Source organism: Sphaerisporangium aureirubrum, assembly GCF_042658925.1.
GTDB classification, from domain to species: Bacteria; Actinomycetota; Actinomycetes; order Streptosporangiales; family Streptosporangiaceae; genus Sphaerisporangium; species Sphaerisporangium aureirubrum.
The window spans coordinates 1-56,294 of sequence record NZ_JBHSRF010000063.1 but is presented as its reverse complement, the minus strand read 5'-3'; the positions used below and the strand labels follow the sequence as shown (position 1 = coordinate 56,294).

Sequence of the window (56,294 nt, the reverse complement as noted above, 5' to 3'; positions counted from 1 at the left end):
CATGCGTCACACGACCCGATCCTCCCGAACCACCCCCACACCACACAGAACGACACACCCACCACAAAGATCAACTTAAGCTAAGTGGCATTGGGGCTTGCCCCCACAAGAACAGCCCTTGCGGCTTTCCGCGCGAAGCGCGCCCCCGCAAGGGCCATTGGAACGGGAACGGCGCCGTGAATCAGCCAGGTTCACGCCGTAAGACGGCGCCGGATTCACCGACCTGCGACTCGCCGTACCGGCGCCGAGGAGAGTGCCATCCGGAGGGTGCTGGGGACGTGGGGAGTGGTGGGGTGGGGAATGGTTTCGGGGGTGACTCCTAGGTGGTGGCGGCTATGGCGGTTTCTCGGGCCCAGCGGTAATCGGCTTTGCCAGCGGGGGAACGGGTCATCTGGGGTACGAAGGCGTAGGTGCGGGGGACCTTGTAGCCGGAGAGGCGTTGGCGGCAGTGGGTGTCGAGGTCTTCGGGGGTTACCGGGTGGTCGGGGCGGGGTTCTATTACGGCGGCCACCTTGGTGCCCCAGCGGGGGTCGGGGATGCCGGTGACCACGGCGTCGAAGACGGCGGGGTGGCCCTTCAGGACGGCTTCGACCTCTTCGGGGAAGACCTTTTCGCCGCCGGTGTTGATGCACTGGGAGCCTCGGCCGTAGACGTAGATGGTGCCGTCTTCTTCCACGGTGGCGAGGTCGCCGGTCAACAGCCAGCGGGTGCCGGAGGGGTCGGTGACGAAGGTTTCGGCGGTCTTGGCGGGGTCGTTGTAGTAGCCGAAGGCGATGTCGCCGGATTTGGCGACGGTGCCGAGTTCGCCGGAGCCGGGCTTGACGGGGGTCAGCGACTCGTTGAGGACGGCGAGGGTGCAGGTGGCGTTGGGCTGGTACTTGAGGCCGGACTCGGGGGAGGAACCGGCGACGGCGGAGGCGGTGTAGCCGGATTCGGTGGAGCCGAAGCTGTCCATGATGAGGACGTCGGGGAGGAGCTCCTGTAAGCGGTCGCGTACCACGCCGGTGAGGATGGCGCCGGTGGAGCTGAGGACCTTCAGGGAGGACAGGTCGTAGGCGCCGGTGGCGATCTCGTCGGCCAGGGGGCGGGCCATGGCGTCGCCGGTGACGTTCAGGGTGAGGACGTTCTCGCGGGCGATGGTGCGCAGCACGTCGGCGGCGTCGAACTTGCGGACGTAGACCGTGGTGGAGCCCATCCAGAACGAGATGAACGTCGCCATCTGGGCGGCGCCGTGCATCAGGGGCGCGGCGGGCATCATGCGGAGCGGGCCGGCGTTGACGGCCGTCTCGATGACCTGGCCGGGCTCGGTGTGCGGGGCGCCCCACGGGTTGCCGCCGCCGAAGGCCATGAACAGGTCGCGGGTGTGCCACATGACACCCTTGGGCATGCCGGTGGTGCCGCCGGTGTAGATGATGTAGAGGTCCTGCTCGGAACGCGCCGGGAAGCCTTCCCTGCCGGAGGAGACCCCCGCGAGAGCCTCGTCCCACGGCAGGGCGCCCTCCACCCGGGACGGGCCGCCGACGACGACGAGCGTGCGCAGGGCGGGGCAGCCGGGGGCGGTGGCCGCCACGCGGTCGTCGAACTCGACGTCGTAGACCAGCGCGACGATGCCGGAGTCCGCGTAGATGTACTGCAGCTCGGCCTCGACGTACCGGTAGTTGACGTTGATCGGCACGGCCCGGATCTTCAGCGCGGCCAGCATCGTGATGACGTACTCGACGCCGTTGTACAGCTGGATGCCCACGTGGTCGCCCCGCCCGACGCCGCGCTCCGTCAGCCGGTGCGCCAGCCGGTTGGACCGCGCCTCCAGCTCGGCGTACGTCAGGCGGTCCTCACCGCAGATGAGGGCGACCCGTTCACCGATCGCGTCGGCCAGCCCTTCGAACAAGTCTGCGTGGTTGAACTCCATCGGGACCCTCCTGCCCGATAGCGACGGGCCGTCTGTCACGGCCGGTCGCTGCCAACGATCCACATCGCGAAGAACTGGGCCCCGCCGCCGTAGGCGTGCCCGAGGGCGCGTCGCGCCCCGTCGACCTGGTGTTCGCCCGCCTGCCCGCGTACCTGGAGCGCCGCCTCGGCGAAGCGGATCAGCCCGGACGCCCCGATGGGGTTGGAGCTGAGCACGCCGCCGGAGGCGTTCCACGGGATGTCCCCGGTGAGTTCGGTGGCGCCGGACTCGGTGAGCTTCCAGCCCTCACCCTCGCCGGCGAAGCCGAGGTTCTCCAGCCACATCGGCTCGTACCAGGAGAACGGTACGTACACCTCGGCGACGTCGATCTCCCGCCGCGGCTCGGTGATCCCGGCCTGCCGGTACACGTCGGCCGCGCAGTCCTTGCCGCCCTGGGGGCTCACCGTGTCCCGTCCGGCCCGGAAGATCGGCTCCGAGCGCATGGCGGCGCCGTGCACCCACGCGGGCGTCCCGGTCACCTTGTGCTCGGCGGCGAGCACCATGGCGCAGGCGCCGTCGGACGACGGGCACGTGTCCAGGTACCGGATCGGTTCCCAGAGCATCGGGGTGCCCTCGACCATCTCCCGGTTGATCCCGGGGATCCTCAGGTGCGCGTAGGGATTCTTCAGCGCGTTGAGCCGGTCCTTGACCGAGACCAGCGTGCCGATGTGGCCGGGGGCGCCGGAGCGGCGGATGTACTCGCGGATGTGCGGCGCGAAGTAGCCGCCCGCGCCGACCACCAGCGAGGCGGTGAACGGCAGGTGGGTGCTCAGCGCCCAGGTGGCGTTGGACTCCGACTGCTTCTCGAACGCCACCACCAGCACCCGCTCGTGCACCCCGCCCTGGATGAGCGACGCCCCGACCAGCGCGGTGGACCCGCCGACGCTGCCGGCGGTGTGCACCCGGGTCACCGGCTTGCCTGCGGCGCCGAGCGCGTCGGCGAGGTACGCCTCGGGCATCATGACGCCCTCGAACAGGTCGGGCGCCTTGCCGATGACGACGGCGTCGATGTCCTTGAACGTCAGCCCGGCGTCCTCCAGGGCGCGCAGCGCGGCCTCGCGGACCAGCCCGGCGATGGACACGTCCTGCCGCCGGGTGCGGTAGTGGGTCTGCCCGACGCCGATGACGGCGCAGCGATTGGACACGGCTCAGCCCTCCATCACGGCGACGAGGTTCTGCTGGAGGCACGGCCCGGACGCGGCGTGGCCGACGGCGCGGCCCGCACCGCCGTCCATGACGCGCCGCGCGGCCTCGCCGATCCGGATGAGCCCGGTGGCCATCACGGGGTTGGCGGCGAGCGGGCCGCCGGAGGGGTTGACGACGACGTCCGGGGCCAGCCCGAGCGCCTCACGCAGGATGATCTCCTCGTGGCTGAACTGCGCGTGCAGCTCGGCGACGTCCACCGGGGCCTTGCCGACCCCGGCGGCGCGGGCGGCGTCGGCGGCGGAGACCGAGCGGGCCAGGTCGCGCATGCCGAGGTAGTGCGGCTCGGCGCGGTGCGCGATGCCGGTGATCCACGCGGGACGCTCGGCGATCCGCCGGGCCAGGTCGCCGGTGGCGAGTACCACGGCGGCGGCGCCGTCGGTGGGGGGCGCGGCGTCGGCGGTGTGCAGCGGCCGGACCTCGTAGGGGTCGTCGCCGTCGAGGTCGGGCAGGTCGGGCAGGTCGAGCGCGTAGGGGTTGGCCCGGCCGTCGGCGCGGCTGCGCCGGGCGATCTCGCGCAGCTTCGCCTCGGAGGCCCCGAGTGCGCTCGCCTGCAGCGCGGCGTACGACACCTGGTCCAGGCCGAGCGGCGCCAGGTAGTACGGGTCGAGCTGCAGCGTCATGACCTCGCGCACGTCGGTCAGCGACGACTTGCCGAAGCCGTACACCAGCGCCGAGTCCACGTCGCCGTGCTGCAGCCGCACCCACGCCTCGTACAGCGCCCACGCGGCGTCCATCTCGACGTGGCTCTCGGAGATGGGCGGCCAGGCCCCGATGGCGTCCAGCGCGGACACGAACGAGAACGGCGCACCGGCCAGGTAGTCGCAGCTGCCCGAGCAGGTGAAGCCGAAGCGCGACAGGCCGGAGACGCGCTTGACCTCCTCGATGATCGGCGCGATCAGCTCGGCCTCCGACAGCCCTTCGTCGTGATCGGTGTGCCTGGTCTGCGCGAACGCGACGACGGCTACCTCTCGCACTGGGCGTTCCCCTTCCTCGGCCGCCGGCTCACAGCTCGACGTCCGGCTCGCCCGTGGGCGCGAACCACTTGACGTTGCTCATCGACATGGTGCGCTCCTCCGGCGGCACCCACACGGCGCGCACCCGCATGCCCTGCCGCACCTCGTGCGCGGGCACGTCGCCCATCAGCGCGATCATCGGGACGTCCGTGCCGTCCAGCAGGATGTAGGCGGACACGAACGGCACCTCGGGGGCCCGGGGGTCGGGCAGGTTGTTGATCGCGAAGGTGGTGATGGTGCCGGTGTCCGGCACCTGGAGCTCCTCCTCGATCCGCGAGCCGCAGGACGGGCACGCGGTGCGGTACGGGACGTACACCTTGTCGCACGAGGCGCAGCGCCCGGCGAGGAACACGCCGTCGCGCACGCCTTCCAGAAAGCGCAGCAGCGACCGGCCCGGCTGCACGCGGTACTCGGTGCGCTGCGGGGAGACCATGGTGGTGACCTCGGGCACGAAGCAGGCGATGTCGGTGATGTGGCCCTTCCGGTCCGCCTCGGGCCGGAACCGGGGACGGACCCGCAGGCCGGGGCGCATCGCCTTGAAGTGGTCGACGGCCACGGCGTGCACCAGCGAGGTGTCCGCGCCGTCGAGGTCGATGAGCGCCCAGGCGAACGGCCGGTCCAGCGGGTGCCCGGGACGCGGCGTCACGACCCAGGCCCAGGTGCGCACGGTGCCCGCGGGCCCCACCGGGACGAACTCCTCCGTCACCGGCTCGCCGGTGTGCGGGTCGTACTCCAGGGGCGGCACCAGCACGCGGCCGTCGGCCGTGCGCACCCCGACGAGGCGCCCTTCGCGCAGCTCGGTGAGGAAGCGGCCGATGACCGGCCCGGTCGTCCGGGTGTACCCGCCGGGGAACTCCAGCGCGTACTCGGCGACCAGTGGTTCATCAGATGGCACGGTCGTGGCCCTCCCAGTAGGGGTCGCGGAGTTTGCGCTTGAGCAGCTTGCCGTTGGGCTCGCGCGGCAGCCGTTCCACGAAGTCGATGCTGCGCGGCCACTTCATCTTGGACAGCCGCCCTTCCAGGGACGCCAGTAGCTCGGCGGCCAGCTCGGGGCCGGGCTCGATGCCCGCCGCGGGCTCCACGACCGCCTTGATCTGCTCGCCCCACTCCTCGTCGGGGATGCCGAACACGGCGACGTCCGCCACCTTGGGGTGGACGACCAGCTCGTTCTCGATCTCGGCGGGGTAGATGTTGGTGCCGCCGGAGATGATCATGTCGGCCTTGCGGTCGCAGAGGAACAGGTAGCCCTCGTCGTTCAGGTAGCCGATGTCCCCGACGGTGAAGTGGTCGCGCAGGCGGTTGGCGGCGGTCTTGGCCGGGTCGCCCTTGTACTCGAACTGAACTCCCGCCATCTTCATGTAGATGGTGCCGGGAACGCCGGTCGGGACGGGCTCGTGATCGTCGTCCACGATGAGCAGCTCGCTGATCGGCCACGCCGTGCCGACGGTGCCGGGATACTTGCGCCAGTCGGCGGGGGTGGCGACGGTGCCGCCGCCCTCGGTGGCCGCGTAGTACTCGTACACGCAGTCGCCCCACCAGTCGAGCATCGCCTGCTTGACCGGGACGGGACAGGGGGCCGCGGCGTGGATCATCCACTTCAGCGAGGACAGGTCGTACTTGTGACGGGTCTCGTCCGGCAGGGAGAGCAGCCGCTTGAAATGGGTGGGCACCATGTGCGAGTTGGTCACCCGGTACCGCGCGCACAGCCGGAGCATCTCCTCCTCGTCCCACTTGTCCATGTAGACCAGTTTGTGCCCCATGTGCAGCGCCGTGCCGCCGAACTGCGTGACCGCGGTGTGGTAGTTCGGCGAGGTGACCAGGTGCACGTTGTCCCCGCCGGGGGTGACGCGGAACAGGCCGAGCAGCGCGGTCATGAACTCGGCGCCGTCGTCGGGGTCGATGCCGCTCAGCGGGCGCCGCACGCCCTTGGGCCTGCCGGTGGTGCCGGAGGTGTAGTGCATGGTGGCGCCGAACGTACGGTCGCCGGGCGGGGTGACAGGCATGCCCTCGACGAGCTCGCCCACCGGGCGGAAGCCGTCGACCGCGCCGAAGGCGAACCGGCGCTCCGGCGCGACCTCCTCGGCGGCGCGCACCGCCTCGTCCGCGTAGCGCTCGTGGGCGAAGAACGCCTTGGCCTCGCTGTCGGCGAGGATGTACGCGATCTCCGGCCCGGTCAGGTGCCAGTTGACCGGCGTGTAGTACCAGCCGGCCTGCAGCGCGGCGAGGTACAGCACGAGGCCGTCCACGCCGTTGGGCATCAGGCCGCTGAAGCCGTCGCCCGGCGCGAGCCCGAGGGCGCGCAGGCCGTGCACGACCTGATTGGCGCGGGCGTGCAGCTCTCCGGCGGTGTGTTCGGTACCGTCCGGATCGACCGCCGCGACCCGATCGGGGTCCGCCTGCGCGAGCCTCCAGAAACCGAGCGACCCCATCGGAACTCCCTTGTCCGTTCCGCCGTGATGTCCCCCGAATGCGCCGCAGTGAAGCACGTTCCCGGTTCCCCGACAAGCCCTGGCGCGACGGGCTCGTCCCGAATAAGAATCTGTTCTAGTTCGCAGCCGCAGCCTAACCCGCCCGACCCGAGACGATCAAGCGCTTGCTCTAGCACCAGCGGGCCTGACCCCCGCCGACATGGAGGAACCTCATGGATCTCCTGCCCATCAGCACCCCGCACTGCCGTGTCGAGCGGGACGGCCACCTCGTCGTCGTCACCATGAACCGGCCCGAAGCCAAGAACGCGTTGTCGTCCGACATGCTGGTCGGTCTGGCCGAGGCCTGGGCCTACATCTCCGCCGAGCCGGACGTCCGGGTGGGCATCCTCACCGGCGCGGGCGGCACGTTCTGCGCCGGCGCGGACCTTAAGGCCATGGCCGCGCCGTCCAGTGACCCCCGGGTGAACGAGCGCGCCCGGCAGATCCCCGACTTCCACTGGAAGGGCCTGCTGCGCGGCGACGGCGCGCTGCCGAGCAAGCCGATCGTGTGCGCGGTCGAGGGGTACGCGGTGGCGGGCGGCACCGAGTTGCTGGTCGGCACCGACATGCGCGTCGTGGCCGAGTCGGCGACGCTCGGCCTGTTCGAGGCCAGGCGGGCGCTGTTCCCGATGGGCGGCAGCGCCATCAGGCTGCCGCGCCAGATCCCCTACGCCTTCGCCATGGACCTGCTGCTCACCGGACGCGCCGTCCCCGCGGCCGAGGCGCTGCGGATGGGCCTGGTCAACAAGGTCGTGCCGGACGGCGAGGCGCTGGCCGCCGCGCGCGAGATCGCCGAGAGCATCGCGGCCTGCGGGCCGATGGCCGTCCAGGCGATCCTGCGCGCATACCGGGAGACGCTGGGCATGGCCGAGGCCGAGGCGCTGAAGGTGTCCGACGCCATCGGCTGGCCGGTGATCGGCTCCGCGGACGCCAAGGAGGGCTCCCTGGCGTTCCGCGAGAAGCGCCCCGCCGTCTACCGCGGCGAGTAGCCGGGGCACGCCTCAGCCCTCCGTCAGGCGGCCCAGGCGCTCGATCGCGTCGACGTACTCCTCGACCAGTTCGAAGACGACGTCCTTGGCGGACTTCACCTGGTTCATCGAGCCGATGATCTGCCCGGCGGGGAAGGTGGACAGCTCGCCCGCGCCGTAGTCGGAGATGCGGCGCAGCGCCCCGGAGATCAGCATGAACTGCAACGGCATCGGCAGCGTGCCGGGCGACTCGGGCGACTCCCAGGCGTCGGTCCAGGCGTTCTTCAGCAGGCGGGCGGGCTTGCCGGTCCACGACCTGGACCGCACGGTGTCGCGGGAGGTGGCCTGCAGGATGTGCTGCCTGGCCAGCTCGGGGGTGTCGGCCTCCTCGACGGTCAGCCACAGCGAGCCGGTCCAGACGCCCTCGGCGCCGAGGGCCATCCCTGCGGCCATCTGGCGCCCGCAGCCGATGCCGCCCGCGGCGAGCACGGGGACGTCCACCGCGTCCACCACCTGCGGGATCAGCACCATCGTGGAGATCTCGCCGGTGTGGCCACCCGCCTCGGTGCCCTGGGCGACCACCACGTCCACGCCGACCTCGACCTGCTTGACGGCGTGCCGGGGGGTGGAGGCCAGCGCGGCCACCTTGACGCCCCGTGCGTGGGCCAGCTCCACCACGTCGGCGGGCGGCGGGCCGAGGGCGTTGGCCAGCAGCGCGATGGGATGCTTGAGCGCGGTCTCGACCTGGGGGCGCGCGGTGGCGTCGGTCCAGCCGAGCAGCACCCGGCCGGCCTCCGAGTGCTCCGACAGCGGTGGCACGCCGTGCTCGGCCAGCAGGGCCTCGACGAACGCGCGGTGGCCGTCCGGGATCATCCCCTGGAGGCGGGCGACCAGGTCCTCGGGGGAGTCGACGCCGAGGTCGGCGCCGGCGTAGGAGGCGGGCATGACGACGTCCACGCCGTACGGCTTGCCGTCGACGTGCTCGTCGATCCATGCGAGCTCGATCTCGAGCTCCTCGGGGGTGAAGTAGAGGGCGCCCAGCACACCCATACCGCCGGCGCGGCTGACCGCGGCGACGACGTCCCGGCAGTGGCTGAAGGCGAAGATCGGCAGCTCGATCCCGAACATGTCGGTGACACGTGTCCGCATGGCTCGAATCTACGACCACCCGGAGCAGAACTGCAACGTGTTCTAGGTGGAAAGTTCCCTGGATGCTACCAGCCGGTAACCTGTCGCGGTCCATCGCCCGGCAATACCGGCAGAACACGTTCTACTTTGGCGTTCCCGACATGCCGTCAGAGGGCCTGTCATGGGCCGGGCGCGGGAAAGCGGAAAAGGCCGGGGGGCCATTCCCCCGGCCTTTTCACCGCGGCGCCAATGGCCTGGTGCGGGACCCTCAGGCCTCGTGACCCCGGGCCCGCGGGCGCCTGGCGGCGATCACCGCGCCCGCGACGACCGCCACCAGGCCGACCACCAGCAGCACCAGCGGCACCGTCGTCTTGAGCATGTTGATCTGGCTCTTGGCGTCCAGCGCGTTCTTCACCAGGTTGCCGACCGTCTCGGGGGTGAACCTGGCCGTGGCGGCGAAGGCCACCGAGCGCTCCACGCCGTCCTGCGTCTTCAGCACCTCGTGGCGGCGCTGCTCCTGCTGCACCGGGATGCCGCTGACCGGCTCCACCCAGTAGGTGACGGTGCCGTCGTACCAGCGGTCCACCTGCACGTCGCCGGGCTGGGTCATGCCGAGGACCGAGGCGGGGGCGGTCAGCGTCTGGGTCTTGGTGGCCGGGATGGTCTGCTCGAACTTGTAGACCGGGACGCCGTTGACGGTGTCCTCGCCGACGAACTTCGCCTCGTAGGCCTTGCGGGTGGAGGAGTTGAACACCGGATAACTCTTCTTCTCCGTGCCGAACGGGAACAGGTAGATCTGGCCGGTCAGCTGGACCGGCTCCTTCTCCACGTTGGCCCCGCAGCAGTTGACGCCCACGCCCGTGTACTTGTTGAAGGCGCTGCGCCGCTGAGCGTACGAGATGCCCTGCTTGTTGTTGGTGACGTCGTTGACCGCGGTGAACTCGTCCCAGACGACGTCGTCGCCCTTGGCCGCCTCCACGTCACCACGGGTGGTCACAGTGATGTCAAGGTTGCCGGTGAGGACTTTCAGGTCTCCCGTGCTGAAGTACTGTGCGTTGTCGGCGCGCAGCTTGGTGATCCCGTACTGGTCGGCGGGCGCGGCGACCAACTGCGGGGCCGCGTAGAACCGCACCAGCGGAGCGAGGGTGACGAGGAAGGCCCCGATCGCGATGAGAACGATACCGGTGATACGCCGCATCCGTTTCCTCCGGGTTGCCATAGCATCCGTACTAAGACGGTTTGTCGAATAGCGCGCATGTTGCCCGAGATGGTATTCCTCGCTGTGGGCTACGTCACCACGCCGCCACCAAATTGATAGAAACGAGTTCTACCTGATGTCCGCCGCCTCCCGGCCCGCCGCGGACGGCCTGGCCCGGTCGGTCCGCCTCTTCCGCGCGTTCACCGCCGAGCAGCTCGACCAGGACGGCTACTACACGCTGCTGGCCGCCGACACCACCGCCCAGTTGGAGCGCTACGCCCCCCTCTCCGGCCGCACGGTGCTGGACGTGGGCGGCGGTCCCGGCTACTTCGCCCGCGCCTTCGAGGCCAGGGGCGCGCGCTGCCTCCGTCTGGACGCCGACGCCGGCGAGCTGGCCGGCACCGGCGCCCCCCAGCCCGGCGCGGTGCTGGGCAGCGCCCTCGACCTGCCGGTCCGCGACGGCGCCGTCGACGTCTGCTTCTCCTCCAACGTGCTGGAGCACGTGCCCGACCCCTGGCGAATGGCCTCGGAGATGGTGCGCGTCACCCGCCCCGGCGGCATCGTCTACCTGGCCTTCACCAACTGGCTGTCCCCCTGGGGCGGCCACGAGACCTCCCCCTGGCACTACCTGGGCGGCCATCACGCCGCCCGCCGATACGAACGCAAACACGGCAAACCCCCCAAGAACCTCTACGGCACCAGCCTCCACCCCGTCTCGGTCACCGCCGCCCTCCACTGGTCGTCCCACCACCCGGACGTCACCGTCCTGACCGCGACCCCCCGCTACCTCCCCTCCTGGTCCCGCCCCCTCGTGAGAATCCCGGTCCTACGCGAGTTCCTCACCTGGAACCTGCTACTGGTCCTACGCCGCCACTGACCCCGTCCATGCGGTGAGGTTCCCGCGGACAACCCGTTGTGTGTGCGGCGCCGGTGAAATGGTCCTCGCGGAGAGCGCGCTTCGCGCGGAAGGCGCAAGGGCTGTTCTCATGCGGGGGACACCCCCGCACCCCCGAGCCTGCCGGGCTCCGCCACGACGCGTACCGGCAGGATCGATGTCCCACCGGGGCGGGCGGGGGTCAGTTGGGGGTTGGGCGTTCGTGGGCGCGGGGTGGGGGGTGGCGGGTTAGGAGGGCTGTTAGGGCGCCGGCTAGTAGGGCGAGGGTGCCGGTGGTCAGGGCTATTAGGGGGATGGTGGTGGTCAGGGTGTGGATTCGGGTTATTTCGGTGCGGGCTGTGGCGGTGTTCTTGGCTGTCTGGGTGGGGGTGTAGTTGAGGGTGGCGTTGAGGACGATCAGGCGTTCGCGGCCGTCGGGGGTGCGGTAGGCCTGGTGGATGCGTTCCTCGGTGCGGAGGGGGGTGCCGGTGATGGGCTCTATCCAGTAGGTGCGGGTCGCCTGGGCCCACAGGGTGACGGGGACGTCGCGGGTGCCGGGGAGGCCCAGGAGGCGGGGTGGGAGGCCGCGGGTCGCCACGGCGGTGGGTGGGGTGTCCGCGACGAAGCGGTATACGGCTGTGCCTGACACGGTGTCGGTGCCGGCGAAGCGGGCGGGGTACGAGCGGCGGGTGGTGACGTCCCACAGGGACTGGTCGCGGGGTGGGGTGCCGTACGGCCATCGGAAGACCAGGCCGGAGTGGGGGGCGGGGCGGCCGGCGGCGGACTCGCCGCAGCAGGCGACCGCGGTTCCGGTGCGGCGGTCGAAGGCGGCGCGTTCCTGGGTGTAGGAGACCGGTGTGCCGTCCTCCGCCGCCAACTCCGTGAACGCGTCCCAGACCACCCATGTCGGCCCGCCCGCGCCGACGTCGCCGCGCACGGTGGTGGTGCCGCGCAGGAGCCCCGTGCGCACCGAGGCGCTGCCGGGGTCGAAGTACGTCGCGTCGCGAGCCTCGGTCTCCACCACCTGGTACGCGTCGGGGCGGGCCCCCAGCACCCGCTCGGCCACGTAGAAGCGGACCAGGGCCGCCCCGCTCAGCAGGAACGCTCCGAGCAGGATGAGGACCGGCCCGACCCCTCGCCGCATCCGCCCCGCCTCCACCGTCACGCGACCCGCATCGGCCGCTCGTCCCCGCCCACTAGCCCACATCGTTCACGACGACGCGTGCACGGCCATTAACCGCCCCGCGCCGCTCCCGACGACACATGACCGGCCATCAGCCGCCCCGCATCGCTCACGACGACGCGTGACCGGCCACCAGCCGCCCCGTATCGCTCGCGACGACCGCCATTAGGCTGCCCCGCCGGCGTCGGCCGGGGCGGGACCTGGGCGATCACCGTGCCGGTTGCTAAAGTGTGCAAATCCTACGCGAGGGTGGGCAGGATGGCGGAGGCGATCACCGAGCGGCGGCCCCGGTCGCGGCCGGGGCCGCCTATGACCGGTCACCAGCCCGCACTGGACGGCATGCGTGCGCTCGCCGCGTTCGGGGTGTTGCTGCTGCACGTCGCCGCGACCACGGGTGTCGCGTTCGAGGACTCCGGGTTTGCCTCGGTGCTGGTGCGGGGGGACGTGGGGGTGGCCGTCTTCTTCGTGCTGTCCGGCTTGCTGCTGTACCGGCCTTGGGCTTCGGCGCTGCTGCTCGGGACGCCGGGTCCGCACGTCGGGGGCTACCTGGTGCGACGGGCGCTGCGGGTGCTGCCGGCGTACTGGGCGGTGGTGACGGCGGCGCTGCTGTTCTTCAGCCCGCAGCACACCCGGGCGCTGTGGACGTGGGCGCAGTGGTTCCTGCTGCTGCCGCTGTACGACCCGGATCCGTGGTGGCGCGGCTCGGGGCCCGAGGGGCTGTACCAGATGTGGACGCTGGCGGTGGAGGCCGCGTTCTACGTCACGCTGCCGCTGCTCGCGTGGGCGGTGGCGCGGCTGGCGTCCCGGGGCGGGGCGGACCCGCGCACCAGGGCGCGGCGGGCGCTGCTCGTCCTCGGCGGGCTGACGGCGCTGTCCGCCCTCTACCTGCTGGTGGTGTACGTGCCCACCTGGCGTCCGTTGGCCGGGACGGTCGTGGTGCGGTACTGGATCTGGTTCTGCCCGGGGATGATGCTGGCGGTGCTGGCCGCCTGGGCCCGAAGCGAGCCGGAGGACGGGCCGGTGCGGCGGTTCTGCCGGACGGTCGCCGGGTCGGCGGGGACGTGCTGGGTGATCGCGGCGCTGGCGTACGTCATCGCGAGCACGGAGCTGACCGGCCCGCGGGTGCTCGGCGTGGACACGTTCTGGACGGCGTTCTTCCGCACCGTGCTCTACGCGATGGTCGCGGTGTTCGCGGTCGCGCCCCTCGCGCTGGCGGACGGGAGGGCGTCATCGCCGGTGGGCAGGATCCTCGGCGGGTCCGTGCCCGCCTTCCTCGGCCGGATCTCCTACAGCGTCTTCCTGTGGCACGTCTTCGTGATCGCGGTCCTGTACCGCGCGCTGGGCTGGGAGCCGCGCACCGGCGGCTTCTGGCCGGTGCTGCTCGTGGTCTGCCTGGCCACGCTGGCCGTCGCCACGGTCTCGCACCTCGCCGTCGAGGAGCCGTTCCGCCTGCTCGGCCGCCGCCTGCCCCGCCGGCGCCGCGCCGGCTGAGCGCACCAGGACGGCGAGCAGCGCCCCGAGCACGGGCAGCGCGAGCAGCTGCGGCAGCGCGTCGGCGAGCAGCGGCCCCTGCCCGAACGCCGTCGCGACCCCGGCCGCGACCAGCCCCGCCCCCGGAACCCACAGCCGAAGACCCGCCCCGGCCCTGATGCCGCGCGCGAGAACGGCACCGGGTGCCGCGCGAACCCCGGGCCGATCGAACAGCCACGTGAGCACCGGCACCGCCACCAGCCCGGCCGGTCCGGCCGCCCACAACCCGGCCGCCGCCCCCGTGACGAGCACCGTCGCACGGTTCACGCCCGCCCAGCGCCCCACGTCCTCGCGCCGCCGCCCGACCACCCGGAGCAGCGCGAAGAACAGCACCGGCACCAGCCCGCAGATGCCCGCGACGATCGTCCACCGGAACAGCGAGCCCGGCGCGAAGGACATCGTCACCCGCCCGTTCAGGCCCGCCGGCACCGCCCACGCCTGCTTCCACCCGTCCACGCGGACCGGCCGCAGCACCACGCCCCCGGCGCTGGCCCGCCAGCCGGGGTTGAAGTTCTCGTCGACCACCAGGTACGACGCCACGGGCGCCGCGACGTCGACCGTCCTGGTGGAGCCCGCGAAGTCCCTCGCCACCGCCGAGCCGAGGACCCGCGCGGGCGGGGTCACCCGCGTGCCGGTGAGCACGGCCGAGTCCACCCGGAACGGGTCCAGCGGGGACACGAACACACGGTTGCGGCCCGCGGCCACCCGCGCCTGTCCGCAGGTGACGTACCGCAGCGGGCGCCCGGCCAGGACGTCGCCGAACGTGCCCTCGGCCCGGCTGCGCAGCTGCACGCCGTTGACCAGCAGCGTGGGGCCGAGGCCGCACGCCAGCGTGAACCGCTCGTGAGCCGTGTCGGGCAGCGGGTCCACGCCGGGCACCACGACCTCGCTCACCTGCAGCGAGCCGGGGCCCGCGAACCGGATGGCCAGCCGGTCGGTGCGCAGGCGCGGGAAGGTCACCACGCCGTCGTCGCCGATCCACCCGCCGCGCACCGTGCCGTCCGCCCCGGTGACGATCACCGAGGTCGGCGGGCGGGCCGTCGGCGGGCGCCGGACCGTGAGCCTGCTGATGGTGCGGCGTCCGCGCCAGGCGATGGTCAGCTCGGGCGAGGTGTCCTTGGCCGAGGTCACCCACGTGGTGGCGAGGTCGCCGTCGAAGGCCGAGCGGGGCTGCACCACCGGGTCGGCGGACCAGACGCCGGACCCGCGCACCGTCGGCGGCCCGCCGGGGCGGGTGTACCGGTCGACCAGCGCGGGGTCGCGCAGCACGGCGTACCCGGACACCGCGCGCGTGCCGGCCGCGGCGGCGGTGAACTCGTGGTCGAAGGCGTAGCCCTCCTCCCCCGCCCGCGCCAGCGACGGCGCGCAGACCCACCGCACCGAGCCCGGCACGCAGGCCCCGCCCTCGGGTGCCCGGGTGAGCAGCTGGCCCTCGGGGACGCCCGGCGGCACCCGGACGGACGGGGAGACGTACGTGCGGGACGGGAGCAGGCCGGGGATCGACAGGTCGGAGACGGCGACCGAGGTGCCGTCCTGGTCGGCGCCCGGCGCGCCGCCGACCGACAGCACCCGGACCCGCAGCCAGGTGGCGCGTCCCTTGGGGACGGCGAGCCGCTGCGGGGCGCCGGTGACGTCCTGTTCGAGGCGCCCGGCGTCGGTCTCCACCGCGACCCGGGTGGGGAAGGGGCCGAGCGCGGGGTCGTCCACGAACGAGACCTGAGCCTGCGGCACGTCCAGCGGGCGGCCGAAGTCGACCCGCAGCCACTGCCCGGCCGCGCCGCCCCAGCCGCCGGAGCGCCAGGCGGTGCGCGGGTCGCCGTCGATCGCCGCGTACGGCAGGTTGCCCTCGGCGTGCAGGTCGCGGATCGCGCCCGGCCCGGACGCCGACGACGAGGCCGACACCCCGGCGATGCCCTGGTAGCGGGCGGTCGCCCAGTACGGCTTCCAGCCGTCCTCCACGTAGTCGTCCACCGCGCCGACCTTCGGCGGCGTCTCCCCCGCAGTCAGGGTGGGCGACATGGAGACCCGCAGCTCGCCGAACTGGCGCTGGCGCCTGCGCAGGGAGTCGGTGACGAAGACCTCCCGGGGCGCGGCGCCCGCGGCGTCGTCGTCCAGCGCCACCGGGCCGTCCCCGAGCAGGCCGTGGTCGGCGAGCGCGAGCAGGCCCTCCGGGCCGCCGTACAGCCTGACCAGCTCGTCCTGCGGCGGCAGCGACACCACCGGCCCCGCGCCGGCGACCTCGTACACCTCCAGGGACGGGTACCGCGAGTCCAGGCCGTCCAGCGCGTCGTCGGTCCAGCCGCCGCCGGACGGCGGCCCGAACTCCGCGACCTTGGCCAGGCCCGGGGAGGCGTCGAGGGCCTGGTGGACGCGGGCGGGCCAGGCGCCGGTGAGCTCGCGGCGCTCCAGGTCGTTGCGGACCAGCAGGTAGCGCACGCCCATGCGGGCCAGCACCGGGGCGACGCCCGGGGAGCCGAGGCCGGTGCTGAACCGCTGGTCGATCGCGTCCAGCAGGCGGACCAGGCCGAGCGAGCCCGCCGCGGCGACCTGCCGCTCGGCCCACCGCACGGTGAGCAGCTGTTGCGGCGGCTCGTCCATCGGGCGGCCCCAGGTGTACTCGCCGAACCGCGAGCCGGGGACGGCCAGCACGCCCTGCTGCCCGGCGCGCTCGTTCAGCCACTCGGCGGCCTCCCGCCAGTAGTCCGGTATCTGGCGGAACGACCCCCCGGCCGCCAGCCCGAGGGTCACGGCGGGCACCACCGTGGCGGCCAGCCCGGCGAGCGCCACCCCGGCGAGCGCGGGACGCAGGCGAACCGGGCCCATGCGCGCCGCGAGGGCGGGACGGGCCGTGGCCAGCAGGTGGGCCAGGCCGACGGCCAGCGGCAGCCGGAGCACCGCATCGAACTTGCGCAGGTTGCGCAGCGGGGCCAGCGGGCCGTCCAGCAGGTCGCGGAGGTACCCGGCGAAGCCCGGCTCCAGCACGCTGATGTGCCCGCTGACCGCGATGAGCGTCCCGGCGAGCACGGCGAGGGCCAGGAAGCGGCGCTCGGGCAGGTCGGAGCGCAGCACGCCGGTCAGCCCGAGGGCGGCCACGGCGCAGGTCGCGACGATCAGCAGCGGGCGGGTGGCCAGCTCGAAGCCGACCGGCTGGGACGGGCCGGCGCCCGAGTAGATCCACGACACCCAGTCGGGGGTGCCGCGCAGCACGTTGGGCAGCGAGGTGACGGCGGTGGTGGTGCCCGCGCTCTCGGTGTAGGGCAGGAACGAGAAGCCGTACCGGGAGAACAGCAGCAGCGGCAGCGTCCACCAGACGGTGGCCAGCACGACGCCGAGCACCCACCAGGCGAGGATGCGGGCCCGCCGTGCCGACCGGTCCCTGGTCAGCACGTACAGCCCCGGCACCACCAGCACGGCGACCACGGCGGCGGCGTTCACCCCGCCGCACAGGGCGACCGCGAACGCCGAGCGGGCGCAGCAGATGACGCGGTTGCCGCCGAGGGCCGCGGTGACCAGCGGCAGCAGGATCCACGGCAGCAGCGCGGCCGGCTGGAACTCCGCCGACAGCACCCCGACCATGGTCAGGGCGCGGGGCGCCAGGGCGTAGGCCAGCGCGCCGACCAGCCGGGTGCGGGGCGTGCCGACGCCGAGGCGGGCCATCAGCCGTTCCGCGCCGAGGAACGCCGCCACCAGCAGCAGCGCCATCCACAACCGCTGCACCACCCAGCCGTCCAGCCCGGCGAGGCTGCCGAGCAGGTAGAACGGCCCCATCGGGAACAGGTACCCGGCCACTTGGTTCTGCAGCTGACCGAACTGCGCGGTGTCCCACAGCTCGACGGCCCGCGCGAGGAACGCCGCCGGGGTCATCGCCAGGTCGATCTTGGTGTCGCTGATCAGCCGCCCCGGCTGGGTCAGCATGGCCAGCGTGGCGAGCATCAGCGAGCAGGCCAGCCTGTGCAGCCGGCCGCGCAACCTCTCGTCGGCCCCGCCGTTCACCACGGCTCGCCCAGCAGGACTTCCTGCGGCCCGGCGGGGCGGAGTTCCAGGATCTCGCCGAGGCCGGCCGCGTGGATCCGGGCGGGCGTGGTGCACTCGACGACGACCGTGCGCTCGCCGGCGCCGGCGCGGTAGCGGACCACGTACGCCTCCCCCTCGCCGACGTCGGCGACCATGAGCAGCCTGGCCATGCGGCGCGCGGCGGCGTCCCAGGTGAACCGGGCGGCCCAGGCGCGGCACTCGGCGGCGATCTCGGCCCGCCGTGCCGCGACGTCCTTGAGCACGGCGCCCGCGACGACGTCCAGGGACTCGCCGGGACGCACCAGGCGGCCGGTGCGGCCGTCGCGCACCGCGTCGCGCAGGCCGTCCACATCGTAGGCGACCGTGGGGACGCCGAGGGCCGCCGCCTCCAGCACGCTCAGGCCCCAGCCCTCGCCCTGGGAGGCGGACAGGTGCAGCCAGGACGAGGAGACCAGCCGGGCCTTCTCCTCGTCGGTGACGAACCCGTGGAAGCGCACCGCGTCGCCGAGCCCGGCGCCGGCGGCGAGCCGGGTGAGGCGCTCCTGCTCGGGGCCGCGGCCGACGACGTGCAGCACCAGCCCGGGCCACTCGTCGCGCAGCGCGGCGGCGGCCTCGATCACCCGCTCCACCCGCTTGTGCGCCACCAGGCGGCCCACGCAGACCAGCGACGGCCGCGCGGACGGCGTCCCGGGCGGGGCCGCGGGCGGGTCGCCGCCGTTCGGCACCACATGGATGGGGCCGGTCCACGCCAGCCGGTCGCGCATGGCCGCGACGGTGGACGGCGACACGGCCACGCACGCGCGTCTCCGGTACGCCCGGCGGGCCACCGGGCCCTCCAGGAACCGTCCGAGGCGCGCCATCCAGCCGGGGAAGTGCACGCCGAACTGCGCGTCGTGCACGTGGTGCATCACACACAGGACCGGCACGCGGCGGGGGATCACCCACGGGGTGAAGAAGGGGATGCCGTTCTGGCAGTCGATCACCGCGTCGAACCGTCCACGGTGGCGGGCCAGCCAGGCCAGCACCCGGGGGTAGACGGTGAAGACGCCGCCCAGGCGGACGATGTCGACGCCGTCCACCCTGGCCGTGCGGGACTGGCCCTGGTCGCGGGCGGTCACGAACGTCACCCTCGCGCCCTGGGCGGCCAGGCGGCGCCCGATCTCCCACGCGTACGCCTCGGCGCCGCCCGCCGAGCGGTGCCACGGGTCGCGCCAGTTGACGACGGCGACACGCCTGCCGGGCAGCCCCGGCGGCCAGCCGGGCGCCGACAGCGCCACCTCCCTGACCGGCATGCGACCTTAGGCGGCCGAGGAGGCCGAGTCGCGGTACGGGGCCGCGGCGACCCTGGCGGGGGTGGCCTTCGCGGGCAGCTGGCCGCGGGCGGCGAAGCCGACGTCCAGCCAGATGGCGCCCATCTCGGCGAAGATGCCGAGGCTGTGCCGCAGGCAGGAGAAGGTGGAGCCGGAGACGTCGCGCCAGTGCACCGGGATCTCCCGCATGGCGAGGCCGCGCTCCCGGAACCTCGCGAGCAGCTCGACGTCGAACGCGAAGCCGTCGCACCGCAGCCGGGCGGCCACCGTGCGGGCCTCGGCGCCGCGGAAAAGCTTGAAGCCGCACTGCGTGTCGCCGATGTCGCCGACGATCTGGCGAGCCAGGCCGCGGAACACCGTGGCGCCCACCCGGCGCAGCAGGCTGTGCCTGGCCTCGACCACGGACGCGGGGTCGGCGCGCGAGCCGATGACGGCGGCGTAGCCCATGCCGAGCAGGGCCATCGCCGGGTCGAGCGCGGACAGGTCGGTCGCCATGTCGACGTCAAGGAACCCGACGAACGGGGCGGTGGTGGCGAGCAGACCGGCCCGCACGGCGGCGCCCTTGCCCCGGCGTTCGCAGTGCACCAGCCGTACCGGGACCGGCAACTGGGGCCAGTCGCGGACGATGGCCGGAGTCGCGTCGGTGCTGGCGTTGTCGACGACGATGACCCGGGCCCTGATCTGCAGCTCGGCGAGCTTCGCGCACAGCGCGGCCAGCCCTGCCGGAAGCCGGTCCTCCTCGTTGTAGGCGGGGACGACCAGTTCCAGCAGGGCCGGGCCGCCGGGCGCGCCAGCAGCCTGGGGGGAGACCATGGCGCGGCCGAGTCAGCGGGTGCCGTAGTTGAACAGAGGCTTGTTCACCGGGACCGGAGAGGGGGCAGCGAGGTTGACCACGCTGATACTGGCCCCCAGTGCGAGCAGAACTCCGGCGACTATCGCTATGAGCAGGCGCATCACTCGGCTCCTCGGCTAGCCCTGGTCTGGCGTCCACCGACATTAGAACGCGATCCAACAAGATGGAAGCAGATATACGAAAACGCAACAAACCAACCCAAGCCCACTACCAGCCACTTCCGCCCCTCTGCCTGCGGCGGAACCGGATCCGGGACGGCGTACAACCTCAGGTTCTCTCCCTGGTACCTCAGCTCCGCCCCCGCCAGCCGCCCCTGCAACACGTTCCACTCCCGGGGCTCGTCGACCACCACGAACCGCACCCCGCCCCGCCGCAGCCCTTCCGTCATCTCCCCCGCCCCTCGCACCACCGCCCCGAGCTCCCGGGCCCTGGGGTCCTCCGTCCCCACCACGATGTCCCCCACCCGCACCGCGTCGTTCCACACCACCCGCCGCGTCAGATACCGGGGCAGCGGGTCCAGCGAGGCCCGGTCCCCGTTCCACGGGTACCGCCGGTACGCCTCCCAGGGCAGCAGCAGCACGTCCCCCGCCCCCTTCTCCGCCGCCACGATCCCCCGCACCACCTCGAAGTCCCGCGGATACTCCACCGCGGCGAGCCGCCCGAACCCCCCGAACAGCAACCCCGGCAGCAGAAGCAGCGGCCCGGCCGCCATCACCCCGGCGATCACCACCCGGGCGGACCTCCCGGGCCCCGGCAGCGTGGCACGCCCGTCCCCCGGGGCCGCTTCCCGCTCACGCCGGACCGTTTCCCGTTCACGCCGGACCGTTTCCCGTTCACGCGGGGCCGCTTCGCGCTCCTCCGGGGCCGCTTCCCGTTCGCGCGAGGCCGCTCCCCGCTCGCGCAGCAGCCACCGGGTCACGGCGGCGATCCCGAGGGCCTGGGCCAGGGCCAGCGGGGCGACGTACTGCTGAGCGTCGCGCAGCACCGCGAAACCCGGCCAGAAGCCGATCAGCGCGCGCAGCACGGCCCGCCCCGGCTCCACGGTCCCGAGGGCCGCCACCACGAAACCCACGGCCGCCGCCACCGCGAGGCCGCGCCTGCCCGGCAGATCCCGCGCCATCGCGAACCCTCCGACGGCCACCACCGCGACCAGCAGGCGCAGCGCCGCGGGAACCACCGCGTCGTACCCGCCGGGCACCACCTCGGCGTTCCACACCCCCGACAGCGACAGCAGGCTCGCGTACACCCCGAACGGCGAATCCGCCCGCGCCGCGAACGCCTCCACCCCCGCCGCGTCCGACGGCACCCCCCGCCCGGCCAGCAGGCTCGGCACCAGCCACGGCAGGCTCAGCACCCCGCACGTCACCGCCACCCGCCACCACGCCCGGGTCCGCCCGGCCGCGGCCACCGGCAGGACGGTCAGCGCGGTGATGATCATCGCCATGAACCCGCCGGCGGCGGCCGGCAGGAACCCCAGGACCCCCCGCCCCGAGACGACGGCGCGCACGGCCCACGGCAGCCCCGCGTACCCGAGCAGCAGCGCCCACTGCCCGAGGAACAGCCGCTCGGCGACGAAGGGATTCCAGGCGTAGAACACCGCCCCCGCCAGCCGTACCGGAACCCTCTCCCCCGCGAGCAGCGCCGCGACCCCCGAGCACGCCAGCACGAAGATCCCCAGCAGGATCCCCTTCTGCACGACCTGCCCGGGAAGCACCCACCCCAGCACCCCCACCAGGGCGTCACTCGGCACCGCCCGCGGCAGATTCCCGGTGAGCCCGAACGCCCCCGCCCCCACCACCGGCTCGGGCACGAACACCATGTCGTACACGAGCACGAACCCGGCCGCCAGCGCGGGCCCCAGCGCCACCACGCCGAGCACCACCCCGACCCCCACCGGCCACCACCGCCACACCATCCCCCCACCCTGCCGGATCCCCACCGCCCTCCGCACCGGGCCCCGGCCCCACCTGCGGAAGTCGTGGGGCGCCGGGGCGGGCTCGAGGGGGGCTTCGCGTGATATACCGGGTGTTTCGTCGGCGGGTTTATCCCTTGTCTTCCTCTATGGACAGATTGCGGGTGACGTGTCATCTCGGAGTGTGGCGAGTCTCGCGCCGGAGGGGCCGGGGACCGCTGACGACGTGCGGGTGTCTCGCTGGGCGGGGCGGAATTGGGTGCTGGTTGTGGGGGTGTTGTTGGTCGCGGTGGGGTTTGTGGGTAAATGGCTGGTTTTGCGGGGTGGGTACTTTCGGGAGGACGACTTCGAGTACGTGGCGCGGGCGTGGGCGGCGGGGTTCGACTTCGGGTATCTGGGGCGGGTGCACTGGGGGCAGTTCATGCCCGGGGGGTTCGCCGTCGTCTGGGTGGTGGCCAGGGTGGCGCCGTACGACTGGGGGGTCGTGGCCGGGGTGACGCTGGCGGGGTACGCGGCGGCGGGGCTGGCGGTGCTGCGGATGCTGCGGGTGGTGGCGGGGGCGCGGTGGGGGACGCTGGCGCCGCTGGCGGTGTTCCTGTTCACGCCCATGACGCTGGCGGCGATGAGCTGGTGGGCGGCGGCGTTGAACACGGTGCCGTTGCAGATCGCGTTGCCGATGGCGGTCGCGTCGCACGTCCTTTATCTGCGCACGGGGCGGACGGCGCACGTGTGGGCGGCGGCGGGGTGGGTGGCGTTCGGGATGCTGTTCTTCGTCAAGGCGGCGCTCATCCCGGTGGTGTTGTTCGTGGTGACCGCCGGATATTTCACCAAACGGCGGGGGTGGGGGGTGCTGTGGGCCACCCTGCGGGAGTGCCGCGCGGCGTGGACCGTCCAGGGTGCTCTCGTCGTGGGATACGCCGCCCTTTATCTGTTCCAGCTGCGCACCTCGGCGAGCGGGCCGAGCGTTCCCCCGGCGCAGGACATCCTCACGTTCGCCCGGCTGCTGATCACCGAGACGTTCACCACGACGGCGCTCGGCGGGCCCGGTGACTGGTTCGCCACCGCCGCCCGCGACATCGCCCTCGCCGCCCCCTCCCCTCTCCTGGTCCTCGCGGCGGGGCTGATGTTCCTGCTGCTCGTCGCGGCGAGCCTGCTGCTGCGCCGCCGCGCCTGGTGGAGCTGGGCCCTGCTGGGCGGCTACCTGCTGCTGGCCGACGTGCTGCCGGTCGCCCTCGGACGGCTCACCGAGCGGTACGTCGAACTGGCCGGCGCCGAGACCCGCTACGTCGCCGACGCCGCGCCGGTGCTGGCCCTGTGCCTGGCACTGGCCTTCCTGCCGGTGCTCGGCGAGCGGGACGCCTACCGGCGCGCGTTCACCCGGCCGGACGGCGGCCGCCTGCGGCCCGCGTGGTCGCGCGCGGCGCGCGGGCTCACCGCGATCGGGATGGCCGGGTTCGCGGCGGGAGCGGCGTGGTCGTCGGCGGAGCTGGCGAGGACGGTGGACACCACCCCGGGGCGGGTCTTCCTGGCGAGCGCCGAGAGGTCGCTGAGAACCGCCTCGCCGGACGCGGACGTCTTCGACAGCGAGATGCCCACCTATCTGATGCAGCCGCTGTTCGGCGAGTACGCCCGCGCCTCACGCGCGCTGGCGCCGTTCGCCCGCCCGGTGCACAGGGCGACCATGCGGGACCAGCCGCCGTCCGCCGCTCCCCTCGTCCTGGACGACCGGGGACGGCTGCGCCCGCTGAAGGTCTGGGGAAAGACCTACCGGCCGCCGGACGGCTGCTGGCCGACCCGGGACGACGGCGCCACGATCCCCGTCGAGGACCCGACGGGCAGGGACGACAGGTACGTCGCCCGGCTGGAGTACATCAGCGGCGTCGCCCAGCCGGTGACGGTGTGGCTCGGCCAGGGGCATGTGGACGTGACGCTGGAGCCTGGCCTGCACGCCGTGACGTTCGCGATAAAGGGACACGGGGGCACGATCCGGGTGACCGGCGACCGGTCCGGACCAACCTTTCAGGTCTGCGCGTTGGCGCTGGGCTTCGCGGTGGCGGGCTAGTACCTGCGCGATGCGGCAGAAAACCGGTCGGATGCCTTAAGGAATTTCGGCCAAGTAAGTGCACATTTACCGAGTTCAGCGTGCTTTTCAGCATGATCCGACGAATTGAAGTCAAATTTCGTGACAAAACATCATTGCAGCCATACCACAGCGGCCGTACCTTCCCGGTATGGATCTGGAGCTCCGACACCTCAAGATCGTGCGCGCGGTCGCCGAGGCCGGGAGCGTCACCAAGGCCGCCACCCAGCTAGGGCTGGCACAGCCGTCATTAACCGCGCAGCTCAAGCGGATCGAGCGAACACTAGGCGGCACGTTGTTCGAACGTGACCGCAACGGCGCCCGCCCCACCCCCCTCGGCGAGCTCGTGCTGACCAGGGCGCGCGTCCTGTTACCCGCCGTCCGGGAACTGCAGGAAGAAGCGGTGCGCTTCGCCAACACCTACACCGGCATCCCCGGCATCCGCATCGGCGCCACGCACGGCCCGATCCTCGGCGGTCTGGTCGACCGCCTCACCGCCGCCCACCCGACCGCCCCGGTCAGCACCCGCACCTCGTGGTCGTCCAGGGAGCTCACCACGCTGGTGAGCGCGGGGCGGCTGGACTTCGCCCTCATCGGCACCTGCGGCGAGAGCCCTCCGCCGTCCATGGAGGCGATGACGTGGACCGTGGTGGGCACCGACCCGGTGTTCGTCCTGCTCAGCGAGGACCACCCGCTGGCCGGGGAGAAGGAACTGGAACTGTCCACCCTCGCCGACGAGGGCTGGGCGCTGGCCCCCGGCGACGGATGCTTCACCGACTGCTTCGCGGGCGCGTGCGCGCGGGCGGGCTTCGTGCCGAAGAACGTGTACGAGTCGGACGTCGCCACCTGCCTCCACCTGGTCCAGGTGGGCAAGGCCGTTGCGCTGTGCCAGGCGACGTTCCAGCTCAGCGCCGGTCTGGTGATGATGCCGCTGACCGGTGCCCCGCTGCAGTGGCGGCACCTGCTGGGCTGGCACGTGGATTCCTTCGCCGGCCGCGCGGCCCCCACCGTCGCCGACCACGCCAGGGCCGCGCACGGGCAGGCCGTCCAGCGCAGCACCCGGTACCTGGATTGGCGCGCCAGAAACCCCCATTTTGGGGCAGTTCCATAATGCGACGGTAGGGACGAAACGATAGTGCGGCGGCCGGCGGGGGCGCCGTTACGGTGACGGCACCCCCCTATCCAAGGAGAGTCGATGCTCCACAGACGCACGGTTACCGCCGGTTGCGCCTTGGCTATCAGCGCCCTCACCCTCCTCGCCGCTCCCGCCATCGCCGACCGCGAACCCGCCGCCGGGACCGGTTCCACCGCTCTGCGCCCGCCCGGCGACATGGTGTCGGCCATGCAGCGCGACCTCGGCCTCACCAAGGAGCAGGCCGAGTCGCGCCTGCTCAACGAGTCCCGTCTCGGCGACGTCGAGGTCGGCCTCCGCAAGAAGATCAGCGACAGCTACGCGGGCTCGTGGCTCAGCGGGCCCACCTCCGCCACCCTGACCGTCGCCACCGCCGACCCCGCCGCCGCCTCCTCAGTCACCGGCACCGGCGTGCAGGCCAAGGTCGTCAAGCACAGCCTGGCCACGCTGAACGCCGCCAAGGACGCGCTCGACAAGGCCGCCGCCAAGGCGCCGAAGACGGCCCCGGTGTGGTACGTCGACGTACGCACCAACAGCGTCGTCGTGCTGTCCGACCAGCCCGCCGAGGCGGAGTCGTTCATCGCCGCCAGCGGCGCGGGCAAGGGCGTCGTGCGGGTCGAGAAGTCCGGCGAGAAGCCCGAGCTCTACTACGACCTGCGCGGCGGCGACGCCTACTACATCAACAACTCGGCCCGCTGCTCCATCGGCTTCTCCGTCACGCGCGGCAGCACGCCCGGTTTCGTCAGCGCCGGCCACTGCGGCAGCGCGGGCGCGAGCACGACCGGCTTCAACCAGGTCTCCCAGGGCACCTTCCAGGGCTCCTCGTTCCCGACCAACGACTACTCGTGGATCTCGGTGAACAGCAACTGGACGCCGCAGCCTTGGGTGGCGGGCAGCGGTGGCAACGTGACCGTGACCGGCTCCACGGTGGCCGTCGAGGGCACCTCGATCTGCCGCTCGGGTTCCACCACCGGCTGGCGCTGCGGCACCGTGCAGCAGCGCAACACCAGCGTCACCTACGCCCAGGGCACGGTGTACGAGGTGACGCGGACCAACGCCTGCGCCCAGCCCGGCGACTCCGGCGGCTCGTTCATCTCCGGCACCCAGGCCCAGGGCATGACCTCCGGCGGCTCGGGCAACTGCACGACCGGTGGCACGACGTACTTCCAGCCGGTCAACGAGGCGCTGTCGGTGTACGGCCTGACGCTGACCACCAGCGGCGGCACCCCGCCGCCCACCGGGTGCAGCGGCTACCAGCAGACCCGGTCGGGCAGCCTGTCCAGCGGCGCCAGCGTCTACCAGCCGGACGGCTCGTACTACACCACGACCGCCTCGGGCACCCACCGCGGCTGCCTGGACGGCCCGAACGGCGTGGACTTCGACCTGTATCTCCAGAGATGGAACGGCGCCAGCTGGGTGAACGTCGCCAGCGGCATCACCTCGGGACCCGATGAGACGGTGACGTACACCGGCGCGGCCGGCAACTACCGCTATCGTGTCCACGCCTACAGCGGCTCCGGCTCCTACACCATGGCCTACAGCGCTCCGTAGGCCCCACGGACCCCCGGGCGCAGCCGGGGAAACCGCGCCGGCGCCGCCGTCCCGAGAGGGACGGCGGCGCTGTGCGCGGTCCATAGCCTTGAAGGCCCCGGCGCCTCAGCCGGCCGGGGTGATGCGGTACACGACGTGCCTCGGGCCGTCGGTGACCCGAGCGGCGCCGGTGAGGCCCGTGTAGTGGCCGGTGCCGCCGGTGACGGTGGAGACGCCCGTCAGCGGCACGGCGCCCGGCACGCTTTCCAGCCCGAGCAGCGTGATCTGACCGCGCTTGGTGCGCAGGACGCGGGCGCACTGGGCGACGGTGCCGCGCGGGGTGACCTGGACCGCGGCGCAGTGCGCGCTCGCGTCGCCGGCCCGCCGCCTTTTCCCGTCGAAGAGGGATTGGTAACTCACCCAGGAATCGCCCACTTTGAGGGGAGAAGGCTGGGTATTCGCCAATTTGACGGCGTAGAAAAGGATCGGCGCGGGCTTGCGACCGGGCTTCGCGGGGGTGGGCGCGGACGCCGTGCCGCGGGCGGGCGCGGACGCCGACGCGGCCGACGGGAGGACGGCGACCGAGCCGCCGGAGAGCGCCACGACCAGCGCGGTCACGGCGAGACGGTAACGGGGCGAATATCCAGACATTTGTGCTCCAACTCGGGAGGGATTACGAAGCAGGCCGCTTTTCGCTCAGCGGCGGCTTGACATTTTCCCCGCGATATCCCGGCCGGGCAACGCCCATATTCACGGCATAGTTCGCCTTCTCCCTGCAAATCCCCATAAAAAAACTCGCGATTTCTCCGGGAGGCCGCGAGGCGCTCCAGTCAGCCCCCACGAGCCCGCCCGCCAGCGGACCTGACTCTAAAACGATCACATGTAAGACAGACCGGTGAACGGGTCCATAACACGGAGATAGGGGCGAAACGATAGCTCCGCTGTGCCCCTTAGCCCGGGTTACGGTGACGGCAACTCCCCCCAACACAAGGAGAGCCGATGCTCCGCAGACGCACGGTCACCGCCGGATGCGCTCTTGCAATCAGCGCCGTCACCATGATGGCCGCCCCCGCCGCCATCGCGGACCGGGCACCCTCGGCCGCGACCGGCACCACCGCCGCCCCCGCGCCCACGATGATCGACGCGATGAGCCGCGACCTCGGGATCACCAAGGAGCAGGCCGAGTCCCGGCTGCTCAACGAGGCCCGGGCGACCGGCCTTGAGGCCTCCTTCCGCGACAAGCTCGGCGGCAGCTACGCCGGCGCCTGGCTGAGCGGGCCCACCTCCGCCACGCTGACCGTGGCCACGAGCGACGCGGCCTCCGCCGCCTCCATCACCGGCACCGGTGTCCGCGCCCAGGTCGTCAAGAACAGCCTGGCCTCGCTGGACGCCGCCAAGGACGCGCTGGACAAGGCCGCGGCTAGCGCCCCGGCGTCGGCCCCGGTGTGGTACGTCGACGTGAAGACCAACAGCGTCGTGGTGCTCTCCTCCGCGCCCTCCGACGCGGCGCAGTTCATCGCGGCCAGCGGCGCCGACGCGGCGCTCGTCCGCGTCGAGGCGTCGGCCGAGGCCCCGCAGACCTTCTACGACCTGCGCGGCGGCGACGCCTACTACATCAACAACTCGGCCCGCTGCTCGGTGGGCTTCTCGGTGCGCCGCGGCAGCACGCCCGGCTTCGTCAGCGCCGGCCACTGCGGCCGCGCGGGCAACACCACCACCGGCTTCAACCGCGTCGCCCAGGGCACCTTCCAGGGTTCGTCCTTCCCGGGCAACGACTACTCGTGGGTCGCGGTGAACAGCAACTGGACCCCGCAGCCTTGGGTGCGCGGCGCCAGCGGCAACGTGATCGTCCGCGGCTCCACCCAGGCGGGCGTCGGCTCCTCGATCTGCCGGTCCGGCTCGACCACCGGCTGGCACTGCGGCACGGTGCAGCAGCTCAACACCTCCGTGCGCTACTCGCAGGGCACGGTCAGCGGCGTGACCCGCACCAACGTCTGCGCCGAGCCCGGTGACTCCGGCGGTCCGTACATCTCGGGCAACCAGGCCCAGGGCATGACCTCCGGCGGTTCCGGCAACTGCTCCAGCGGCGGCACGACCTTCTTCCAGCCGGTCAACGAGGCCCTCTCGGCCTACGGCCTGACCCTGGTGACCGGCTAGCCACCGGCGCCACCCGGCACCACCCTCCGGCGCCGCCGTCCCCCCGGACGGCGGCGCCTCCCTTTTCTCTGGACATGTAACCCCAGCGGGGGTATGTATGGGTTATAACCCTCTACTAACCCCAGTGGGGAGACATCGAATGCCCAAGATCAACGTCTACCTTCCCGACGAGCTGGCCGAGGCCGTCAAGGAGGCGGGCGTGCCGGTGTCCGCCGTGTGCCAGCGCGCCCTGGAACAGGCGGTGCGGCGGATCACCGCCATCCGCGTGACGGCGTTCGGGGATCTGGACGCGGAGGACCCCACCGGCAGGCTGAGCCAGTTCACCGACCGCGCCCGGACCGTGCTCAAGCTCGCCGTGAAACTGGCCCGCGCGGACAAGGCCCCCACCGTGGGCACCGAGCACCTGCTGGCGGGCATGCTCGCCGAGGGCTCCAACCTCGCCCTGCACGTCCTGCGCGCCATCGACATCGACCCCATCCAGCTCGCCGGGGTGATCCCCCTCACGGCCGGGCCGGAGGACGGCGAGCCCGCCCGCCACTTCAGCGCCCAGGCCGCCGCCGTCCTCGAACTGACCGTCAGCGAGGCGACCGGCCTCGGGCACAACTACGTCGGCTGCGAGCACCTGCTCCTCGGCCTGGTCGCCGAGCCCGACGGCACCGCCGGCCAGATCCTGCGCGGCCGCGGCGCCGACCCCAGGCTCACCCGCCACGCCGTCACCGCCGCCCTGGCGGGCTACGTCCACCTGCGCGCCCAGACGACCCCCCAGGCGGCCCCCGCGGCCCCCCAGGCGGTCCCGCAGGGCGCCAGAGAGGCACTCACCGCCGCCGTGCGCGCGGAACTCCAGCCGTTGATCACGCGGATCGAACGACTGGAGTCCCAGGCCGGTCTGACCGACGCGCCGTGAGCCCTACTTGCCGGGCTCCGGGTCGCGGGGGAGGTTCAGCAGGCGCTCGGCGATGATGTTGAGCTGCACCTCGGTGGTGCCGCCGTAGATGGTCATGGCGCGGGTGGCGAGGACGGCGCGGTTCCAGTAGCCGGGGTCGCCCAGCTTCATGTCGGCGGCCGTGGTGGCGGCGGGGCCGACGAGGGTCACGGCGCACTCGGCCACGTGCTGGGCGTGCGAGGTGGACAGCAGCTTGCGGACGGACGCGTCGGCGCCCGGCTCGGCGCCCGCGAGCTGCTTCAGCGTGACGCGCAGGCTCAGGGCGTTGATGGAGTGCCCCTCGCAGACGACGACGGCCAGCTCCAGGCGTTCGGCGGGGGTGAGATCGCGGTTCAGGCGGGAGGCCAGGCCGAGCAGGTCGGGGACCGAGGAACCCGTGCCGCCCGAGCCGGACGAGAGGGAGACGCGCTCGTTGGAGAGGGTGTTGCGGGCGACGCGCCAGCCTTCGTTGATCTCGCCGACGACCAGCTCGTCCGGCACGAAGACGTCGTCCATGAAGACCTCGTTGAAGAGGTTCTCGCCGGTCATCTCGGTGAGCGGCCGGACGGTGACCCCGGGGGCCTTCATGTCGACGATGAAGTACGTGATGCCGTCGTGCTTGGGCTTGGTGGTGTCGGTGCGGGCGATGCAGATGCCCCACTCGGCGACGTGCGCCACCGAGGTCCAGATCTTCTGGCCGTTCAGCCGCCAGCCGCCCTCGACCCGCTCGGCCTTCATCTGCAGCGAGGCGAGGTCGGAGCCCGCGCCGGGCTCGCTGAACAGCTGGCACCAGATCATCTCGCCGGCCAGCGTGGGCGGGAGGTACCGCTCCTGCTGCGCGGGCGTGCCGTACGCGACGATGGACGGCACCACCCACGCGCCGATGACCATCTGCGGCAGCCGCACCTTGGCCGCCCGCAGCTCCTGGTGGATGAGCACCTGCTCCAGCGCGGAGGCGTCCCGGCCCCAGGGGTGCGGCAGGTGCGGCATGACGAAGCCCTCGCCCGCCAGCGCCCGCTTCTGCTCCCGGCCCTCCAGGGCGGCGATGCGCGCGATCTCGGCCCGGATGCCGGCGCGCCGCGCCTCGGCCTCCTCGGGCAGGTCGATCTCCATCTCCCTGGTGACGCCGGACAGCGAGTAGCCCGCCACCCGGTCGGCCCACTCGGAGGAGGCGCCGAGCAGCGCGCGCAGGGTGAGCGCCCGGCGGAGGTACAGGTGGGCCTCGTGCTCGAAGGTGTAGCCGATACCGCCGAAGATCTGGATGGCGTCCTTGGCGCAGGAGACGGCGGCGTCCGGGGCCATCACGCCCGCGATGGCGGCGGCGAGGCCGAACTCGTCGCCGGTGGCGCGGGTGGCGTCCCACACGGTGGCCCTGGCCTGCTCGAGCGCGACGAGCATGCGCGAGGCCTTGTGCTTGACCCCCTGGAACTGCCCGATGGGGCGGCCGAACTGCACCCGCACCCGCGCGTAGTCCGCGGCGGCCCGCACGCACCACGCGGCGACCCCGGCCGCGTCGGCGCCGAGCAGGACGGCGGCGAGGTCGCGCACCGCCGGCCCGCTGAGCCCGTCCAGCACGCGCTCCCCGGGGACGGCGACCGCGTCCGCCGTCACGGTGGCGACGCCGCGGGTGAGGTCGAGGCTCCTGACCGGGGTGACCGTGACGGCGTCGCGGGACAGCGCGACCCATTCGCGGCCCCGCTCGGTGTCCACCGGAAGGACCAGCACGTCGGCGAGGGCCGCGCCGAGCACGGACTCGACGGTGCCGCCGACGGTGAGGGCGCCGTCCGCGTCCCGGGTGCCGGTGAGCGCCCCGGTGAGCGCGACCGCGCCGGTCAGCGTGCCGTCGGCGAGTCCCGGCAGCAGCTCGGCGCGAGCCTTGGCGTCGGCGGCGTGCACCACCGCGGACGCGAGGACGGTCGGGAGGTACGGCCCCGGCGCGACCCGCTCCCCGAGCGCCTCGACGGCCACGGCCGTCTCCAGCAGCCCGAACCCGCTCCCGCCGTACTCCTCGGGAAGGTGGAGCCCGAGCAGTCCCTGCTCGGCGAGCCCTGCCCAGAACCCGGGCCGCTCCTCGCTCTCGGCCCCGACGGCCGCGCGGACCACTTCTACGGGGATGTTGCGTTCCGCCCACCCGGTGACGGACTCGCGGAGCGCCTCGTGCTCCTCGCTCAACCCGATCGCCATGACATCCTCCGTGCGGTTCGTGCCGTTCCGGTAGCCAGAACCATATTCTAGAAGATGCTTCCATGGCGAACACATGCCTATGTGCGCTTCAGCCGAAATTACCGGCCACGGCGCGTGTCCGGGCGGAGACGGCCGGTATCGGACGGCTCAGATCGGGCGGACGGCCCAGAAGAGCATGTTGAGGTCCCGGTACAACGCGGGGCGGGTGTCGGGGACGGTGGCGAAGAGCATGGCGGGCTTGGCGCGACCGGTGGCGACGACCATGACGTAGGACTGCGAGGTGTGCTTCTTGCCGTCGACGCGGTAGGTCAGTTTGTAGCCGAGCATCCAGCCGACGCCGTAGCGGGTGCGCTGGGAGACCGTCCAGTTGAACTTGGCGGTCTGCGGCTGGTGGCGCAGGGACCACTTGGCGGCGCGGGCCGCGAGGGCGCGGAAGTCGGAGTAGACGCGCGGCTGCTTGTTCAGGGCGCCGGGGAGGGGGGCCGAGCCGATCAGCGTCTGGGGGCGGGCGGAGGAGCCGACCTTCTGCGCGGCGGCGAAGCCGGGGCGGGTGGCTTTGGCCCACGGCCCGGCGTACTGGGGGTAGCTGATGCCGGTCTTCTGGTCCTGGACGTACGACGCGACGGGCGTGCCGGTGCCGTCGAACACCGTCATCGGCCTGGCGGCGGGGACGGGGGGGACGACGATGGGGGTCGGCTTGGGCTTGACCGGGGTCGTGGCGCCCGGCCCGCCGCCGCGCGCCGGGTCGACCCGCACCGGGTCGTCCGGCCGGTCGCCGGCGAACAGCACGAAGATGAGGACGACGATGACGGCGGTGACGAGCGCCGCGCCGATGCCGTACACGACCTTGATCGGGACGTCGCCCGCCCGCAGGATCGCCGCGGACAGCGGGCCGTCGGGCCTGCGCGGGACCACCGCGGGCGTCGGCGGGGCCTCGTCCACCGGCTCGGGCCAGGGCGGCATGGCGTCGGACTGGCGCACGCGCGGGACGGCGCTCTCGCGCACCCCGCGGCCGGTGTCGTCGTCTCCGGCGGGCGCGTAGGGGCGCCTGCGCAGGAAGCCGGCGGGGACGGTCGGGCCGTCGGGGGGCAGGGGGGCCTGGTCGGCCGGCAGGCGCGGGACGCCCACCACGCCCGGGACGCCCGCGACGCCGAGGGCGGCCCCGGTCGGGGGGAACGCTCCAGGCTGACGCCTGACGTCGCCGGTCGTGTCGGTGTCGGCGGTGTCCGCGGCCCCGGCCGCGCGCGCCGCGCTCGCCGCCCGCACGGCGTCCGTGACGTCCACCGTGTCCGACGGGTCGGCGGTGTCGTCGTCGTCGGCCTCGGCGACGAGATCGAGTTCGGTGCCCGGATCGGTGCCGGTGCCGGGGTCGTCGGCGTCGTCCTCGGCGTCCGGGTCGGTGTCGGCGCCGGGGAGCACGCGGACCGAGTCCGCCGCCCAGATGCGGACGGCGTCGATCTGCATGGTGGTCTCGCTGTCCGCCTCCGCGGGGCTCCCGTACGCCGGGACGTCCCGGTCGGCGTCGGGCCGCGAGGTGGCGGCCTGGGTGCCCGCCAGCGCCTGGTCCAGGCTCATCCGCGGCAGCGGCCCGGTGGGTGCGTCATAGGAGGGAACGTACGTGGGAGGCCGCCCGGAGCCAGGGCGGCTGGGGGTCTCACCAGTGCCGTCCGCCATGTCGGCAGACTACGTCACAACTCGTGATCGTTTCGGCCCGGCGCCCCCTCCCGGAGGCCCCGAAGGGACGTTCTCCCAGGTAGCGGGCGGAAAGCCGTGCTCAACAAAAATAGCCCGGATGCACATAGATCACTGGATGTCACTCAGCGTATCTTCCCCAGGCCAGGGCATCACACTTTCCATGGACATGGCACCACAGAATCGACTCATCGGACATGCCGTGCGGCGTCGCGCCGCCGCCGGGGCGGCCGGATTCCTGGTGGCCGTGACGGGCGGCTGCGGCCTCCCCGGCGCTCCCGCCGCCACCAGCACGACGACGCCCGTCCCCACGGCCACCGCGCCGGCCCCCACCGCGGCCCTGCTCCCGCAGGAGCAGGCGTACATGCGGGTGATCGCCAAGGTGCTGCCGTCCATCGTGCAGATCACCACCGGCAAGGGGCTCGGCTCCGGGGTGGTGTACGACGGCGACGGCCACATCCTGACCAACGCCCACGTGGTCGGGCAGTCCAAGAGCTTCCAGGTGACGCTGGCCTCCGGCGGCGAGCCCCGCAAGGCCAAGCTCGTCGCGTCGTACCCGCTCGGCGACCTCGCGGTGATCAGGGTGACCGACACCACCGACCTCTCCCCGGCGACGTTCGCCGACTCCAGCCGGCTCAGGGTGGGTCAGATCGTGCTCGCCATGGGCAACCCGCTCGGTCTCTCCGGAAGCGTGACCAACGGCATCATCTCCGCGCTCGGCCGCACGGTGACCGAGCCGCAGGGCGAGGGCTCCCCCGGCGCGACCATCACCAACGCCATCCAGACCTCGGCCGCCATCAACCCCGGCAACAGCGGCGGCGCGCTCACCGACATGGCCGGGCAGGTCATCGGCGTGCCCACCCTGGCGGCGATCATCCCCGAACTGGAGGGCGCCGCCCCCGGCATCGGCTTCGCGATCCCGAGCAGCACCGCCAAGGACGTCGCCGACCAGATCATCAGGTACGGCAAGGTGGTGGACACCCGGCGCGCGGCCCTCGGCGTGCGGGTGAACACCGTCATCGGCGCCGACGGCCAGCCCGCGGGCGTCGGCGTCGCGATGGTGGAGCCGGGCGGCGGCGCCGCCAAGGCGGGCATCCGCCCCGGCGACATCATCGTCAAGATCAACGGCCGTCCCACCCTCACCGCCGCCGCCCTCTCCGAGGTCCTCGCCACCCTCAAGCCCGGCACCCAGGCCCAGGTCGAGATCCTGCGCCCCAACGGCACCACCAGGACCGTCCCCGTGCCCCTCGGCACCCTGCCGAGCCGCTGACGTCCGTCAGCCGACGACGAGGACCACCTTGCCGCGCGCGTGCCCGGTCTCCACCTCATGGTGGGCCTTGGCGGCGTCGTCCAGCGCGAAGGTCTTCCACACCGGGATCCGCAGCGCGCCCCGGTCGTGGAGCGCGGTCAGCTCGGCGAGCTGCCCCGCGGAGCGCTCGGTGCCCAGCAGCCGGACCCCGTACGCCGCGGCGTGCGCCCACGCGGCGATGGACCCGATACGCCCGGGGTCGCGCACGAGGCTCACCGACACCCGAAGCGCCTCCTCGGTCCCCGCGCAGTCGAGCGCCACGTCGACACCCCCGGGGGCGAGCGCCCGCACCCGCTCCTCCAGCCCCGCCCCGTACGCGACCGGCTCGGCCCCGAGCCCGGCCAGATACCCGTGGTTGCGCTCACTGGCGGTGCCGATGACCCTGGCCCCCCACGCGCGCGCCAGCTGCACGGCGTACCCTCCGACCCCACCCGCCGCCGCGTGCACCAGCACGGTCGGCCCGGAACGCACCGCGCCGGGGCCCACGCCGAGGGCCTTGAGGGCGGTGGCCGCCGTCTGGCCGGAGGCGGTGAGGGCGCCGGCCTCCTCCCACGGCATGCGCTCGGGCTTGGGCGCCAGGTGTGCCGCCTCGGCGACCACGTGCTCGGCGTGGCAGGCGTTCTCGGCCCAGCCGATCACCTCGGCGCCGGGCTCCACACCCCGCACGCCCTCCCCCACCGCGTCGACCACCCCGGCGAACTCCTGCCCGAGCCGCTGCGGGAACACCGCCGGGCGCCACCCGGCGGTGCCGCCGCGCCGCAGCAGGCAGTCGAACGGCTGCACCCCGGCCGCCATGACCCGTACCCGCACCTGGCCGGGACCCGGCCGCGGCGCCTCGGCGTCCACCACGTGGAGCACCTCGGGGCCGCCGTACTCGGTGAAGACCACCGCCCTGCTCATCACGACGTCCCTTCGGCCGGTGAGTCGTCCGGGCCCAGCAGGGCGAGCAGCTGCTCACGGCAGAGCCGCCGGTACTCCGGCGAGTACGGCTCCACGCCGAGGATCGCCGACACGAACTGCGGCATCGCGATCGGCGCGAAGGTCAGCGCGTGCATCAGCAGCAGGACGAACTCCGGCGCCACCGCCCCGGTGACCTCCCCCGCCGCCTGCCGCCCGCGCATCACCTCGACGGCGCGCAGCATGGCCGCCCGCCGCTCGCCGTCCGTCTCCGCCCCCTCGCCCGGGTCGTCCCCGAGCGCCCGCCAGACCACCAGCCGCGCCCAGTCGGGCCGGTCCAGCGTGGCGTCCATGTACGCGGCCAGCGACTCCGCCAGCGGCGCCCCGGCGGGCACGAGCGTCGACTCCAGCTCGTGCCACCGCGCCCGCAGCTCGTCCAGCAGCCCGCGCTTCCCCCCGAAGTAGTAGGAGATGAGCTGCTGGTTCACCCCGGCCCGCGCCGCGATCCCCGCCGTCCGCGCCCCCGAGTACCCCTTGGCCCCGAATTCCTCCACCGCGGCCTGCAGAATGCGCTCCCTGGTCCGCTCGGCCGCTCTACCCCGGACGTCCACGGCCGCCGCACGCCGCGGCCCGCCGCCCCGCCCCCGTTCGGTGCTCATGCCGAGGACCGTACTGCATCAATCAGTTGCCTGACAATAGTCATTCAAACAATTGATTGAGGCCACTCGCCCCCGTAGGGGCACCTCGATGAGGTACCCCTGAAGGTCAGGCCGCCAGGATGTTGCGCCGGATGAAGGCGTTGGCGAACTTGCCCGCCGGGTCGTAGTGCCGCATGAGGGTGTGGAAGTCGTCCCACCGGTCGTAGCGGGTGCGCAGGATCTCGGGGGCGGTGGTGAACACCTTGCCCCAGTGGGGGCGGGCGTCGTAGGGGGCCAGTCGCTCGTCGACGAGGGCGACGACCGGGAGGACGGCCTCGGTGTCCTTCACCCAGGTGAAGTGGATGCCGACGGTGTCGCGGCCGTTGCTCGGGCTGAGCCACAGGTCGTCCGCCGTCATGGTGCGGATCTCGGAGATCTGCAGCACGGGCGCGATGCGCTCCTGGACGGCGTGCAGCGTCCGCAGCGCCGCAAGCGCCCGCGACCTCGGCACCAGGAACTCCGTCTGCAGCTCCTCACCCGCGCTCGGCGTGAAGTCGGGGCGGAAGTGCGGCAGGCGCTCGTGCCACGGGCCCGGCACGCCGAGCTGCTGGGTGCAGTGCTCGGCGGACACCCCGGCGATCGGGTGCCGCGGGCCGTCCGCCGGCCTGGCGCCGAACAGGTCGCCCTCGGGCACGGCCGGGTCGCCGTCGCGGTGCTTGACCCAGACCTGGTCGACGGTGTCCCCGCGCCAGCTCGTGAACAGGCTCACGCTGTAGGCGCTGGACATGATGTCGTCGAAGTGGTCGCCGAGCGCCTCGAACGGCAGCCCGTCGAACACGTGCTGCCGCACGTCGAACGAGGGCCCCGCCTCCAGCGTCAGCGCCGTCACCACCCCGAGCGCCCCGAGGCCCACCACGGCCCCCCGGAACGCGTCCCCGTCCCCGCGCCCGAGCGTGACGACGTCCCCCTCGGCCGTCACCATCTCCAGCTCCACCACGGCCGTCGCCAGGTTCCCGTTCCGGTCCCCCGACCCGTGCGTCCCCGTCGCGCACGACCCCGCCACCGAGATGTGCGGCAGGGACGCGAGGTTGTGCAACGACAGCCCCTTGTCGTGCAGCCGCCGCGCCACCTCCGCGTACCGCATGCCCCCCGACACCTTCACCACCCCCGCCGCCGAGTCCACCTCGACGACCTCGGGCAGCCCCGCCACCGACACCATCACCCCGTCGGAGTCGGCGACGTCGTTGAACGAGTGCCCGCTCCCCAGCGCCCGCACCCGCTCCCCCCGCGCCACCACCTGGGACAGCTCCCCCACCGACCCCGGCCGTGCCACCTCGCCGGCGGAGAACACCAGATTCCCGGCCCAGTTAGTCAGTCTCCCAGCCACCCGCAGTCCTTTCCCGACCCACCGAACGCACCGGCTCCCCAGCACCGTCCACTGCGAACACCATAAACACCCCAAACCACCACCCCACGCCGGGGTACACCCGGCCGGACCTCCGCCGCCGTCTGGTCACCCGCCGAAGGGCTCGCTAACATAACGACGCTTTACCGGTACATGTGAGGTATGGCAGTCCTACTGCGTGGGCATCGGCCGCGTGAGCGTGGTCTTGCTTGGGGGGCGGATGAGCGTCTGGCGTGGGCCGTGGCGGGTGCCGGTGGGGCTGGCTTATCTGGCGTTCATCCTGGTGGGGGTCAACGCCGGGGTGGGCGGGGTGCTGCTGCCCGCGCAGATCGCCGACTACCGGGTGGACATGGCGACCATCGGGATCACCTTCTTCTTCTCGGGGGCCGGGTTCCTGGCGGGCGGGGCCACGTCGGGGGTGCTGATCCAGCGGTTCGGGATGCGGGCGCTGCTGCTCGGGGCCACCGGGCTGTACGTGGTGGCGGCGTTCTACACGGCCACGCGGCCGCCGTTCTGGGCGCTGGTGGCGGTGCAGCTCCTGGTGGGGTACGGGACCGGCGTGCTGGAGTCGGTGCTCAACGTCTTTCTCGCCGACCTGCCGTCGGCGACGACGCTGCTCAACCACCTGCACGCGTTCTTCGGCGTGGGGGCGCTGCTCGGGCCGCTGCTCGCGGCCTGGATGCTCGGCTTCGTGGCGTGGCCGGTGGTGTGGCTGGTGCTGGGGCTGGCGGGACTGCCGCTGATCGTGGGCTTCTTCCTGGCCTATCCCCGCAAGGCGGGCGAGGTGCGCAACCAGGTGCCGGACATCCCGCCGGCGGAGATCCACGACACGCCGGCCGCACCGCTCGGGGACGCCGTGCTGGTGTCCGCGCCCGCCGGCGCCCCGGCCAAGCCCCGGGGCGGCCTGCTGACGGCGGCGCTGCGGATGCCCGCGGTGATGCTGGCCTCGATCTTCCTGTCCGTCTACGTCGGGCTGGAGGTCAGCGTCGGCAACTGGGGCTACACCTTCCTGGTCCAGGAGCACGCGCAGGCCCACCTGATCGCCGGGTACACCGTCAGCGGGTACTGGCTCGGGCTGACCGCGGGCCGGTTCCTCATCAGCCCGCTCGCCGCGCGTGCCGGGCTGAGCGCGATGGGCATGACCTTCGTCTGCCTGGCGGGCGTCACGGCGGGCGTCGGGCTCATCTGGGCGGCCCCCGCCGGGGCGGTGGCCGCCACCGGGTTCGTCCTGCTCGGCTTCTTCCTCGGCCCCCTCTTCCCGACGGCGATGGCCGTGGTGCCTGCCCTCATCGAGTCCCGGCTGGTGCCCACCGCCATCGGCGTCATCAACGGCCTCTCGGTCGTCGGCGGCGCGCTCTTCCCCTGGATGGCCGGCGCGATCGCCGAAGGCGTCGGCGTGTGGACGCTGATGCCGTTCACCCTCACGCTCGCCCTGGTCCAGCTCATGGTCTGGTGGCTGCTCTCCAGGCGGATGACCGCGTCACCCGCCTGAAGGACGCCCCGGCGCCCCGGGAGGGCACGCCGGGGCGGCGCTCACAACGACGGGTAGGCGTTGGCGAGCAGCTGGCGGAACTGCGCGGAGAACCACTGTCCCGCCGCCGGGGCGTTGGGCAGGGCCCCGCCCGGGACGTACGCGCCGCGTGGCTCCTGGTACAGCGGGTCGCATCTAGGGTCGAACGGGATGTTCTCCGGGTTGGGGGTGGTGGAGCTGCTGGCGCCGTCGGAGACACCCGGAGGCTTGATCCAGGCGTAGGCGTCGATGCCGGGCGCCGGGTCGGCCACCGGCCGCTCGCCGAGACCGGCACCGGTCTGGTTGCACCAGTTGGCCATGGTGACGCGACGGTCCATCCGGGACTGGTCGACGAACGTGTTGAGGTCCGTCGACGTGCTCGGCGCGGTGGGCCGGGCCGGGCCGCCCCAGCCGTTCCTTGAGGTGTCGATCACCATGCCGACGCCGGGCGGGAACCCGGCCGCGATCAGCCGGTCGCGCATCGCCCGCGCGTACGACAGCTCGTCGACGTAGTCGTTCCAGTCGACCCAGCGGCTCATCCGGACCTGCTGCCCGGCTATCACGGTGTTCGCGGTGAAGAACGGCTCGACGAGGGCGCTGTAGCCGGCCACGTTGACCGTGAAACCGTCCACCAGCGGAAGCGCGCCCCCGGTGGCGCCGCCGATGCTCGCCAGCTGCTCGACGGCCGGGGTGAAGTTGTCCGGCCAGCCGAGCATGCCGTGGTGGGCGACGTCGAGGTAGGTGTACACGTTGGGGATCGCGTGCAGGCGGGTCAGCGCGTACCGCACGGCCGCCGGGTAGCCGCCGTTGGTCTGGATCGCCTCGCAGCGGTAGGTGTACTGGGTGTTGTAGTTCAGCACGATGCTCGGCAGGAAGTCGGGTTCGACCACCGTGAGGATGCGCAGCCGCTGGTACGCCGGGTCCGCGAGGATGGCCGCGATCCGGTCGACGTACTCGGTGCGGTAGCGGTTCAGGCCGTCCTGCGCCAGGGTGAAGTCACCGTTCGAGGTGAGGCGCGTGCAGTTGCGGTCCGGCAGGTCGTTCAGCACGACCTGGATCGTGAGCGGCGCCGTGCCGTTGGCGGCGTCCTGCCGCACGGCCTCGTCGAGGTGCGCCCGCAGCCCCGGCACCGAGGCCGTGCCCGTGACGCGGGAGACCCGGTCCAGCCACACGCCGGTGGACGTCCGCGCCACCGCCGCCCCACCGGGCTCCGCCGCCGCGGCGGCCGACCACGCGGGGTCGACGTACCCGGTGGCCCCGGCGTACGGATTGGCCACCCGCCCGGACCCGGAGGTCGGAGTAGGAGTCGGGGTCGGGGTGGGCGTCGGGGTCGGGGTCGGCGTGGGGGTCGGGGTCGGCGGGTTGGGCCCGATGCAGCCGATCCCGTTCAGTGCGAACAGCGTCGGCGCGGGGTTGGTCCCGGTGTACGACCCGTTGAAGCCGACCGTGACCCGCTGCCCCTGGTTCAGCGTCCCGTTGTACGGGAGGTTCACCGCGGTCACGTTCCTGCCCGACTGGGTCCAGGTGGCGTACCATCCGTTGTCCACCCGCTGGGTCCCCGGCCAGGTGAACGTCAGCCGCCACGAGGTGATCCGCGGCGCGAGGTTCTCGATCGCGATACTGGCCCCGAACCGTCCGGCGGAGTCCCATGTCGTCTGGTACGTCACCCGGCACGTGGCCGGCGGTATCGCCGCCATGGCGGGCACCGCCACCACCACCGCCGCGCAGGACAACACCCCCGCCACCATCGCGACCAGCCCCCGGTACCGCGTCCTCCAGCGCACCACGCTGTGCCTCCTCAACAGGCGTCACGGGAAACCCCCCAGGGAAACGGGGGGAGAGCGACCTCCACCATTCGCCCATCCCGCACGCCTGTACATCGCCCCACCGGCCGCCCGGCCCCCGCGGCCCCGCCGCCGGCGGTGATCAGGCCTCCTATCTCGGTAAGGATCCCGTTACCGGCGCAGGCACCCGCCTGACCACCTGAAAGCTTCAGCACCCGGCACGAGGAAGGACGCGTGACCGCACCCGCCCCGTCACACGGCGAAGGTCCGCGAGCCCGTCACCTGATCGCCGGTCATGTCGCGCGCCCCGGCCCGGTCCGGCCGGCGAGGTGGTCCTGCAGGTCGGCGTGGCGGAACTGGTAGACCGGGCCGACCACGCGGAGCAACCCCAGCCGGTACGCGTCGTCCAGGAACACCATCAGGTTCCTCGGGCACTCCCCGCGCGCGGCCAGGTGCCTGGCGGTGGTCTCGTAGGCGGGCCACGCGTTGTGGCGCAGCATGGAGAGCCCGAACGCGAGCCCGACGAAGACACCGGACAGCAACCCCTGCCTGATCCCGAACCCGGGGCCGTTCGCCAGCCCGCCCACCAGTCCGGCGGTCACGCCGGCCGCGACGCCCGGCAGCACGGCGCACACGATCGCGAGGGTCCGGCTGGCCCGCCAGACCTGGTACGGCGTCGTCGGCGCCGTGACAGGGGTGGGCTGCTGCATCCAGTCGATGAACACAAGGACGGGGCCGAGCGTCAGGCTCGCCCACATCCCGGCCTTGACCGCGAGCCAGGGGTCCGCCTTGGCCAGGAGCGCGACACCGACCACGCCCGAGACCACGAGCCCGAGCCGGATCAGGAGCGTGAGCGTGAGCTGCCGCGCCAGATCCGTCAGCCTGCCCCGGAGCTGAATGCTGACGCGGCCGGGGGTGCCGGTGAACCCCAGCCGGATGGAGGTCCACACCCCCACTCCCGAAGCCAGCCCCGCCGGCATGCCGACCAGCGGCGAGATCTCCGCGACCATGGCGACCAGCCCGAATATCACGCCGACGGCCAGCCAGGTGCCCATCGCCGCCTGCCTGCGCTGAACGTCGGAGAGCTCCTGCAGGCCCAGCCGCCACCAGGCCAGGTCACGGGTGCCGTGCTCTGAGAGCACACGGGCCAGGTGGCTCAGGTAGGCGCGCGTCTGGGCGGGATCCCATGCGCGCCGGGGCCGCAGATCGCGGGACCCGGAACGGCCGGCCGGGGGGTCACCGGGCGGGCGGGCGGCGAGAAGCACCGGGATCAGGCCGTCCCACAGGTGGGCGCGCAGCTCGCCGGCGTCGTGCCCCAGCTTCCCGGTCAGCGGGGCCGGGTCGGCGCGGGGGGTGATGTAGATGGCCCGCAGGAGCCACAGGCCGAGCGGGGTGCCGGCCAGTTGTGACAGGGCCTCCAGCTTTCCGGTGCGCAGGCCGCTCAGGACCTTCCCCCAGACCGGGCCGGGCGAGGGCGGCAGGCAGGTGCGCAGGTAGCGTTCGGCGGCGGCCCGGGTGAGCGGCTCCGGGGCGATGACCGCCGCGGACGGCAACGGCCGTCCCGCCTCCTCGACGGCCTCCTTCAGCTCCTTGGTGCGGCTGGTGAGGATGAACGCCTCGGCGGCGTCCAGAGAGCCGTTCAGCGCTCTGACGATCTCGGCGCGGGCCGGGGCGGGCAGCTCGTCCATGCCGTCCAGGATGGGCAGGATGTGGCCGCCCGCGACCAGTTCGAGGGCCATCCCGGAGCCGAAATCGGGTGCGCGCAGGGCCGGGTAGTCGCGCTCCAGGCTCTTGGCCAGCCAGGAGTGCAGGTCCGGGTCCCTGGTGGTGTCCCAGCCCGACAGCGACAGCAGCACCGGCACGGGATCGGCCAGGTCGCGGCCCGGCTCCGTCAGTTCCAGCAGCAGCTGGATGGCCAAGGTGGTCTTGCCGGTGCCGGCGTCGCCGATGATGACCAGGCGGCGCCTCCGGAGCTTCATGAAGTCCCCGGCGATCCGGGAGACGGCGTTGCCGGTGCCTCCCAGGGCTCCCTCGCCGACCAGATGCGGGTGGTCCATCAGGCCGGTGTCCTCGGTGAGCTGCCACAGCACCGGGATCGGGTCGGGCTCCAGCGAACGGATCATCGATTCGGCCCGCCACTGCGTGCGCACCAGTCCGGCCAGCGTCCCCTTGGCGGCCATCACCTGCTCGGGTCGTGTCGCCTTGGGGGCGGCCGCGTTCCGCGCCCAGCCCATCACCCCGCCGCCGAGGGCCGCCGCGGCGAAGGCGACCTCCACCACGTCGGCGACGTTGGGCTTCTCGTTCCAGGCCACCGCCCAGACCACGAACATCACGAGAACGCCCACGGCGGCCAGCAAGAGAGCGGCCACCAGCACCGCCAACCAGGATCCACGCCGATTCACGGCCCCCATCATGGCGACCCCCGGCCAGGCACCGGCCCCGATCCGTACGAACCGTTACCATCTGGATGCATCGGGCAAGTCCAGCCGCAGGCCTCGGCCGGAACGGCCACCTGACCGGCCGGGTGAACCGCTACTTCGCTGAGCCTGTTGCTGACAGAGCGGCGCCTACCCGCAGCCGTCATCGTGATCAACGACTCGACCACGAACTACGCGCCTTGGACCGGTTCCAGCTCGGCCGCCGGGTGCCGGCTGAGCCGCCGCCGCGGACGTCGATGGGAAAAACGAAAGCCGCCCTGTTCCTGTCAGGAACAGGGCGGCTTGTCGTCGGTGGAGGTGGCGGGAATCGAACCCGCGTCCTTCGGCACCACAACAGGGCTTCTCCGGGCGCAGCCTGCTATGAGTTTCTCAGCCCCGGCGATCACGCAGGCATGTCGCCGACGGGCTCAGTCACTGTTTGTTTTCCCTAACGGCCCCGTGACCGGGTCGCGCGGTTGAGCCTCCTAGCGATGCCAGTTCCGGGCCGGAGGCGATCCCGGGCTGACAAGGGCAAGGTCCTCGCTCAGGCGGCGAGGGCCATACGGCCCTGAGTGCGCGTGTTATCGGCACTTATTCTTGTGCGGTCACAGTGTTAACGAGGTTATGTCCGCAGTCCTCGGCCCGCTTCCCCTGAAGCGAAATGTCGAAGTCGAAACCGGTCACCCCCTGGGGAGTTGCGCTCGGCCACGGGTGCGGCCGAGCATCATCAAGATACTAAGGGCAACACCCCCGGCGTCAACTTGATTCCCGCCGCCGGACATGCCGAACCCCCGGAGGCGTGGCACGAGGCACACGCCCCCGGGGGCCGACCGGCAGGGTCGAGCCGGTCCGGACGGCAGGGCTTCCCCCGAGATGAAGCCCTGGTCTCATCACGGCGACTGAGCCCGCAACCCCCAAGCGGGACCAGTCACCCAGAAAGACGCAGGATGGGGCCCCGATGGTTGCTCGGCCCCCGGACAATTTTCCGGGGCCTCCGGTTCAGGACGCCGGGGGCAGGCCGCGGAAGAACTGGCCCGCCATCTGGGCGGGGACGGCCGGGTTGGGGGTCTCGGCGAGGACGGCGACGGCGACGCCGTCGCGCCAGCCGACGAACCACGACAGGGTGCGCTGGCGCTTCTTCTCGGTGTACGAGACGGCGGACACCACGCCGTACACCTGGTCGCCGGGCACGGCGGCGGCCGAGGCGGGGCCGGCGGTGACACCGGCGCGCATCAGGGACCGCAGCTTGCCCAGGACACCGGGGTCCAGCGGGACCGGCTTCGGCGGGGTGACCGGGGCCACCTCGGAGGTCAGGTCGGGCGCGGAGGGCGCGGTGACCAGTGTGGGCGGACGCCAGGTGCCCGAGGCCACCGCCCCGGCCACCAGCGCCATGGACAGCGGGCTGACCCGGACGGTCTGGCCGGTGATGATGCGGGCCTTGGCGGCGTCGTCCCGGGCGCGCGGAACGCTGCCGCTGTACGAGCGCAGCGGCAGCGACCAGTCGACCCCGATGCCGAACCGGGTGGCCGAGCGGGCCAGCGCGTCCCCCTCGACCCGGCGGGCCAGCGCGGCCAGCGCCGTGACGCACCCCTGCGCGAAGTCGCCGGTGATGGTGGGCGCGGTGCCGGACGGCCCGGCGGCCTGCTGGAAGCGCGCGCCGCCGACGGTGCGGTCCGCCGGGCACGGCACCTTCTGCTTGGGGTCCACCCCGGCCTCGATCAGCCCCTCGGCCGCCACCACCGAGAACGTGGTCCCCGGGGGGAAGCGACCGGCCAGGGCGTCGCGCTCCTGGCGGAACTCGCGGGACCCGACGGCCAGGATGTCGCCGCTGCCCGTGCCGACCGCGACCAGCAGCGCGGGCACCGACCCGCCGACCGCGGCGTCGGCGGCGCGCTGCACTCTCTTGTCCAGGGTGGTCTTCACCGAGGTGTTGAGCCGCCCCTCCCACTTGGCCAGCTCGGCCACCTGCCCGCCGGTCTTGAGGTCGTAGGTGATGACCCGGGTGCCGGTGGAGCCGGTGAGCTGGTCCTGGTAGGCCTTCTGCAGGCCGTCCTGCCCGAGGGTGTCCCCGGCCCGCTGCGGCCCGCCGAGCTGCTGCTCGGACTCGGCGGTGATCGCGCCGACCTTGCCGATGATCTCGGTGGGCTGGCCCGGCGCCACCGGCTGCTGCTTCTTGTCGATCTGCAGCCCGGTGATGCCCTCCAGCCGGTCGCGCAGCTGGGCGTACTTGGCGCGGCCGAAGGTCACCAGGGGCACGAACGACTGGGGCGGCGCGGAGACGATGCGGCTGAGCAGGCGGTCCTGGGCGAAGCCGGTGAGCTGGAAGAGCTGCTCGCACAGCGTCTCGCGGTCCTTGAGGGTGGCGGGCACCACCCCGGCGACGTACAGGGTGGCCTCCTCCTGCAGAGGGTCGCCGTTGCGGTCCAGGATCGGCTGGCGGCCCTCGGAGGTGGCGTCCACGGCGAAGCGCTGCCCGGCGCGCAGCTCGGGGTGGATCACGCTCGGCGACCACCGGACCTTCCACTCGCCGTCCACCAGGTGCAGCGGGAGGTCGTTGTCGTACTGCCACAGCGGGCTGTTGTCGCCGAGGTCGACCTCGACGTGGAACTTGGCGTCGGCGGTGTCGCCGGTCGTGGTGAGCTTCTGCAGCGAGAAGCGGATGGAGGCGGCGTCCAGCTGGAGCCCGGCGTTCTCCAGGGCCTGGCCGACCTCGCGGACGTCGCCGTCGGTGCGCCGCGCCGCGGCCGTGTAGTCACCGGTCTGCCAGCCGACCAGGAACTCCTTGACGGCGTTGTTCGGCGAGGACTCGGCGAAGCAGGCCGCCAGCCCCGGCACGGCCACGGCGAACGACAGCCCGGCCGACACCACCCGGCGCGCCACGCCGCCGCGCGCGGAGCCGGCGCCGCGCCCGCGGGACCCCGAACCTGCGCCCGGCACCGGGACGGCCCGCGAAGGACCCGTGCCCGGCGCCGAGGCCGACCGCCGCCTCACCGGTTGCGTTGCCGCAGGGCCCGGGCCATCTCGCGGGTCGCCTGCTTCTCCGCGAGATCGTGGCGTTTGTCCCAGGTCTTCTTGCCCCGGGCCAGCCCGATCTCGACCTTGGCCTTGCCGTCCCTGAAGTACAGCGCCAGCGGGACGATGGTCAGCCCGGACTCCTTGGTCTTGCCCACGAGCTTGCCGATCTCCTTGCGGTGCAGCAGCAGCTTGCGCGGGCGCCGCGCCGCGTGGTTGGTCCAGGTGCCCATGTGGTACTCGGGGATGTGGACGTTCATCAGCCACACCTCGTCGTCCTTCACCTGCGCGTAACCGTCCGCCAGGCTCGCCCGTCCCGCGCGCAGCGACTTGACCTCGGTGCCCATGAGAACGAGCCCGGCCTCGAAGGTCTCCTCGATGTGGAAATCGTGCCGGGCACGCTTGTTCTGGGCGACGAGCTTGCGTCCGGTCTCGCGTGGCATAGCTGTGAGCCTACTGTGCGCGTGCTGGAGCCGGGTCACACCCGAAGGTAGCGCCGCAGCGTGACGAACGACGCCAGGATACAGATCAGCACGCCTACCACGGTGGTGAGTGTGATCACCTGTGCGACGTCGCTCCAGCTCAGCTGCGTGGACAGCACGAAGTAGCTCTGCATGCCGTCGAACAGCACGATCTTGGCGAACATCAGCAGCACCGCGGAGATCACACCGCCGATCAGGCCGGCGATCGTGCCCTCCATGACGAATGGCAGCTGGATGTACAGGTTGGACGCGCCGACCAGCCGCATGATGCCCGTCTCACGCCGCCGGTTGTACGCCGACAGCCGCACCGTGTTGCCGATCAGCAGGATCGCGGCGAACACCTGGATCAACGCGACGATCAGCGCCGCCCAGCGCAGCTTGCTCATCAGCCCGAAGAACTTGTCGAGCAACTGCTGGTCGTTCACCACGTTGGACACGCCCGGCGCGCCGCTGAGCGCGTCGAACACCGCCTTGTAGTCGTCCGGGTTCTTCAGCTTGACCCGGAACGACTCGGGCATGTCCTCGACCTTCACGGCGGAAAGGAACACGCTGTTGCTGCTGTAGGCGGCCTTGAAGTTCTCGTACGCCTTCTGCTGGTCCTCGAAGAAGACCCTGTCTACCTGCGGCATGCTCTGGATCTGCTGCTGGAGCGCCTGCTTCTCCTGCGCGCTGACCGCGCCGCGGCCCTTACAGGGCTGGAACGGGTCGTTCTTCTTGCACAGGAACGCGGACAGCTGGACCTTGTCCGACCAGTAGGTGCTCATGTTGCCGACCTGAGCGTTGATCATCAGCCCGATGCCGAGCAGCGCCATGCCGATGGCCACGGTGACGATGACCGCGATGGTCATCGTCAGGTTGCGGCGAAGGCCGATCCAGACCTCAGAGAAGATGAAGTTTGCCCGCATGCTGTGGGAGTCCCCTGTCGCTCTCGCTCGATCAGTACGCCTGGCCGTACACGCCGCGCGACTGATCTCGGACGATCTTGCCGTCCTCCAGCTCGACCACGCGTTTCCGCATGGAGTCGACGATGGCGGCGTCATGGGTGGCCATGACGACGGTGGTGCCGGTCCGGTTGATCCGGTCGAGCACCTTCATGATGCCGATGCTGGTCGCGGGGTCGATGTTGCCCGTGGGCTCGTCCGCCAGGAGGATCATCGGTCGGTTGACGAACGCGCGGGCCATCGCGACCCGCTGCTGCTCACCGCCGGACAGCTCGTCGGGCATGCGGTGGGCCTTGCCTTCCAGGCCCACCAGCTCGACGACCTCGGGCACCACCTTGCGGATGAACCGCCGGGGCTTGCCGATGACCTCAAGCGCGAACGCAACGTTCTCGTAGACGTTCTTGTTGGGAAGGAGCCGGAAGTCCTGGAACACGCAGCCGATCCGGCGGCGCAGATGCGGCACCTTGAAGTTCGACAGGCGTGCCAGATCCTTCCCGGCGACGTGGATGGCCCCTGAGTTGGGGCGCTCCTCCTTCAGGACCAGCCGGAGAAAGGTCGACTTCCCCGACCCCGAAGGACCGACCAGGAACACGAACTCACCCTTGTCTACGTCCACGCTCACGTGGTCGAGGGCGGGCCGGTTCTGGTTAGTGTAGACCTTGGTGACATTATCGAAATGGATCACAGGCGCATCACGGCATGCCAGTCTAGGGGTTAGGACGGTCGCGGAAGTGGCCGAGTGGACCACATCGCCTTGCTGCCGGCCGGAGGTCGCCGGTCTTTACCAATGATCGACGTTCCGGTTGGCCGAGGCTCAGTCTAGGGGTAACACTGGCATGGAACGTCCATAACGGAAACAAAACGATTCCACACTCGCTAACGGGCTGGTAAAGCGATCTTCGTGGAGAGGAAGATTCCCTGTGAGCTGCGAACATCTCATCTGCGCCCAGTGCGCCTCGCCGGTGGTGGAGGGCCGCTGTCCGGTGTGCCGGGCGAGCAGGGACAGGCTTCATCACCACGGCTTCGGCGGGCTGTCGCCCGCGGTCGTCGCGGTGATCCTGATCGTGCTGCTCGTCTTCACGCTGACGCTCAGACACCTCTACGGCGGCTGAGGACGCCGCCGGGGGGCTCAGGCGTTGGCGCCGGTCTCCTGGCGGCGCATCCAGCGGATCTCGCCCTCGATGAACTCGTCGAGGTCGCCGTCCAGCACGGCGGTGGGGTTGCCCGCCTCGACGGCCGTGCGCAGGTCCTTCACGATTTGGTACGGGTGCAGCACGTAGTTGCGGATCTGCGTGCCCCACGAGGTGGTGGTCTCGCCGCGCAGCTCGGACATCTTCGCCGCCTCCTCCTGCCGCTTGCGCTCCAGCAGCTTGGCCTGCAGCACCGCCATCGCCGACGCGCGGTTCTGCAGCTGGGAGCGCTCGTTCTGGCAGGAGACCACGATGCCGCTCGGCAGGTGGGTGATGCGGACCGCGGAGTCGGTGGTGTTGACGCCCTGGCCGCCGGGGCCGGAGGAGCGGTAGACGTCGATGCGGAGGTCGTCCTCGACGATGTCGATGTGGTCGGTCTGCTCGACGACCGGCACCACGTCCACGCCCGCGAAGGAGGTCTGGCGGCGGCCCTGGTTGTCGAACGGGCTGATGCGGACCAGGCGGTGGGTGCCGTGCTCGCCGCGCAGGGTGCCGTACGCGTAGGGGGCCTTGACCACGAAGGTGGCCGACTTGATGCCGGCCTCCTCGGCGTAGGAGGTGTCGTACACCTCGGTGGAGTAGCCCTTGCGCTCGGCCCAGCGGAGGTACATGCGGAGCAGCATCTGGGCCCAGTCGGCGGCGTCGACGCCTCCTGCCTGGGAGTTGATGGTGATCAGCGCCTCGCGGACGTCGTACTGGCCCGACAGCAGGGTGCGCACCTCTAGGGCGTTGACGTCGCCGCGCAGCGAGGTGAGCTCGCGGTCGGCCTCGGCGCGGGTGTCGGCGTCGTTCTCGGCCTCGGCCAGCTCGAACAGCACCGGGAGGTCCTCCAGGCGGCGCACCAGGGCCTCGACCTTGTTGAGCTCGCCCTGGAGGTGGGAGAGCTTGCTGGTGACCTTCTGCGCCTGATCGGGGTCGTTCCACAGGTCGGGCGCGGCAGCCTGCTCCTCGAGATCGGCGATCTGCTTGCGCATAGCGTCGAGATCGAGCACGTCCTGAATGCCCTTCAGGGTGCCGGTAAGCTCGCTGATCTCTTCTACGGGATCGATGGCTGCCACATCTGCCAAGAGTACGCGACTCCGGACCCGGCTCGCGCGTGGCTAGCATGGCGTCCGGCGGGGGACTCTTCGGGAGGCGGGCGAGCGTGACAAGGACCAGGCGTGCCGCGCTCGCGCTGATCCTTCTCGCGGGCACCCTCGCCGGTTGCTCCTCCGGCCCGCCGCCCGACCGGCCCCCGCCGTCGCGGCCCGCCTCCAGCGCCGCCCCCGAGCCGGACGCCTCCCCTGGCGCGCGGACGCCCACCGTCACGCTCAAGGAGGCGGCGGGCGTGGTGCGCGCCATCCTCAGCACCGACGACGCCGTGCGGGCGACCGGCGACGAGCCGTACGCCCTGGCCCAGGCGCGGGACGCGCAGCTCCCCATCACGGTGACGGCGTTCCGGTCCACCGGCCTCAAGCCGCCCCGCTACGTCTGGGGCGAGCCGACGCTGCTGGTGCCCCGGCTGGACCGCTTCCCGCTGTGGTTCGCCGCCCTGGTGGGACGCCGCGACGCGGGAGGCGGGAGCCGCACGGCCCTGCTGACGTTCATGCGGCAGTACGAGAACTCCCGCTGGCAGCTCAGCTTCGCCTCCCTGCTCAACACCTCCACCCCGCTCGCGGTGGACGGCGCCCCGCTCGGCGTCGCCCTGGACGACGAGGGGTACGCCACGCCGCTCGCCACCCGCGACGAGTCGGTGGCGATCAGCCCGCACCTGATGGCGCCGCTGCACGCGACCATCGCCGAGGAGGGCCCCGGCGGGTTCGCCGCGGGGCTGATCGCCGCGGGCCCGCAGACCACCGGCTACTTCACCGAGGTCGGCGAGGCCAAGCCGCAGGCCAAACGGCTCGGCTTCCTGTACGACTCCATCTTCGGGGCGACCGAGTTCCCCATCTACGCGCTGCGCGCCACCGACGGCGGGGCCGTGGTGATGTACTCCCTGACCCGCACCACCACCTGGCAGGCGCAGACGGCGAACGCCCTCGGCGTGGTGCCGGTGCCGGAGAACGCCCGCTGGTCGGTGGGCAGGCCGGTGGTGCGCCGCAAGCTGCGCGTCGTCGAGACCCAGCAGTACGTCGCGCACGTCCAGCCGCGCGGCGCCACCCGGCTGTCGGAGGTCGTCGGCTACGACGGCGCCGTCACCGGGGTCAACGGCGAGTGACGGCCGTGCCCGTGACACGGGCACGGCCGCGCCGCGGGCTCAGCTCTGCGGCAGGTTGCTGGTCGCGACCAGGGTGCGGATCGCGCGCAGCGCCACCGACAGCGTCGCCAGGTCGAAGGTGTCGCTCTCCCAGATCTCCGAGATCGTCTGCCGGGAGCGCGCGACGGCCGCCGAGTTGGCGTCCGCCCAGCGGGCCAGACGCTCCTCGGGGTCCAGCCCCGGCTCGCTGTGGGTGAGCACGTCCCGGGTGAGGGTGGCGTGCGCGGCGTACAGGTCGTCGCGCAGCGCGGCCCGCGCCATGGAGTTCCAGCGGTTGTCCCTGGGCAGCATGATCACCCGCTCGCGCAGGCGGGACAGCTGGATGCGGTCGGCGAGGTCGAAGTACACCTCGGCGACGTCGTGCACCGGCCGTCCCGTGCGGGCGGCGATCTCCACCAGGTCGAACGTCGAGTACGCCGGCACCATCACCGCCGCGCACTCGGCGAGATCCTCGGGCACGCCCCGGGCCACGAACCCGTCGCGGCGCTCCTCGAACGCCGCGAGATCCCGCCCGGCGAGCAGCTTGGGCAGGTGCGGCAGCAGCCCCCGCGCGGCCTCGCTGAAGAACCGCGCGGTGGAGGTGAGGTCCAGCGGCGGCCTGCGGTTGCCGAGCAGCCACCGGGCGCCGCGCTCGACCAGCTTGCGGCCCTCCAGCAGCATGGCGATCTGCGTGGCGGCGTCCACCTTGTTGTCCAGCTCCTCGACCGAGCGCCAGAACTCGGGCATCCCGAAGACCTCGCGGGACACCAGGTACGCCCGCGCGATGTCGGACGTGGACGCGCCGGTCTCCTCGCCGAAGCGGAACATGAAGGTGATGCCGCTCATGTTGACCAGGTCGTTCACCACGCCGGTGGCGATGATCTCGCGGCGCAGCGGGTGGGTGTCCATGCTCTTGCGGAACCGCTCGCGCAGCGCCGACGGGAAATACGACACCAGCCACGACTCCAGGAACGGGTCGTCCGGCAGGTCGGAGGCCAGCAGCTGGTGGTCGGCCGTGAGCTTGGTGTAGGCGAGCAGCACCGAGAACTCCGGCGCGGTGAGCCCGAGGCCCGACTGGCGCCGCTCGGCCATCGACTTGTCCGACGGCAGGGACTCCAGCTCCCGGTTGAGCAGGGAGTCGCGCTCCAGCTTGCGCAGGTAGCGGGCGTGGATGTGCAGCATCTCGGGCGCCTGCGCGCGGGCGGCGGCCAGCACGACGTTCTGCGCCTTGTTGTCGCGCAGCACGAGCTCCGCGACCTCGTCGGTCATGTCGAGGAACAGCTGGTCGCGCTCGGCGTCGGTGAGGTCGCCGTCCCTGACCACCCGGTCCAGCAGGATCTTGATGTTCACCTCGTGGTCGGAGGTGTCCACGCCGGCCGAGTTGTCGATGAAGTCGGTGTTGACCAGGCCCCCGCCCCGGGCGTACTCGACGCGGCCCTTCTGGGTGAGGCCGAGGTTGCCGCCCTCGCCGATCACCTTGCACCGGAGTTCCGAGGCGTTGACGCGCAGCACGTCGTTGGCCTTGTCCCCGGCGTCGGCGTGGCTCTCGGTGGACGCCTTCACGTAGGTGCCGATGCCGCCGTTCCACAGGAGGTCGACCGGGGCCCGGAGGATGGCGCTGATCAGGTCGCCCGGGGTGAGCGCGGTGACGCCGTCCGGGATGCCGAGGGCCGCGCGCATCTGCGGCGACACCGGGACCGACTTGGCGGTGCGCGGCCAGACGCCGCCGCCCGCGGAGATCAGGCCGTGGTCGTAGTCGGCCCAGGAGCTGCGCGGCAGCGCGAACAGGCGCTCCCGCTCGGCGAACCCGCGCTCGGGGTCGGGCGAGGGGTCGACGAAGACGTGGCGGTGGTCGAAGGCGGCCACCAGCTTGATGTGGCGGGACAGCAGCATGCCGTTGCCGAACACGTCGCCGGACATGTCGCCGACGCCGGCCACCGTGAAGCCGGTGGTCCGCACGTCGACGCCGAGCGAGCGGAAGTGCTGGGCCACCGACTCCCACGCGCCGCGGGCCGTGATGCCCATGGCCTTGTGGTCGTAGCCGACCGAGCCGCCCGAGGCGAACGCGTCGCCGAGCCAGAAGCCGTACTCCTTGGCGACGGCGTTGGCGATGTCGGAGAAGGTCGCGGTGCCCTTGTCGGCGGCCACCACCAGGTAGGTGTCGTCGCCGTCGTGCCGCACCACGTTGTGCGGCGGCACGACCTCGTTGTCGACCAGGTTGTCGGTGATGTCCAGCAGGCCGCAGATGAACTGGCGGTAGCAGGCCACGCCCTCGGCCATCAGCTCGTCCCTGCCGCCCGCGGGCGGGCGCTTCACCACGAAGCCGCCCTTGGAGCCGGTGGGCACGATGACGGTGTTCTTCACCATCTGCGCCTTGACCAGGCCGAGGACCTCCGTGCGGAAGTCCTCCATGCGGTCCGACCAGCGCAGGCCGCCCCGGGCGACCTTGCCGAACCGCAGGTGCACGCCCTCGACCCGCGGGGAGTACACGAAGACCTCCACCATCGGGCGGGGCAGCGGCAGCACGCTGATCGACGCCGAGTCCAGCTTCAGGGAGATGTACGGCTTGCGGCGGCCGGCCAGCGTCTGGAAGGCGTTGGTGCGCAGCGTGGCGGTGATCAGCTCCAGGTACGCGCGCAGGATGCGGTCCTCGTCCAGGGACGCCACGTCGTCCAGGGCGGCGAGGATCTCTTCACGCAGCGCGTCGCCCACGTCGTCGCGCAGCTCGGGGGACCTGGCCGGGTCCATCCGGGCCTCGAACAGGCGCACCAGCAGGCCGGCCACCCGCAGGTTGCCGAGCATGGCCTTCTCGATGTAGCGCTGGCTGAAGGTGGTGCCCGCCTGGCGCAGGTACTTGGCGTACATCCGCAGGATCTCGGCCTGCCGCCAGCTCAGGCCCGCGGCCGGGACCAGCGCGTTGAAGCCGTCGCTCTCGATCTCGCCGCGCCACAGGGCGGCGAAGGTCTCCTGGACGAGCTGCTTGAACGCCTGGTCGCCGATGCGGTCCGTGGGGCCGCAGCGCAGGCCGAAGTCGTAGATCCAGGCGGGCTCGGCGCCCTTGCGCGCGATGCGGTACGGCCGCTCGTCCACCACCTCGACGCCCATCCGGGCCAGCAGGGGGAGCACGTCGGACAGCGACACCGCGGCGCCGACGCGGTAGACCTTGAACCGCCAGTCGTCGTGCGGGCGGTACAGGTCCATGTCGATCTCGCCGGTGCCCGCGGTGAGCCGCTCCAGGCGGCTCAGGTCCTCCACCGCGACGTCGGGGGTGAAGTCCTCCTTGTACGCCTCGGGGAAGGCGGCGGCGTAGCAGCGGGCCAGGGTGGTGGCCGTGCCGGGCGCCGCGTCGCCGATCGCGGCGACCAGGTCGTCCTCCCAGGAGCGGGTGGTGGCCGTGACGCGGGCCTCCAGCTCCTCGACGTCCACGCCCTCGGTGCTGAGCGGCTTTCCGCGCTCACCGCGGATGGTGACGTGCAGGCGGGCCAGCGGGGACTCGCCGATCATCGTGCTGTAGTCCAGGGAGGTGCCACCGAGGGCCAGCAGCAGGATGTCCTGCACCCGGACCCGCACGTCGGTGGTGTACCGGTCGCGGGGGAGGTAGATCAGGCAGGAGATGTAGCGGCCGTAGTCGTCGCGGCTGAGGAACAGGCGGACGCGCTTGCGCTCGCGCAGCCGCAGCACGCCGGTGACGACCGGGACCAGCTCCTCGGCCGGGATGTGGAACAGCTCGTTGCGGGGGTAGGTCTCCAGGATCTCGATGGCGTCCAGGCCGTCGTGGCTGTCCGGGGCGAGGCCGGCCGCGTCCAGCACCTCGTGCAGCTTGCGGCGCAGCAGGGGGATGCGGGAGATCGACTCGCTGTAGGCGACGTGGGTGAACAGGCCGAGAAAACGGCGCTCGCCGATCACCTCGCCCTCGGGGGAGAACAGCTTCACGCCGACGTAGTCCAGGTAGACCGGGCGGTGCACGGTGGCGCGGCTGTTGGCCTTGGTGATGATCAGGAGCTGCTTCTCGCGTGCCTTGGCGCGCAGCTCGGGCGGCATCGCGGCGAAGCTGGTCGAACCCGCCTTGTCGGCGCGCAGGATGCCGAGGCCGGTGCCCGGCACGGCGCGGAGGCGGTCGCCCTCGGGGGCGCTCTCCAGGCGGTACTCGCGGTAGCCGAGGAAGGTGAAGTGGCCGTCGGCGAGCCAGCGCAGCAGCTCGGCGCTCTCCCGCACCTCCACCGCGGGCAGCGGGAGGGGGGTCTCCGGGATGGCGGACGCCATGCCCATGGCGAGGGCCGTCATCTTGGCGCAGTCCTCGACGGCGTTGCGGACGTCCTGCAGGACGCGCTGGAGGTCGTCCTCGATGAGGCGCAGCACGCTGTCGTCGGTCTGGTCGATCTCGAGGCGCATCCACGACTCGGCCAGGTGCTGGCCGGTCACGTCCTCCTCGGCGCCGAGCATGCGGCCGGTCAGGTCGCGCTCCACGGTCATCAGGGGGTGCACGATGAGGTGGACGCCCACGTCGTGGCGTTCCAGCTCCATGGTCACCGAGTCGACCAGGAAGGACATGTCGTCGGTGACCACCTCGACCACCGAGTTCTGCCCGTCCCGCGGGGTGTACGCCCGGACCAGCGCCCGCCCCTGCGGCCGGTGCGCGGCGAACTCCCGGTGGCCCATGGCCGTGCGGTACAGCTCGTCCTGCTCGCGGTTCTCCAGGTCCTCCGGCGCGACATGCCGGTAGTACTGCCGCAGGAACGTCACCGCCCGCTCGGCGTCCAGGCCGTCCGGGCCGGTCTCCCCGGCGTACAGCTCAGCAGCGGACCGCAGCACCCGGTCTTTTGCCTCTTCGAGGGGCATGTCGCTTCTCACTCCTTTGTGAGGGGTATCGCCTGCATGGCGCCACGGATCCCCAGGGCGCCGTTTCCCTTCCCGTGAGCGCCCGCGCACCCCAGGTGACTCCCCGGCCACGCGGCACCCCCACCAGCGGTGATCCCCTAGATCCCCATTGATCAGGCCCATCCCCCGCCGTACCCGATATCAGCCCATCACACATCAAACGTCAACTTGTGCGCCCCAGCCCGTATGCCCCCGTACCACCAGCCTCCCCCATCCCTCCCACCCATGTAACCGATCTGTGATAAACCACAACTCCTTTGGGCACGTCTCACTCATAGACCCCGATTTTTAACCCCCCAAAACCCCTCCTTGAC

38 protein-coding genes, 1 other RNA gene and 1 pseudogene are annotated in these 56,294 nt (G+C 72.2%); 12 read left to right on the top strand and 28 right to left on the bottom strand.

Features of this window, described 5'->3' with window-relative positions; genetic code table 11:
- Positions 1-319 precede the first annotated feature (319 nt).
- From ACFP1K_RS30405 to ACFP1K_RS30385, 5 genes are read right to left on the bottom strand one after another with little or no spacing between them, the layout of a single operon-like run.
- Positions 320-1,909, bottom strand: a complete 1,590-nt coding sequence (locus tag ACFP1K_RS30405; protein ID WP_380759723.1) for an acyl-CoA synthetase — start codon at positions 1,907-1,909, stop codon at positions 320-322.
- 35 nt (positions 1,910-1,944) lie between these two features.
- Positions 1,945-3,093, bottom strand: coding sequence for a thiolase domain-containing protein (locus tag ACFP1K_RS30400; RefSeq protein WP_380759721.1), 1,149 nt, complete (start codon positions 3,091-3,093; stop codon positions 1,945-1,947).
- Positions 3,094-3,096: 3 nt separating this feature from the next.
- The gene (locus tag ACFP1K_RS30395; protein ID WP_380759719.1) at positions 3,097-4,128 is read right to left on the bottom strand and encodes a thiolase domain-containing protein; all 1,032 of its coding nucleotides are present in this window, start codon (positions 4,126-4,128) and stop codon (positions 3,097-3,099) included.
- 28 nt (positions 4,129-4,156) lie between these two features.
- Positions 4,157-5,062, bottom strand: a complete 906-nt coding sequence (locus ACFP1K_RS30390) for a Zn-ribbon domain-containing OB-fold protein (RefSeq protein ID WP_380759717.1) — start codon at positions 5,060-5,062, stop codon at positions 4,157-4,159.
- On the bottom strand, positions 5,052-6,596 hold the full coding sequence (locus ACFP1K_RS30385) for an acyl-CoA synthetase (protein ID WP_380759715.1): 1,545 nt from the start codon (positions 6,594-6,596) through the stop codon (positions 5,052-5,054). The genes ACFP1K_RS30390 and ACFP1K_RS30385 overlap by 11 nt, the downstream gene beginning before the upstream one ends.
- 212 nt (positions 6,597-6,808) lie before the next feature.
- On the opposite strand from ACFP1K_RS30385, the gene ACFP1K_RS30380 reads away from it, so the two are divergent.
- On the top strand, positions 6,809-7,624 hold the full coding sequence (locus tag ACFP1K_RS30380) for a crotonase/enoyl-CoA hydratase family protein (protein WP_380759713.1): 816 nt from the start codon (positions 6,809-6,811) through the stop codon (positions 7,622-7,624).
- 12 nt (positions 7,625-7,636) lie between these two features.
- Here ACFP1K_RS30380 and ACFP1K_RS30375 read toward each other — a convergent pair whose 3' ends face one another.
- Both ACFP1K_RS30375 and ACFP1K_RS30370 read right to left on the bottom strand, forming a co-directional pair.
- On the bottom strand, positions 7,637-8,752 hold the full coding sequence (locus ACFP1K_RS30375; RefSeq protein WP_380759711.1) for an NAD(P)H-dependent flavin oxidoreductase: 1,116 nt from the start codon (positions 8,750-8,752) through the stop codon (positions 7,637-7,639).
- A 247-nt stretch (positions 8,753-8,999) separates the two neighbouring features.
- On the bottom strand, positions 9,000-9,929 hold the full coding sequence (locus ACFP1K_RS30370; protein ID WP_380759709.1) for a DUF3068 domain-containing protein: 930 nt from the start codon (positions 9,927-9,929) through the stop codon (positions 9,000-9,002).
- A 136-nt stretch (positions 9,930-10,065) separates the two neighbouring features.
- Here ACFP1K_RS30370 and ACFP1K_RS30365 point away from each other — a divergent pair, with 136 nt between their 5' ends.
- On the top strand, positions 10,066-10,806 hold the full coding sequence (locus ACFP1K_RS30365) for a class I SAM-dependent methyltransferase (RefSeq protein ID WP_380759708.1): 741 nt from the start codon (positions 10,066-10,068) through the stop codon (positions 10,804-10,806).
- Between the two features lie 199 nt (positions 10,807-11,005).
- On the opposite strand, the gene ACFP1K_RS30360 is transcribed toward ACFP1K_RS30365, so the two are convergent.
- Positions 11,006-11,947, bottom strand: a complete 942-nt coding sequence (locus ACFP1K_RS30360; RefSeq protein ID WP_380759705.1) for a DUF3068 domain-containing protein — start codon at positions 11,945-11,947, stop codon at positions 11,006-11,008.
- Positions 11,948-12,244: 297 nt separating this feature from the next.
- Between ACFP1K_RS30360 and ACFP1K_RS30355 the strand changes: the two genes are divergently transcribed.
- Positions 12,245-13,477, top strand: coding sequence for an acyltransferase family protein (locus ACFP1K_RS30355; RefSeq protein ID WP_380759703.1), 1,233 nt, complete (start codon positions 12,245-12,247; stop codon positions 13,475-13,477).
- A 2,040-nt stretch (positions 13,478-15,517) separates the two neighbouring features.
- Here ACFP1K_RS30355 and ACFP1K_RS30350 read toward each other — a convergent pair.
- From ACFP1K_RS30350 to ACFP1K_RS30330, 5 genes and pseudogenes are all read right to left on the bottom strand, one after another.
- Positions 15,518-17,449: pseudogene (locus ACFP1K_RS30350) on the bottom strand (alpha-(1->3)-arabinofuranosyltransferase domain-containing protein); the annotation flags it as partial.
- Between the two features lie 56 nt (positions 17,450-17,505).
- Positions 17,506-18,822: a glycosyltransferase family 4 protein gene (locus ACFP1K_RS30345; RefSeq protein ID WP_380759701.1), complete on the bottom strand. Its 1,317-nt coding sequence runs from the start codon at positions 18,820-18,822 to the stop codon at positions 17,506-17,508.
- A 6-nt stretch (positions 18,823-18,828) separates the two neighbouring features.
- Positions 18,829-19,653, bottom strand: a complete 825-nt coding sequence (locus ACFP1K_RS30340; RefSeq protein WP_380759699.1) for a glycosyltransferase — start codon at positions 19,651-19,653, stop codon at positions 18,829-18,831.
- A 12-nt stretch (positions 19,654-19,665) separates the two neighbouring features.
- Complete coding sequence (locus tag ACFP1K_RS30335) at positions 19,666-19,794, bottom strand: hypothetical protein (protein ID WP_380759697.1); 129 nt, start codon at positions 19,792-19,794, stop codon at positions 19,666-19,668.
- Positions 19,794-21,608, bottom strand: a complete 1,815-nt coding sequence (locus ACFP1K_RS30330) for a hypothetical protein (RefSeq protein ID WP_380759695.1) — start codon at positions 21,606-21,608, stop codon at positions 19,794-19,796. Before ACFP1K_RS30330 ends, ACFP1K_RS30335 begins: the two co-directional genes overlap by 1 nt.
- A gap of 295 nt (positions 21,609-21,903) precedes the next feature.
- On the opposite strand from ACFP1K_RS30330, the gene ACFP1K_RS30325 reads away from it, so the two are divergent.
- From ACFP1K_RS30325 to ACFP1K_RS30315, 3 genes are all read left to right on the top strand, one after another.
- On the top strand, positions 21,904-23,667 hold the full coding sequence (locus tag ACFP1K_RS30325; RefSeq protein ID WP_380759694.1) for a hypothetical protein: 1,764 nt from the start codon (positions 21,904-21,906) through the stop codon (positions 23,665-23,667).
- Between the two features lie 169 nt (positions 23,668-23,836).
- A complete protein-coding gene (locus tag ACFP1K_RS30320) occupies positions 23,837-24,796 on the top strand; it encodes a LysR family transcriptional regulator (RefSeq protein ID WP_380759692.1) in 960 nt (319 codons plus the stop codon).
- 84 nt (positions 24,797-24,880) lie between these two features.
- Entirely contained in the window at positions 24,881-26,368 is a 1,488-nt protein-coding gene (locus ACFP1K_RS30315) for a S1 family peptidase (RefSeq protein ID WP_380759689.1), read from the top strand.
- Positions 26,369-26,473: 105 nt separating this feature from the next.
- On the opposite strand, the gene ACFP1K_RS30310 is transcribed toward ACFP1K_RS30315, so the two are convergent.
- Positions 26,474-26,965, bottom strand: a complete 492-nt coding sequence (locus ACFP1K_RS30310; RefSeq protein WP_380759687.1) for an allene oxide cyclase barrel-like domain-containing protein — start codon at positions 26,963-26,965, stop codon at positions 26,474-26,476.
- 381 nt (positions 26,966-27,346) lie between these two features.
- Between ACFP1K_RS30310 and ACFP1K_RS30305 the strand changes: the two genes are divergently transcribed.
- Positions 27,347-28,504, top strand: coding sequence for a S1 family peptidase (locus ACFP1K_RS30305; protein WP_380759685.1), 1,158 nt, complete (start codon positions 27,347-27,349; stop codon positions 28,502-28,504).
- Positions 28,505-28,643: 139 nt separating this feature from the next.
- Positions 28,644-29,408 (top strand): Clp protease N-terminal domain-containing protein, encoded by a 765-nt coding sequence (locus ACFP1K_RS30300; RefSeq protein WP_380759683.1) that lies wholly within the window; start codon positions 28,644-28,646, stop codon positions 29,406-29,408.
- Positions 29,409-29,411: 3 nt separating this feature from the next.
- Here the strand turns inward: ACFP1K_RS30300 and ACFP1K_RS30295 are convergent, their stop codons facing one another.
- Positions 29,412-31,610, bottom strand: a complete 2,199-nt coding sequence (locus ACFP1K_RS30295) for an acyl-CoA dehydrogenase (RefSeq protein WP_380759681.1) — start codon at positions 31,608-31,610, stop codon at positions 29,412-29,414.
- Positions 31,611-31,757: 147 nt separating this feature from the next.
- Positions 31,758-33,284, bottom strand: coding sequence for a hypothetical protein (locus tag ACFP1K_RS30290; protein ID WP_380759679.1), 1,527 nt, complete (start codon positions 33,282-33,284; stop codon positions 31,758-31,760).
- 220 nt (positions 33,285-33,504) lie between these two features.
- Here ACFP1K_RS30290 and ACFP1K_RS30285 point away from each other — a divergent pair, with 220 nt between their 5' ends.
- Positions 33,505-34,572, top strand: a complete 1,068-nt coding sequence (locus ACFP1K_RS30285; protein ID WP_380759677.1) for a S1C family serine protease — start codon at positions 33,505-33,507, stop codon at positions 34,570-34,572.
- Positions 34,573-34,578: 6 nt separating this feature from the next.
- Here the strand turns inward: ACFP1K_RS30285 and ACFP1K_RS30280 are convergent, their stop codons facing one another.
- The 3 genes from ACFP1K_RS30280 to ACFP1K_RS30270 form a co-directional block, all read right to left on the bottom strand.
- On the bottom strand, positions 34,579-35,511 hold the full coding sequence (locus ACFP1K_RS30280; RefSeq protein WP_380759675.1) for an NADP-dependent oxidoreductase: 933 nt from the start codon (positions 35,509-35,511) through the stop codon (positions 34,579-34,581).
- On the bottom strand, positions 35,511-36,167 hold the full coding sequence (locus ACFP1K_RS30275) for a TetR/AcrR family transcriptional regulator (protein WP_380759673.1): 657 nt from the start codon (positions 36,165-36,167) through the stop codon (positions 35,511-35,513). The genes ACFP1K_RS30280 and ACFP1K_RS30275 overlap by 1 nt, the downstream gene beginning before the upstream one ends.
- A 106-nt stretch (positions 36,168-36,273) precedes the next feature.
- The gene (locus ACFP1K_RS30270) at positions 36,274-37,533 is read right to left on the bottom strand and encodes a D-arabinono-1,4-lactone oxidase (protein ID WP_380759671.1); all 1,260 of its coding nucleotides are present in this window, start codon (positions 37,531-37,533) and stop codon (positions 36,274-36,276) included.
- 238 nt (positions 37,534-37,771) lie between these two features.
- On the opposite strand from ACFP1K_RS30270, the gene ACFP1K_RS30265 reads away from it, so the two are divergent.
- Entirely contained in the window at positions 37,772-39,043 is a 1,272-nt protein-coding gene (locus ACFP1K_RS30265; RefSeq protein ID WP_380759669.1) for an MFS transporter, read from the top strand.
- A gap of 41 nt (positions 39,044-39,084) precedes the next feature.
- Here ACFP1K_RS30265 and ACFP1K_RS30260 read toward each other — a convergent pair whose 3' ends face one another.
- From ACFP1K_RS30260 to ftsE, 7 genes are all read right to left on the bottom strand, one after another.
- The gene (locus ACFP1K_RS30260; protein ID WP_380759666.1) at positions 39,085-40,848 is read right to left on the bottom strand and encodes a glycoside hydrolase family 6 protein; all 1,764 of its coding nucleotides are present in this window, start codon (positions 40,846-40,848) and stop codon (positions 39,085-39,087) included.
- A gap of 290 nt (positions 40,849-41,138) precedes the next feature.
- Entirely contained in the window at positions 41,139-43,247 is a 2,109-nt protein-coding gene (locus ACFP1K_RS30255) for an NACHT domain-containing protein (RefSeq protein ID WP_380759664.1), read from the bottom strand.
- A 325-nt stretch (positions 43,248-43,572) separates the two neighbouring features.
- Positions 43,573-43,950, bottom strand: a transfer-messenger RNA (tmRNA) gene (gene ssrA / locus ACFP1K_RS30250).
- Between the two features lie 311 nt (positions 43,951-44,261).
- A complete protein-coding gene (locus ACFP1K_RS30245) occupies positions 44,262-46,142 on the bottom strand; it encodes a penicillin-binding transpeptidase domain-containing protein (protein WP_380759662.1) in 1,881 nt (626 codons plus the stop codon).
- Positions 46,143-46,249: 107 nt separating this feature from the next.
- The gene (smpB, locus tag ACFP1K_RS30240; RefSeq protein WP_380759660.1) at positions 46,250-46,717 is read right to left on the bottom strand and encodes an SsrA-binding protein SmpB; all 468 of its coding nucleotides are present in this window, start codon (positions 46,715-46,717) and stop codon (positions 46,250-46,252) included.
- Between the two features lie 35 nt (positions 46,718-46,752).
- Positions 46,753-47,661 carry a permease-like cell division protein FtsX gene (ftsX, locus tag ACFP1K_RS30235; RefSeq protein WP_380759658.1) on the bottom strand — a complete coding sequence of 303 codons (909 nt, stop codon included), beginning with the start codon at positions 47,659-47,661 and terminating at the stop codon, positions 46,753-46,755.
- Between the two features lie 31 nt (positions 47,662-47,692).
- The gene (gene ftsE / locus ACFP1K_RS30230) at positions 47,693-48,382 is read right to left on the bottom strand and encodes a cell division ATP-binding protein FtsE (protein ID WP_347634957.1); all 690 of its coding nucleotides are present in this window, start codon (positions 48,380-48,382) and stop codon (positions 47,693-47,695) included.
- 235 nt (positions 48,383-48,617) lie between these two features.
- Here ftsE and ACFP1K_RS30225 point away from each other — a divergent pair, with 235 nt between their 5' ends.
- Complete coding sequence (locus tag ACFP1K_RS30225) at positions 48,618-48,809, top strand: hypothetical protein (protein WP_380759655.1); 192 nt, start codon at positions 48,618-48,620, stop codon at positions 48,807-48,809.
- A gap of 17 nt (positions 48,810-48,826) precedes the next feature.
- Here the strand turns inward: ACFP1K_RS30225 and prfB are convergent, their stop codons facing one another.
- A complete protein-coding gene (gene prfB / locus ACFP1K_RS30220) occupies positions 48,827-49,945 on the bottom strand; it encodes a peptide chain release factor 2 (protein WP_380759653.1) in 1,119 nt (372 codons plus the stop codon).
- A gap of 86 nt (positions 49,946-50,031) precedes the next feature.
- Between prfB and ACFP1K_RS30215 the strand changes: the two genes are divergently transcribed.
- On the top strand, positions 50,032-51,084 hold the full coding sequence (locus tag ACFP1K_RS30215) for a hypothetical protein (protein WP_380759651.1): 1,053 nt from the start codon (positions 50,032-50,034) through the stop codon (positions 51,082-51,084).
- 39 nt (positions 51,085-51,123) lie between these two features.
- Here ACFP1K_RS30215 and ACFP1K_RS30210 read toward each other — a convergent pair whose 3' ends face one another.
- The gene (locus ACFP1K_RS30210; RefSeq protein WP_380759648.1) at positions 51,124-55,941 is read right to left on the bottom strand and encodes an NAD-glutamate dehydrogenase; all 4,818 of its coding nucleotides are present in this window, start codon (positions 55,939-55,941) and stop codon (positions 51,124-51,126) included.
- Positions 55,942-56,294: the final 353 nt, after the last annotated feature.

What these genes read in the sequence shown, in the direction of transcription:
- ACFP1K_RS30405 (WP_380759723.1), bottom strand. Translation starts at nt 1,909, where the DNA reads ATGGAGTTCAACCACGCAGACTTGTTCGAAGGGCTGGCCGACGCGATC.
- ACFP1K_RS30385 (WP_380759715.1), bottom strand. Translation starts at nt 6,596, where the DNA reads ATGGGGTCGCTCGGTTTCTGGAGGCTCGCGCAGGCGGACCCCGATCGG.
- ACFP1K_RS30380 (WP_380759713.1), top strand. Translation starts at nt 6,809, where the DNA reads ATGGATCTCCTGCCCATCAGCACCCCGCACTGCCGTGTCGAGCGGGAC.
- ACFP1K_RS30375 (WP_380759711.1), bottom strand. Translation starts at nt 8,752, where the DNA reads ATGCGGACACGTGTCACCGACATGTTCGGGATCGAGCTGCCGATCTTC.
- ACFP1K_RS30370 (WP_380759709.1), bottom strand. Translation starts at nt 9,929, where the DNA reads ATGCGGCGTATCACCGGTATCGTTCTCATCGCGATCGGGGCCTTCCTC.
- ACFP1K_RS30365 (WP_380759708.1), top strand. Translation starts at nt 10,066, where the DNA reads ATGTCCGCCGCCTCCCGGCCCGCCGCGGACGGCCTGGCCCGGTCGGTC.
- ACFP1K_RS30360 (WP_380759705.1), bottom strand. Translation starts at nt 11,947, where the DNA reads ATGCGGCGAGGGGTCGGGCCGGTCCTCATCCTGCTCGGAGCGTTCCTG.
- ACFP1K_RS30355 (WP_380759703.1), top strand. Translation starts at nt 12,245, where the DNA reads ATGGCGGAGGCGATCACCGAGCGGCGGCCCCGGTCGCGGCCGGGGCCG.
- ACFP1K_RS30345 (WP_380759701.1), bottom strand. Translation starts at nt 18,822, where the DNA reads ATGCCGGTCAGGGAGGTGGCGCTGTCGGCGCCCGGCTGGCCGCCGGGG.
- ACFP1K_RS30340 (WP_380759699.1), bottom strand. Translation starts at nt 19,653, where the DNA reads ATGGTCTCCCCCCAGGCTGCTGGCGCGCCCGGCGGCCCGGCCCTGCTG.
- ACFP1K_RS30335 (WP_380759697.1), bottom strand. Translation starts at nt 19,794, where the DNA reads ATGCGCCTGCTCATAGCGATAGTCGCCGGAGTTCTGCTCGCACTGGGG.
- ACFP1K_RS30330 (WP_380759695.1), bottom strand. Translation starts at nt 21,608, where the DNA reads ATGGTGTGGCGGTGGTGGCCGGTGGGGGTCGGGGTGGTGCTCGGCGTG.
- ACFP1K_RS30320 (WP_380759692.1), top strand. Translation starts at nt 23,837, where the DNA reads ATGGATCTGGAGCTCCGACACCTCAAGATCGTGCGCGCGGTCGCCGAG.
- ACFP1K_RS30315 (WP_380759689.1), top strand. Translation starts at nt 24,881, where the DNA reads ATGCTCCACAGACGCACGGTTACCGCCGGTTGCGCCTTGGCTATCAGC.
- ACFP1K_RS30305 (WP_380759685.1), top strand. Translation starts at nt 27,347, where the DNA reads ATGCTCCGCAGACGCACGGTCACCGCCGGATGCGCTCTTGCAATCAGC.
- ACFP1K_RS30300 (WP_380759683.1), top strand. Translation starts at nt 28,644, where the DNA reads ATGCCCAAGATCAACGTCTACCTTCCCGACGAGCTGGCCGAGGCCGTC.
- ACFP1K_RS30295 (WP_380759681.1), bottom strand. Translation starts at nt 31,610, where the DNA reads ATGGCGATCGGGTTGAGCGAGGAGCACGAGGCGCTCCGCGAGTCCGTC.
- ACFP1K_RS30290 (WP_380759679.1), bottom strand. Translation starts at nt 33,284, where the DNA reads ATGGCGGACGGCACTGGTGAGACCCCCAGCCGCCCTGGCTCCGGGCGG.
- ACFP1K_RS30280 (WP_380759675.1), bottom strand. Translation starts at nt 35,511, where the DNA reads ATGAGCAGGGCGGTGGTCTTCACCGAGTACGGCGGCCCCGAGGTGCTC.
- ACFP1K_RS30275 (WP_380759673.1), bottom strand. Translation starts at nt 36,167, where the DNA reads ATGAGCACCGAACGGGGGCGGGGCGGCGGGCCGCGGCGTGCGGCGGCC.
- ACFP1K_RS30265 (WP_380759669.1), top strand. Translation starts at nt 37,772, where the DNA reads ATGAGCGTCTGGCGTGGGCCGTGGCGGGTGCCGGTGGGGCTGGCTTAT.
- smpB (WP_380759660.1), bottom strand. Translation starts at nt 46,717, where the DNA reads ATGCCACGCGAGACCGGACGCAAGCTCGTCGCCCAGAACAAGCGTGCC.
- ftsX (WP_380759658.1), bottom strand. Translation starts at nt 47,661, where the DNA reads ATGCGGGCAAACTTCATCTTCTCTGAGGTCTGGATCGGCCTTCGCCGC.
- ACFP1K_RS30210 (WP_380759648.1), bottom strand. Translation starts at nt 55,941, where the DNA reads ATGCCCCTCGAAGAGGCAAAAGACCGGGTGCTGCGGTCCGCTGCTGAG.